Below are 57,671 nucleotides of genomic sequence, written 5' to 3' on the forward strand. Positions count from 1 at the left end.
TGGCCGACCCGACGCAGTGGGGTCAACTCGGCGACCATCTTCTGGTGCTCCTCCGGATTGGATCCGACCCGTACGGCGGTGGCGGCGGTCATCGCGGTGGCGACGTATCCGGGGGCGACCGCGTTGACGGTGACGTTGTACGGCCCCAGTTCGATGGCGAGGGTGGCGGTAAGTCCCTGCACACCGGCCTTGGCTGCGGCGTAGTTGACCTGTCCCCGGTTACCGAGCGCGGAGCGGCTGCTCAGGTTGACGATCCGACCGTAGCGGGCGGCGACCATCCGCTTCTGCGCCGCCTGGCAGCAGTGGAACATGCTGGTCAGGTTGGTGTTCAGCACCGCGTGCCACTCGGCGGCCGTCATCTTGAACAGCAGGTTGTCCCGGGTGATGCCGGCGTTGTTGACCAGGATGTGCAGTCCGCCGAGGTCGGCGACGACCTGCTCGGTCATCGCCTCGACCGCGTCGGCGTCGGTGACGTCGCAGCCGAGGCCGATCGCCCGGGCCCCGGTGGCGGTGAGTTCGTCGGCGACGAGTCTGCTCCGCTCGGCGTCAAGGTCGACGACCGCGACGGCGGCCCCCTCGGCGGCCAGTCGGCGGGCGGTGGCGGCACCGATGCCCTGGGCCGCGCCGGTGACGATGGCGACCCGGTCGGCGAATCTGTTCACGGTCTCTCCCTGGTGGTGGTCACCTGAAGGCGTTGACGCCGGTCAGCGCCCGCCCGACGAGTAGTTGCTGGATCTGGCTGGTCCCCTCGTAGAGGGTGGCGACCCGGGCGTCGCGCAGGTACTTTCCGACCGGGTATTCGTCGATGTAGCCGTGTCCGCCGAAGACCTGTAGCGCGTTGTTCGCGGCCCGTACGGCGGCCTCGGTGGCGAAGAGTTTCGCCATGGACGATTCGGTGGCGAAGGGCTGATTCCGGTCGATCAGGTCGGCAACCTGCCAGACGAGCAGCCGGGCGGCGGCGGTGTCGACGGCGATCTCGGCGAGAAGCTGCTGCACCAGTTGGTGTCCGGCGATCGGTCTACCGAACTGTTCCCGCTCGGCCGCATAGGCAAGTGCGGCGTTCAGGCTGCCCTGGGCGATGCCCACACAGCCGGCGGCGACGGAGAGCCGCCCCTTGGCCAGGGTGCCGAGTGCCAGTTTGAAGCCGGCGCCTTCGGCTCCGAGCCGCGCACTGTCGGGCACCCGGACCCGGTCGAGGACCAGTTCGGCGGTGTCCTGGCCACGGAGCCCGAGCTTGCCGTGGATCCGGCGACGGGTCAGCCCGACGCTCCCGGTGGGGACCAGGAAGGCGGTGATGCCCCGGGGTCCGGGGTCGCCGGTACGGGCGAACAGCAGCACCACGTCGGCGAGGGTGCCGTTGGTGATGAACACCTTGGTACCGCTGATCAGCCAGTCGTCACCGTCGCGTACCGCCCGGGTCCGCAGCGCCGCAGCGTCGGATCCGCTGTCGGGTTCGGTGAGCGCGAAGCTGCCGAGCAGTTCGCCGGCGCAGAGTCCGGGCAGCCAGCGGGCCTTCTGTTCGGGCGTGCCGTGGGCCGCGATCGGCTTGGCGACCAGCCCCAGGGAGACCGAGACGATGCCGCGTACCGACGAGTCGCCCCGGCCGAGTTCCTCCAGCACCAGGCAGTACGTCAGGTGGTCGCCGCCGGAACCGCCGTCGGTCTCGTCGATGGTCAGACCGAGGAAGCCGAGGTCGCCGAGCTTCCTGACGATGCCCGGGTCGAGAGCTTCGGCGCGGTCCGCGGCGGCGGCGTGCGGGGCCACTTCGCGGTCGACGAACTCGGTCGCGAGTCGGCGTACGGCGGTCTGTTCAGCCGAGAGGCTCAGATCCATGGGCATTAAACTAGCGGTGCAAGTTTTACCGCGTCCAGACCCGGATGTGAAAGAGTTCTGATCGTGCCCATCCGGAGGAAACCAACCAATGCCACGGCCCAGTAAAGCCCTGCTCAGCCGGGAACGGATCGTGGCCACCGCCGCCGCGCTCATCGACGCCGAAGGGCTGGCCGCGCTCTCCACCCGCCGGCTCGCCACCGAACTCGGGGTCCGTGGCCCGTCGCTCTACAACCACTTCGCCACCAAGGACGAGATCCTGGACGCGGTCGCCGACATGATCATCGCCGAGGTCGACGTCTCGTTCTTCGGTACGCACGACTGGCGGGATGCGCTACGGCTCTGGGCCCTCTCCTACCGGGCGGCACTGGCCGCGCACCCGAACATCGTGCCGTACCTTGCCCAGGGGCCGGGCCGACGGCCGGCGTCACTGCGGATGGCCGACGCCGTCTACGGCGGCCTGGTCGACGCCGGCTGGCCGCCGGCGAGGGCCACCCACATCGGAGCCCTGATGCGCTACCTGGTCACCGGCTCCGCCCTCGGCTCGTTCGCCAAGGGGTTCATCGAGGATCCGGCCCTCTACGACGCACATCCACACCTCGGGCAGGCGCACCGGCTGGCCGAGCATCAGCGCAGTGTCGACGAAGGAGCGTTCACACTCGGGCTGGACGCGCTGATCGACGGCCTCTCGCGCAGTTTCGAGAAACTCGCCCAGGCTATGGATCGATGAAGCAGCGGGCATTACAGTCGAGAAAACTTGCAGCGCTAGTTATCGTGCCCCGAGCGCTCCGCTGACCCGTGGGCCCAGTTGTCCACTCACCCGCTCACCCGATGTGAGAGGTACCCTCCGATGCAGCTCAGCCGTACCGAAATCTATCTCGACGGCCGATGGGTGCGGCCGGACGGAACCGAGCAGATCCCGGTGGAGAACCCGGTCACCGAAGAGATCATCGCCGAAGTCCCGGCCGGCACCACCACCGACGTCGACCGGGCCGTCACCGCCGCCCGCGCCGCCTTCGACGGTTGGGCCGGCACCGGTCCGGCCGACCGGGCCGACGCGCTGGAACGGCTCCATGACGCGCTCGCCTCCCGCGCCGGTGCCCTCGCCGAAACCATCAGCCTCGAACTCGGCACCCCGCAGAAGTTCGCCACCCGGGTCCAGGTCGGCCTCCCGCTGACGGTACTGAAGAGCTACGTCGACCTGGCCCGGCAGCCCACGCCGGTGGAGACCATCGGCAACTCCCTGGTGCTGCGCGAACCCGTCGGTGTCGTCGGCGCCATCACCCCGTGGAACTACCCACTGCAACAGGTGATCGCCAAACTGGCCCCCGCGCTGACCGCCGGCTGCACCGTGGTGCTGAAACCGAGCGAGCTGACCCCGCTGGTGGCCTACCAGCTCTTCGACGCGATCGAAGAGGCCGACCTACCACCCGGGGTGGTAAACCTGGTCACCGGGACCGGCCCGGTGGTCGGCGAAGCCCTCGCCGGGCATCCGGACGTGGACATGGTCTCCTTCACCGGCTCCACCGCCGTCGGCCGGCGGATCTCCCACCTGGCCGCCGACCGGATCGCCCGGGTGACGCTCGAACTCGGCGGCAAGTCGGCGAACATCATCCTCGACGACGCCGACCTCGCCACCGCGGTCCGGGCCGGCATCGCCAACTGCTTCATCAACTCCGGTCAGACCTGCACCGCCTGGACCCGCATGCTGGTGCACCGCAGCCGGTACGCCGAAGCCCTCGAACTAGCCGCCGACATTGCCGCCGGCTACCAGCTCGGCGACCCCTTCGAACCGGCCACCCGGCTCGGGCCGCTGGTCTCCGCCGCCCAACGCGACCGGGTACGCGGACACGTCGAGCGCGGCCTCGCCGACGGCGGTCGCCTGGTCACCGGCGGACCGGACGCGCCGATCCCCGAACGGGGGTACTTCGTCGCACCGACCATCATCGCCGACGTGAGCCCCGACAGCGTACTGGCCCAGGAGGAGGTCTTCGGCCCGGTCCTCTCGGTGATGGCGTTCGACGACGCCGACCAGGCCGTGGCGATCGCGAACAACTCCCGGTACGGGCTCGCCGGCGCGGTCTTCGCCGGTGACGACGAGCGGGCCCTCGCCGTCGCACGCCGGATCCGTACCGGTTCGGTGGAGATCAACGGCGGCCCCTTCAATCCGCTGGCCCCGTTCGGTGGCTACAAGCAGTCCGGAATCGGCCGGGAGCTGGGCGTGCACGGGCTCACCGAGTTCACCCAGCTCAAGGCGGTCCAGCTCAGGACGACCCGGCTCGGGGAGAGCCAGCGATGAGGGCGTTGGTCGTCACGGGCGTCGGTGCCGAACCGACTGTCACCGACATCGAACTTCCCGCTCCGGGTCCGGGTGAGATCCGGGTCCGGATCCGCGCCGCCGGGGTGTGCCACTCCGACCTGTCCATGATGAACGGGACGATCAGCCCGGCGTACCCACTGGTGCTCGGGCACGAGGCCGCCGGAGTGGTGGCCGAGGTCGGCGACGACGTACGACGGGTGGGTGTCGGCGACCACGTGGTGCTGAACTGGGCACCCCCGTGCCGGCAGTGCTGGTCCTGTCAGCACGGCGAACCGTGGCTCTGCGCCCAGGCAGGCGTGCCGGCGGTGGCCCGGGGTCGTACCGCCGAAGGTGTGCCGGTGCACGTCACGCTCGGTCTCGGCGCACTTGCCGAGGAGGTGGTCGTCAGCGAGCGCGCGGTGATCGGCGTCCCGGCCGGCCTGCCGTTCGAATCGGCCGCCCTGCTCGGCTGCGCGGCGCTGACCGGGGTCGGCGCGGTCACCCGGACCGCCGCCGTCGCACCTGGTGAGTCCGTGCTGGTCCTCGGGCTCGGCGGGGTGGGACTGGCGACGGTGCTCGCCGCCCGGACGGCCGGTGCCGGGCGGATCATCGCCGCCGACCTCGCCGAGGCCAAGAGTGGGCTGGCCCTGGCCGCCGGGGCCACCGACTTCCTGGTCTCCGACGACATGCTCGGTAGGCAGATCCGGGCACTGACCGACGGGCGTGGGGTCGACCACGCCTTCGAGTGCGTCGGGCGGGCCGCCACGATCCGCACCGCCTGGCGGGCCACCCGACGCGGCGGCCAGGTGATCGTCGTGGGGATGGGCGCGAAGGAGGATCTGGTCGAACTCAGCGCACTGGAAATCTTCCACTCCGCCCGTACCCTCCGCTCCTCGGTCTACGGCTCCTCGGACCCGGACCGGGACGTGCCGGAACTGGCCGCCGCGGTGCTCGACGGGTCACTCGACCTCGGTCCGTTGATCACCGACCGGTGTGGACTCGCCGAGGCGTCGGCCGCCTTCGCCCGGATGGCCCGGGGCGAGGGCGCCCGTACCGTCGTCCTCTTCGACTGACCGTTGTACCCCGGCGGACGCTGGACCGCCGGGGTATCAACGAAGGGCACGGGCCAACTCGATCCGGGAGCGGAGTCCGAGCCGGTGGAAGATGTTGCGCATGTGGTGATCGACGGTCCGGGGGCTGAGGTGCAGCCGGGCGGCCACCTCACGGTTGGTCGCCCCCTCCACCACCAGTCGGGCGATCCGCAGTTGCTGGGCGGTCAACGTCCGCACATCCACCGTCGGTGCCGCACCACCGATGGTCGAGACCGGAACGTCTGCGACGAAGCCCGGCGTGTCGGTGGCCCGATGCCAAGGGACACTGCCCAGCAGGGTTCTGGAGGCCGGGACCGTCGCGCCGGCAGCCCGCAGCTCAGCCACCGCCTGCTGGGTCCAGACCGTAACGCCGAGCCGCTGGAACGTCTCCACCGCCCGGTGCAGATGTTCCCGGGCGGCGCGGGGTCGACGTGAGCGCCGCAACTCCTGACCGAAGAGAAGTTCGGTACGGGCCCGTTCGAACTCCGCGCCGCCCGCCGTGTGCAGGCGCAACGCATCCCGGAAGTAGTCCTCGGCCACGCCACTGCCCCGGGGTGCCAGCAGCGCGTGGCAGCGGGCCGAGACGGCCCGGCGGCCGGGGTTTCCCGTGCCGCTGGCCCAGCGGTCGAAGACGACCAGCGCCCGTACCGCCCGTACCCGCACCAACGTCGTGGATCCCGTGGCCAGCCCCGGCACGGCCACTCCCGACGGTGCCACCACTCCGGAAGCACCACAGTGGGCGACCGCCTCGACCAGGTACGGCGTCGCCATCACCTGTTCGACGAGTTGTCCTCTGCCGGTGCCCGGCCGGGCCAGGGCATACAGTCGGGCAGCGGCGTCCGGGTTCCGGCCCTCGACGAGATCGAGTACCGCCAACGCCCACTGCCCCAACGCCCAGGGCCGCTGCCGTACCGGTTGCGCCTCGGCGAGGAACTGGCCGTGCCACAGCGCCCCGGTTCGGTCGCCCCGGATCGCGGCGAGCACCGCGAGCATTCCCCGGTGGATGCCGGCGCTGTTCTCCTGCCCACTCTCCCAAGCCGCCGTCAGGCCGTCCCGAGCTGCCGCCGTCGCTGCCGCCCCGGTCGGGTCGAGCCAGTAGTGGGCGTACGTCAGCAGCTCCAACGCCCGGGGCAGCACCGAGACATCGCCGCTGAAGCGCGCTCGCGCCACCGCCCGGGCAGCGAGGCGACCGGCGGCGACATCGTCGGCGGCCAGCAGACTGGCGGCGCTTCCCACGGTGAGCGCGGCGGCATCTGCCGACCGGGTCGCGATGGTGACCGCCCGTCGCAGGTGCGCCACTGCGGCGTGGTGTCGTCCGTGGAAGGTCGCGGCCACCCCGGCGATGTGTTCCTGCGCCAGGAGCACGGCGTCCGGCGCACCGGGCTGACGCAGTGCCGCCGCCCGGCGGGCGATCTCGCCGTACCGGTGGTAGTCACCGCAGGAGCAGGCGGCCTCCCCGGCCCTCAGCAGCGCCTCCAGGGCCAACCGACGATCGGTCGGGGCCAGCGACTCGGCAGCGGTCAGCAGGCGGTCCAGTGCCTCCCCGGCGACGCCGACCCGCAGCGCGATCTCGCCGCTGAGTAGCCAGACCCGTCCCTGCACCGCCCGGTCCGAGCCGCTCTCACCGATTCGGAAGAGCAGTCGGCGGGCTCGCTGCGGGTCGCCGGCCAACCAGGCGTAGCGTGCCGCCGCCACCAGCCGGTTGGCCGCGTTGCTCCGCCCGTCGCTGCTGCCGGCATCGCTGAGCTGGGCTGCGCGTTCCAGCGCCGCCGAGGCGCTGGCGTACCCGCCGACCTCCGCCGCGGTCTGTTCCAGTTCGGCGGCGAGCGGTTCGTCCGGTCCGTCGGCGGCGGCAGCCAGATGTACGGCCCGGCGTAGTCGTTGCTCCGGCCCGGTGCTGATGGCCCGGGACAGGAGCAGGTGCGCGGCGCGCCGTCGAGCCAGCGGTGCCTGTTGGTAGACCAGTGTCCGGAGCAGCTGCTGCGGAAAGTCCACGGCATGGGCACCGACCCGGATCAGGCCGGCAAGCTCCGCCGGGGCGAGGGCACGGAGCTGGGTACCGGAGGCGGCTGCGGCCCGGACGAGTCCGGGCTGGTCCAGCGCGACGTCGGCGGCGGCGAGCAGGAGCAGCCAGCGGGTGTCGGCAGGTAGCCGGTGCAACCGGTCCCGGTACGTCCGGCCGAGCACCCCGTCGAGTGGCAACTCGGCGGGTAGTGGCTCCTCGCCGTACCGCTGGCCGGGGGTGAGCGCAGCGGCCAGATCGACCAGGGCCTGCGGATTACCCCGCGCGAGCCGGGCCAGGGGGCGGGCCGCGTCGCCGGGCAACCCGTCGGGGATCACGTCAGCCAACAGGGCCAGGCTGTCTGCCGGGTCGAGCGGGGTCAGCCGCAGCGCCGGTACGTCGGAGACGGTGGCCGTCGCCTCGCTGGCGAACAGCATGGCGACCCGGTAGGGCTGCACCCGGCGGGCGGCGAAGGCGAGTGCGTCCAGTGACGGACGATCCGCCGCGTGTACGTCGTCGAGACGGCAGAACAGGGGATGGTGGGCGCTGGCCGTGCCGAGCAGCCTGACCACCGCCTGGCAGAGGACCAGTCGGTCCGGCTCCGGGCAGCCCTCCCCGCTGAGCGCCCGGGTGAGTACCTCCTTCTGCCGGGTGGGCAGGAGGTGGAGCTGCCCGGCGAGCGGTTCGAGGAGCCGGTGCAGTACGGCGTACGGCAGGTCGGCCTCGTCGGGCAGGCACTTGGCGGTGAGGACGGTGAACCCGGCCGGATGGGCGGTCGCGATCACGCTGCCCTGGTCGAGTAGCGCGGTCTTGCCCAGGCCGAGTTCGCCGTGCAGCAGCAGCGCACCACCGGTGCCGCCGGCTGCCCCGTCAATCAGGTTGATGATCGCCTGGCGTTGCGTGGCCCGTCCATGCAGCCCAGCTATTTGCACTAGTGATGCATCAATCATCTAGTGAGTGTTACCTATTGGTAACGAGATCGGAAGGGGGCGGAACTTTCGCCACCCCGTGCTACGTGAACAGTCGCCCACTGTCCTGTGGCGATATCCGGTGGAAGGCCCCGCATCCGCCCGTGAAGATCACGACATGCATGTCTTCCTGGAAACCGAACGGCTCGTGCTACGCCCCTTCACCGACGACGACGCCGACCACCTCTTCGCACTGGACAACGACCCCGAGATCATGCGCTTCATCAACGGCGGCAAGCCGACCAGTCGCGAGACGGTCCAGGCGCAAACCCTGCCACGGCTCCTACACGACTACCCGTGCTTCGGCACCCGCGGCTACTGGGCCGCCGAGGAGAAGACCACCGGAACCTTCCTGGGCTGGTTCGAGTTCCGTCCCCTGGACGAGCACAGCGCTGCCGTGGTCGAGCTCGGCTACCGGCTGGCCAGGGCCGCCTGGGGCAGGGGGTACGCCACGGAGGGATCGCGTGCCCTGATCAGCAAGGGATTCACCGATCTCGCGGTGGAACGGGTCACCGCGAACACCATGGTGGTCAACACCCGGTCCCGGCGTGTGGTGGAGAAGGCAGGCCTGAAGTTCCTGCGGAACTTCAGCGGGGACTGGCCCGAGGCGATCGCAGGATCCGAGCACGGCGAAGTCGAGTACGACCTCACCCGGACCGACTGGGAGCAGCGCCGGTAGCCGTCAACCGCCCAGCCGAAGCAGCAGTTCAGCCTCAGCACACGCACGAGCGTCAACCGACGACCTTCCTGGGTATCGACCTACCACCCCCACGGCCCGGTATCCGAACCCGACAGCCGCGCTCCTGCCGTGCGGCCGAGGCCACCCCATCTACCGCACCTGGACGGAGCGGGGCCGACGGGTTCTACCCGATCACCAGTAGCCTGGGCGCGGTGACCGGGCAGGACGTCAGCCAACTGCCGGGAGCGGCCGGGGTCGTAGTCGTAGAGCCAGCCGGTGGCGTTCTCGTAGAAGCGACCGACTGCGGCGGCGCCGCCTAGCTGTACTGCCCCGTGAGGTTGGGGACGCGGCTGGCGGGTGGTTTGCCTGCGAGTGCGGTGTGGCCGCGGTGGTGATTGTAAATGTGGAGCCATTCGGGTAGGGCTTCACGTCGTTCTGTCTCGGAGGTGTATGGGCGTGCGTAGGCCCATTCGTCGAGGAGGGTTCGGTTGTAGCGTTCGACCTTGCCGTTGGTCTGTGGTCGGTAGGGGCGGGTGCGTTTGTGGGTGATCCCGGCGGTGGTGAGGGTGTCTTTCCAGAGGTGGGAGCGGTAGCAGGAGCCGTTGTCGGTCAGGACCCGCCGGACGGTGATTCCGGCGGTGCGGAAGAAGGCGTGGGCGCGGTGCCAGAACGCTACGGCGGTTTCGCGGGTTTCGTTGGGGAGGATTTCGGTGTAGGCCAGGCGGGAATGGTCGTCCACGGCGTTGTGGAGGTAGTGGTAGCCGAGGTTGGGCCGTCCGCCGATCTTGCGGGGGCGGGTGGGGTCGCGGTGGGCGGAGCTGCGTCGGCCGCCGACGGCGCGGCCGTGGATCCGGTGTCCTCCGCCGTCGGGGATGTTGCCGAGTTTCTTGATGTCGACGTGGATCAGGTCGCCTGGGGCGGTGTGTTCGTAGCGGCGGACGGGCTGGGCGGTGGCCCGGTCCAGGTGGGTCAGTGCCGGAATCCGGTAGCGGGTCAGGACCCGGTGGACGGTGGCGGGGTTGAGGCCGAGGAGGTAGCCGATACGGGCTGGCCCCCACCGTCGTAGGACCCGGACTTTGATGATTCGTCGTTCGGTGCGGGTCGGGGTTCGGGTGGGGCTGTGGTGGGGGCGGGAGGAACGGTCGGCCATACCGGCAGGGCCCTCGACGCGGTAACGAGCGGCCCAGCGTTGCGCGGTGCGGACGCTGACCTGGAACCGCTCGGCAGCCCGGCGTAGTGGCCAGCCGTCGTCCACCACGCATCGGGCCAGACGTAGCCTGCCGGTCTCGGACAGTGGGGCGTTACGGTGGAGCACGAGGGCCTCCGGTCGGTCGGTGCAGACGTCGCAATCCACACCGAAACCGAAGGCCCTCCCTTATTTCAAGATTGTCCGCGTGTGTGTCCGCCCACGTACCCAACCTCCATGGTCAGTACACCTAGCGCCCAGTTGGTACGGCGACCCAGGGCAACCCTGCTATGTGGGCGCCGTCCAGGGTTCGCGGATCCAGACTCCACCGCCCAGCGAGCATAAGCACAGTTTCCTCGTCCGGCCATGTGTAGGTGTCGTCATCCTCGTCCGACTCCCACCAATCGTCGTCTGGGACGAGACCGACACCGAGCGCTTGTTCCTCAGGGGTCGGCTCACCTACATGGAACAGCACTTCACCACTTTCGCCGAGGTAGACGAATGCGCGGTCCACGATGCCGCTGCTCGCGCGCCCCCAAGCCTGGTACTCCACCACGCGTTGTGTCCCGAAGTATTGGACCTCACCGAGGGACACACTCAGATCCGCCAGCCATGGCCCGAATCGACTGTCTTGGGGGGCCTCCACGTCGATGGATGCGGCAAGTGTCCAGCCATCGATGGGCGGCGTCAACAGCCACGCGCCTGCATAGGCGGCCGCAACCGCGTCCTGCCAGGTCGTATGTGAGAGCGAGCCAAGACCCAACGACGCGGCTACCGACTCGGCGCCTCGGAGACGCACCGCAAGCCACTCAATCTTGTACCCGAACCCGACTCCGGCTTCCATCGCAAGAGGTTATACGTTCAGAGATCATCGATCCAGCAAGACTCGTATGCGAAGCAGGTCGAAGCCAGCTCGGCCGTACGTCTGCCGTTTGGTCATCTTGATCCTGTTGACGTTGCCTTCCACCGGCCCGAACTGTGGCAGGGGCAGGCCAGCGGTGACGGCGTCGAAGTCGTTGTTCAGGTCACTGGCGAAGCCGGTGACCTGAACAATCCAACTTGCTGAGCCGTGGCGATCCACTCGCCAAGTCGGCCGCCGTGCAGGCTGGTCAGCATCTGGGCGACGAGCGGACCAGGGCAGCAGCGATAGCCAGTTCCGGCCCACCCGGATGACCTCACGCGCTCAGTCGGATGTGGTCAGCAGGGCCAGAATGGTACGGGTCATCGTCCGCCGGGCCTCGTCGACGCCGAGTCCCAACCCGTCCCGCAGCATCGACCAGGCCGGCCACATGCTCGCCGCGATCAACGCGTTGAGCAGTTGCGTTCGCCCCTCCCCCGCAGCGTCGAGTTCGACGGCGAACAACTCGGTCAGCTCGTTCCGGAGCAGCTCGACGTGCTTGGCCCGGTTGCGGCGCAACTGCGCCGAGGTCGGCTCCCGCAACTGGGCGGCCCGCGCCGAGGGTGCGATCAACTGAAGCAGTCGGGCGCGTTGCCGACAGAAGGCGTCCACCCTCTTGGCCAGCGGCAGGTTCACCGGGATCGGCTGGTAGGCCGCCTTCTGCTCGGCGAGGACCCGATCACCGCTAGCTTCGAAGAGGGTCTCCATGTCCTTGAAGTTGGTCCAGAGTGTCCGTAGGGAGACCCCGGCCCGCTCGGCGATCCGCTCACCGGTCGGCCGTAGGTCGCCCTCACCGATGAGCGCGAGGTGCGCATCGACGATGGCCGCCCGGGTGCGTTCGGCACGGGCGGTACGTCCATCCACCCGGACCGGGGCGTCGGTGTCACTCATCGCCTGGTGCTCCCTGCCGACCGTCGGAACTTGCATCAGCAGTGTAGTGGCGATCAACCGACCGCTGCCTGGTGGCGGCGGAGCTCACGCCGGGCCAGGGACCGTAGGTGTACCTCGTCCGGGCCGTCGGCCAGCCGGATGGTCCGGGCCGACGCCCAGAGCCGCGCCAGTGGAGTGTCCTGACTGACCCCGGCCGCACCGTGCGCCTGGATCGCCCGGTCCACCACCCACTGGGTCATCTCCGGCACCGCAATCTTGATCGCCTGGATCTCGGTCCGGGCACCCGTGTTGCCGACCGTGTCCATCAGCCAGGCGGTCTTGAGCACCAGCAGCCGGGCCTGTTCGATCCGGACCCGGGCCCGGGCGATCCAGTCCTGGATCACCCCCTGTTCGGCCAGCGGACCGCCGAACGCCTGCCGGCTGCTGACCCGACGGCACATCAGTTCAAGGGCCCGTTCGGCCATGCCGATCAGCCGCATGCAGTGGTGCACCCGGCCGGGGCCGAGCCGCGCCTGGGCGATGGCGAACCCGGACCCCTCGGTGGAGATCAGGTTCTCCACCGGAACCCGTACGTCGGTGAAGTCGATCTCGGCGTGGCCGCCATGGTCGGCGTCGTCCCAGCCGAAGGCCTCCATGCCCCGGCGGATGGTGATCCCCGGGGTGTCCCGGGGTACCAGAACCTGGCTCTGCTGTAGGTGCCGGGGCGCATCCGGATCGGTCTTGCCCATCACGATGAAGATCTGGCAGAGCGGGTTCATCGCCCCGGTGATGAACCACTTGCGACCGTTGATCACATAGTCGTCCCCGTCGCGTTCGATCCGGGTGGCGATGTTGGTCGCGTCCGAGGAGGCGACGTCCGGCTCGGTCATCGCGAACGCCGACCGGATCCGCGCGTCGAGCAGCGGCTCCAGCCACTGCTTACGCTGCGCCTCGGTGCCAAACTCCGCCAGCACCTCCATGTTCCCGGTGTCCGGGGCCGCACAGTTCAACGCGGCCGGGGCCAGGCTGGGACTGCGACCGGTGATCTCGGCCAACGGGGCGTACCGCAGGTTGGTCAGGCCGGCACCGTACTCACCGGGGAGGAAGAGGTTCCAGAGCCCGCGACGGCGCGCCTCGGCCCGCAGGTCGTCGAGGACCGGCGGGTGGGACCAGCCGGATTCCCGGGCCTGTGCAGCGAAGACCGGCTCGGCCGGGTAGATCCACTCGGCCATGAAGTCGAGCAGCCGAGCGCGCAACTCCTCGGTGGGACCGTCAAAGTCGAAGTTCATGACGTCTGCTCGCTTCGCTCGCTGTGCCCGCTCATACCACTCCGTCCAATGTCTCGTGAGCCTGCCGGACCAGCGGCACGACCTGCGCCCCGATCCGCTCGAAACCGGGGCCGACCGTCTGACCGTGTACGTACCGGTAGTGCACGCCTTCGAGGATCACCGCGAGCTTGAAGGCGGCGAACGCGACGTACCAGCGCAGGCCGCTGGTGTCGCGACCGGAGCGTCGGGCGTAGTGCTCGGTGATCTCGGCGGTGTCCGGATGCCCGGCGACGGCGAGCGCCGAACGCGCCGCACCGACGGCGTCGAGCATCGGACGACCGGCGTAGACGAGCATCAGCGCGAGGTCGCTCAGCGGGTCACCGAGGGTGGACATCTCCCAGTCGAGCACCGCGCGGATCTCGCCGGCCGGGCCGACCAGCACGTTGTCCAACCGGAAGTCACCGTGCACGATGGTGCCGGCCTCACAACCGGGTACGGCTGCGGCCAGCCGGTCGTGGAGCCGCTCGATTCCCGGTACGTCCCGGCTCCGCGAGGCGTCGAGCTGCCGCTTCCAGCGTCGGACCTGCCGGTCGTTGTAGCCGTCCAGCCGGCCGAAGTCAGCCAGTCCGACCTCTTCTGGCCGGACCGCGTGCAGGTCGGCGAGGGTCTCCACCAGGGAGAGCCCGAGAACGTGTACCCGGTTCGGACCGAGCCGTTCCAGTTCGTCCGGGTCCCGGTAGATCATGCCGTCGACCTGCCCCATCAGATAGAAGGGGGCACCGAGTACCGCCGGATCCGAGCAGAGCAGCACCGTCGGTGGCACCGGGAAGCCGACCGGACCGAGTGCCGTCAGCACCCGGAACTCCCGGGCCATGTCGTGTGCGGTGGCGAGGACATGACCGAGCGGTGGACGGCGCAGCACCCAGCGGGACGTCCCGTCGGTCACCGCGTAGGTCAGGTTGGACCGGCCGCCGACCAGTAGCTCGGCCCGAAGCTCACCGACGACCAGGCCCGGGGTCCGTTGGTCGAGATATTTCCCTAGCCGGTCGAGGTCCAGGCCGGGCAGGTCCGGGCCCACCGACTCCGGCCCTGCCCGCCTCATGACGTCCGCTCGCTTCGCTTGCTCATGCCGGCTCCCTCTGTGGCGGCGCCGGTGCCGCCTCGGGGCGCGGTCGGGCGCGCGCTGTCTCGTGTCGCTGCTGTAGGCGGTTCATCGAGCGGATCCACCGGTCCGGGTCGGCGGCCCGCCGGAGATAGAAGTCTCTCACTTCGGCGTGTGGCAGCACCAGAAAGCGGTCGTCAGTCATCGCCTCCAGCACCGAGTCGGCGACCTCGTCGGCGGTGAGCGCACCGTCGTCGAGCAGCGCGCTGCCCATTGGCCCGGAACGGGTGAGCATCGGGGTGCGTACGCCCTGCGGGCAGAGCGCCTGCACGACGATCCCCCGGTGTTCGTAGCTGGCTCGGAGCCATTCGGCGAAGCCGAGCGCGGCGTGTTTGGTGACCGAGTACGGAGCATTGCCGAGCATGGTCAGCAGCCCGGCGGCGGAGACGGTGACCAGGAGTCGACCCTGCCCGTCGGCGAGCCAGTTGGGCAGCAGGGCGCGGGCGGCGTAGACCTGGGAGAGGACGTTGACCTGCCACGCCCTCGCCCAGGCCTCGTCGGGTGCGTCGAGTCCACCCTCCGGGGCGATGCCAACGTTGGCACAGAAGAGGTCCAACGCGCCGAAGTCGGCCCAGACCTGTTCGACGAGCCGGTCGACGAAGTCGGAATCGGCGGCGTCTCCGGCGATGGCCAGGGCACCGATCCGGGCCGCTACGGTTTCGGCGGCGGCCGGGTCCAGGTCGTTGACCACGACCCGCGCACCGGCGGCGACGAAGCGTTGGGCGAGGGCGGCCCCGATGCCCGATCCGGCGCCGGTGACCACCACCACTGCGTCGTTGAGGTCGAGCCCGACGGCGGTCATCCGACGGCCCGGTCGGTGATGGTGAGTCCACCGTCGACGATCAGGGTCTGACCGGTGATCCAGGCGGCGTCCGGGCTGGCGAGGAAGGCGACCGCGGCGGCTACGTCGGCCGGTTCGCCGAGCCGACCGAGCGGGTAACCGGCGGCGACTTCGGCTTCCCGCCCGGTGTAGAGGGCGGCGGCGAAGCGGGTCTTCACCACTGCCGGGGCGACCGCGTTGACCCGGATCCGGGGAGCCAGTTCGACGGCCAGCGCGGCGGTCAGCTGGTTGAGCGCGGCCTTGCTGACGCCGTAGAAGGCGATGCCGGCGGCGGGCCTCAGCGCGGAGACCGAGGAGATGTTGACCACCGCGCCACCGTGCTCGCCGAAGCCGGCCGCGCAGGCCCGCTGGACCCAGCCGAGCGCACCCAGCGTGTTGACCTCCATGATCTTCCGGGCCGCACCGGGGTCGAGACCGGTGAGCGGCCCGTAGACCGGGTTGGTCCCGGCGTTGTTGACCAGGATGTCGAGCCTGCCGAAGGTCCCGGTCGCCTCGGCGATGGTCCGTGCCTGGTGTTCGGGGTCGTCGGCCGCCCCTGGGACGCCATGGGCAACCGCCGGGCCGCCGAGGGCGGTCACCGCCTCGGCCAGCGGTGCCGGCTTGCGGCCGGTGATCACCACCCGGGCACCCTCGTCGATGAAGCGCTGGGCGATGGCCAGACCGATGCCGCGACTGGCCCCGGTCACCACGGCCACCCGACCCGCGAGGCGACCGACGTTCGGATGCTCAGATTTTGCAGTCACAGTGTGGATTTTAGAAACGGCCAATCGAAGCCGTCAACCATCCGCCGAATGATTTCCGCCCGAGATTCGATGGACAGCCGAGGCGAAGTAAGTGCACTCTTGGTGCACATTGATACCTGGGAAAGGATGCCTGACACCATGCCCGAAGCCGTCATCGTCGCCGCCGCCCGCTCCCCCATCGGCCGCGCCAACAAAGGTTCCCTGATCGACGTACGCCCCGACGACCTGGCCGCTACCATCGTGCGGGCCGCGCTGGACGCGGTACCGCAACTCGATCCACGGCAGATCGACGACCTCATGCTCGGCACCGGTCAGCCCGCCGGCGAGCAGGGCTACAACCTGGGCCGGGTGGTCGCCACCCTACTCGGTTTCGACCACCTGCCCGGCACCACGGTCAACCGGTACTGCTCCTCCTCGCTACAGACCACCCGGATGGCGTTCCACGCGATCCGGGCCGGCGAGGGGGACGCCTTCATCTCCGCCGGGGTCGAGTCCGTCTCCCGATACGCCCGGGGCCGTAGCGACGGGCTGCCGGAGACCACCAACCCCCGCTTCGCCCCGGCGCTGGAACGGACCGCGAACCGGGCGAGCATGCCGGGCGCCGCCCACTGGCGGGACCCCCGGGAGTACGGCGAACTGCCGGACGTCTACCTCGCAATGGGGCAGACCGCAGAGAACGTCGCACAGTTCTGCGGGGTGAGCCGGGCCCGGCAGGACGAGTTCGCGGTCCGCTCGCAGAACCGCGCCGAGCAGGCGATCGCCGACGGCTTCTGGGCCCGGGAGATCACCCCGATCACTCGCCCGGACGGCACCGTGGTCACCGCCGACGACGGCCCGCGTCCGGCCGTCACCCTGGAGGCGGTCGCCGCGCTCAAGCCGGTCTTCCGGCCGGACGGTACGGTGACCGCCGGCAACGCCTGCCCGCTGAACGACGGCGCCGCCGCCCTGGTGGTCATGTCCGACGTCCGGGCCCGTGAGCTGGCCATCGAGCCGTTGGCGCGGATCGTCTCCACCGGACTCTCCGCACTCTCGCCGGAGATCATGGGTCTCGGCCCGGTCGGGGCATCGCGACAGGCGCTGGCCCGGGCCGGGATGTCCATCTCGGACATCGATCTGGTGGAGATCAACGAAGCGTTCGCGGTGCAGGTGGTGGCGAGCGCGGACGAGCTGGGCATCGATCCGGACCGGCTGAACGTCAACGGTGGGGCGATCGCCGTCGGCCACCCGTTCGGGATGACCGGCGCCCGGATCACCACCACCCTGCTCAACTCACTGAGCTGGCACGACAAGACGATCGGCCTGGAGACCATGTGCGTCGGTGGGGGCCAGGGAATGGCGATGATCATCGAGCGGCTGCGCTGAGGTAGCCGATCACGTCACTCGTCCCAGAGTGACCGGTGACCCGGACCGGGTGCCCCCGGCGGGACGCGCCGAGGGCACCCGAGCAGCCGTTACAACCGACTCAGGAGGTGGGGATCCCGTTCGCCGGCGGGGCCGCCGGTGCCTCCGGATACTCGTTGACCGGACCGCTGGCCGAATCGGTCTCGTAGGTGGGCCCGAAGTAGTCCTGCCTGCCCTGCTCCACCTTGATCATTCGCATTCCGCCGTATCCGGAGTGGTTCTCCTTGGAGAAGCGGAGCGGAGCCAGACCGGGGCCCTTGAACCCGCCCCGCTCGACCGCGTCGATCAGGCCCTGCCGGGTCAGGTTCCTGCCAGCGGCGAGGAGCGCCTGCACGAAGAGGTAGCCGACCGACATGCCGTAGACGATGTTGCCGTCGAAGGCCGCACCACCGTTGCGCTCGTCATTGATCTTGCGGAAGAGCGTGGTCCACGGGTCGTCGCTGGCGGCGGCCGAGGGGAGATAGTTGACCCCGAGCATTCCCTCCAGCAGGCCCTTGTTCTCTCCGAGCTGCGCGGCAAGCGTCGGATAGTCACCGCCCACCCCGGAAACGAGCCACGTCGGCTTGAAACCGATCCGGGCTGCGGTGCCGATCGCCAGCGAGGTGAAGCCCGGCACGGTGGCCAGTACGACGACCTGACAGCCGCCGGCCTTCAGCTCACCGATCTGGGGTGCCACGTTGGTGTTGCTGGTGACGTAGGTCTTCCTGACCGCCACACTGGACGCGCCGAGGACCTGCTCCACCCCGGCCAGGCTGTCCTCGCCGAAGTCGTCGCCCTGACCGAAGAAGCAGACCTTCTGCCCGGCGAGGTTGTTCCTGACGTAGTTGGCAAGGATCTTGCCCTCTACGGTGTAGTCAGTGTTGAAACCGAAGGTGTAGGGGTACCGTTTCGGCGCGTTCCAGGCCCGGCTGCCGGAGGCGACGAAGAGGTCCGGCACCTTGCTGTTGTTCAGGAAGTCCAGTACGCCGCTGTGCGGCGGGGTGCCGAGCCCGTTGAGGATGGCGAAGACCCTGTCCTGCAGGACCAGCTCGCGAACCACCTGCTGGGTGGTGGCCGGGTTGTACCCGTCATCCATGATCTTGTAGTTGATCTTACGGCCGTGTACGCCACCGTTGGCGTTGACGTGGTCGAAGTACGCCTTGGTGGCCGGCGCGATCTTCGAGTAGCCGGCCGAGGCCGGGCCGGTCAGCGGCATGTGCGTGCCGACCAGGATCTCGGTGTCGGTGACGCCGGGGACGCTCCCCCCGGCTGGCCCGTTTTCGTCGTCGCTCCCGCACGCCGCCAGGGCCGTGACCAGTACGGCGGAGGTGGCGATCGCGAGTGCGCGGTGCGCGATGCGCTGCATCGTCCGACCTTTCTCGGCCCGGCGGCGATCCGCTGGACCGTTAACGAGGGATGTGGTGGTGGAGCGGGTGCGGTGCCGCATCGGATTACCGCCCGGCCGTCACCCGCAACCGGGCTCCGACGAACCGGCCGACGCGGCGCAGCAGACCCTGCACACCGCCCGGCGCGGCGATCACCACGACGATCAACGTGACTCCGAAGACCGCCAGGGAGAGGTTTCCGTCCAGTCGCTGGGCGACCGCCGGCGACGGGGTGGCCAGATTGGTGATCGTGCTGGTCAACGCCGGAAGGGCCACCAGGAGCAGGGCACCCCAGAGCGCGCCGACCAGGCTGCCGAGCCCACCGATCACGATGGCCATCAACAGATGGAGCGAGAGGGTCAGCGAGAAGGCACCGGGCGAGACGCTCTGTGCCAGCACCGCCAGCAGGCCACCGCCGAGGCCGGCGCATCCGGCGCTGACCACGAAGGCCAGGACCTGGGTACGCCCGACGTGGATGCCGGCCAGTCGGGCGGCCACCTCGTCGTCGCGGACCGCCCGTAGGTTCCGGCCGAACCGGCTGCGGATCAGGTTCCCGAGCAGCACCAGGGTCAGCAGGGCACCGGTGATGGCGATCCAGGCCTGCCACCGCTCGTACGGAAAGTAGAGCCCGAGCGACTCCGGTGCCGGCGCCAGGTAGACCGGCAGCCCCTGCTCACTGTTGAAGACGCCCCGGAAGGTGGTGGCCAGCGCCGGCACGACGACCGCGACGGCGAGGGTTACCCCGGCCAGGTAGGGGCCACGGAGCCGGGCGGCGGCAGCACCGATCACCGTACCGGCGACGACGGTCACCACCACCCCGACGGCGAGCGAGAAGAGCAGGTATCCCCCACTGACCCGCCCGGCGTCGGCCAGCGCGTTCTGGGTCAGGGCGACGGTGTAGGCACCGGTGGCCATCAACGCGCCGTGCCCGAGGGAGAGCTGGCCGTTGAGTCCGGTCAGTACGGTGAGCCCGGCGGTCGCGCAGAGGTACGCGGCGACGGTGGCCAACTGGTAGTTGCGGAACGGCTCCAACGCCCCGGTGAGGGCGAAGAGCCCGACCCCGGCCACTACGGCGAGGAGCAGATGCCGCAGCAGGGTGGAATGGATCAGCGGATTCGAGCGCGGCATCGTGGAATGTGTCGATAGCTTGGCACGTAGCCGGGAAGTGGTCATACCTGCCTCGCTCTGCCGATGGTGAAGAGGCCGGCCGGGCGGAGCAACAGCACGGCAAGCAGCAGTACCAGGACCGCGAGCGGGGTGGTGTCGCTGCCGACGTACCCGCTGACATAGGAGAGGATCAGACCGACCGCGAGGCCCCCGACGACCGCGCCCGGTGGGCTCTCCAGACCGCCGACCACCGCCGCGGTGAAGGCCGAGACGAAGACCAGGTCCATCGCGTGCGGGTTCAGGCCCAGTTCGGTCGGGAAGACCAGCAGCCCAGCCAGCGCGCCGACCGCGGCAGCGAGCGCCCAGCCGAGGGTGAGCATTCCGCCGACGTCGACACCGAGCAGCCGGGAGACCTCGGGGGCGAAGGCCGAGGCCCGCATCCGCAGGCCGACCGGGGTGTGGGTGAAGAGCAGGGCGAGGCCGAGCACCACCACACCGACTGCGCCGAAGACGAACAGGTCGTAGCGGGAGAGCAGGGCCAGGTCACCGAGAGTGAACGGGTCGCGGGAGAACGGGGTGGCAACCGGGCGGAACTCGTTGCCGTAGAGCATTCCGAGGACCGCCTGGATGAACAGGATCAGACCGAGCGCGACGATGACCGCGTTCAGTGGGGCCCGGTGGTCGACGAAACGCATCATGCCGCGCTCGACGACGGCGCCGAGGAGCAGCCCGCCGCCGAGGGCGGCGAGGAAACCGAGCCAGTACGAGCCGCTGGCAGCGGTGACGCTGTACGCGACGTAGCCGGTGGCGACCGCCATCGCGCCCTGGGCGAAGTTGACCACTCGGGCGGCCCGCCAGATCAGCACCAGGGCGAGGGCGAAGGCGGCGTAGACCGCGCCCCGGCTGAGCCCGTCGACGGTGAGGAAGACGAATCGTTCCATCGGTGTGGCCCTTCCCTAGAAGCCCAGGTACGCGTGGCGCAGGTCCTCGTCGTCGTGGAGCCGGGCGGCGTCGGCGGTGACCACCACCTGCCCGAGCGAGAGGACGACGCCGGTGTCCGCGACGGAGAGGGCGCTGCGTACGTTCTGTTCGACCAGGAGCACCGTCAGGCCGGTCCGGTCGCGTAACTGCCGGAGCAGCGTCATGATCTGACCGGTGACCTTCGGGGCGAGGCCGAGTGAGGGTTCGTCGAGCAGCAGCAGTTTGGGTCGGGCGACCAGGGCCCGGCCGAGGGCCAGCATCTGCCGTTCGCCACCGGAGAGCTGATGACCGCTGGCCCGCCGCCGCCGGGCCAGCGGTTCGAAGAGTTGGTAGACCTCGTCGAGGGCGCGTCTCGCGTCGGTTCGGTCGCGGCGCCAGAGCCCGCCGAGGCGGAGGTTCTCCTCGACGGTCAACTCGGTGACCACACCCCGGCCTTCGGGAACGTGGGCCATCCCCCGGCGGACCCGTTGCTCGACCGGGGTGGTGCCGATCTCCTCGCCGGCCAGGACGATCCGGCCGCTGGTGGGGCGGATCAACCCGGAGAGCGTACGCAGCAGGGTGGTCTTTCCGGCACCGTTGGCCCCGAGCACGGCGGTGATGGTGCCGGTGGGGATCGTCAGGTCGACGCCGTGCAGCACCGGCGCGGCACCGTATCCGGCGGTTACGCCCTGTACCTGGAGCAGCGGAGTCTCGGTTCCGCTCATGCCGCCGCCCCGCTTCGCTCACCGGCGACACGAGCCAACACAGAACGGACGACTCGCTCGCTACGCTCGCTCATGCCGCCGCCCCGCTTCGCTCACCGGCGACACGAGCCAACACAGAACGGATGACTCGCTCGCTACGCTCGCTCATGCCACCGCCTCCGGACTGTCCTGGTTGGTCGGCTCGTCGTCGACGCCGAGGTACGCCTCGGTGACGGCCGGGTCGTCGCGGATCTGCTCCGGGGTGCCGGTGGCGATGACCCGGCCGAAGTCGAGCACCACGATCTGGTGGCAGACCGACATCACCAGGTCCATGTGATGTTCGACCAGCAGCACCGAGCACGGTTCGTCGTCGCCGGCTCCACCGTGACGGGCAGCGCGTCGGGGTAGGCCGACGATGAGTTCACCGAGGTTGGCGACCTCTTCGACGCCGAGGCCGCCGGCCGGCTCGTCGAGGAGCAGCAGTCGCGGTCGGGCGGCCAGGGCCCGGGCCAGGGCGACCCGTTTGCGCACCCCGTAGGGAAGGGTCGCCGGTAAGGCGTCGGCGTGCCCGGCGATGCCGAGTTCGTCGAGCAGGTCGAGCGCCTCGGCGCGGAGCCGGCGCTCGTCGCGGTCGCTGCGGCCGAGGCCGAGCAGGGCGGACAGAAAGCCGGCGCGGGCGGAGCCGGTGGCTCCGGCCATCACGTTCTCGGCGACGGTGAGGCCGGCGAAGAGTCCGACGCCCTGCAGGGTACGGGCGATGCCGAGCCGGGTGAGCTGGTCGGGCCGGGGACGCAGTGGTTGCCCGTCCAGGGTCAGCGATCCGGCGACCGGACGGACGAAGCCGCAGATCACGTTGAAGAGGGTGGTCTTGCCGGCACCGTTCGGACCGATGACGCCGACGACCTGGCCGGGGGGTACCCGCAGTGAGACGTCGTCGAGGGCGACGAGTCCACCGAAGCTGACCCCGATGCCGTGCAGGGCCAGGCCCCCGCCGGGGATGGGCCGTGTCGCTGCGGTTCCGGTCATCGACCCTCCTTCACAGGCTCACGAACCGCTTGCGGTTCGAAGTAGACCCCACCGCCGACAAACTATTTGCACTGCCACTGCTATTTACACTGGCAGTGTACTTTTCAAGCGTGCTTCGTCAATACCTCGTTACGAACCGGTGACCTCCCGGAACCAGCTCGGAATCAGCTCGGAATCAGCCCGGTGGCAGATCGACCAGTCCGGCCAGGGCGCTCCGGTGCCGGTCAGCCCCGCCGAAGGCGACCGCCGCCGTCCTGGCCCGCTTCAGATAGAGGTGGACCGGGTGCTCCCAGGTGAACCCGAGCCCGCCGTGCAACTGCACGCACTCCTCCGCCAGGCGTACGGCAACCGGGCCGCAGTGCGCCTGGGCCAACGCCGCTGCCACCTGCGCCTCGGAATCCGGCCCCGCGCCCGGGTCGGCGTCAGCAAGCACCCCGACGGCGTACCGGGCCACCGCCCTGGCCTGGGTGACCTCGACCCAGGCATCGGCGAGCCGGTGCTTGAGTGCCTGGAACCCACCGATCGGCCGACCGAACTGGTAGCGGGTCTTCAGCTGGTCGACGGCCGCGTCCAGACACCACTGGGCCAGGCCGTACTGCTCGGCGGCCAGCAGGACCGCACCGGCGGTCAATCCCCAGTGCAGCGCCCCCGCCGCCGCTCTCCCAGCTGCGATCCGGTACGCCGGCACGGCGTCGAAGCTGAAGTCGGTCAACGCCCGGGTCTGATCCAACGAGACCACCGGCGACCGGCTGACCCCGGCGGCGACGGCCTCGACGATCCAGAGTTCGTCGACGGTCGGGACCAGCAGCAGATCGGCGGTGGCGGCATCGGCGACGCCGGGCACCGTACCGGTGAGCCGATGGTCGTCGGCCCGGACACCGGGTCCGAAAGCTGGGCCGGCATGGACGCCGACCGGTGCGGGACGTACGCCGGCCGGCCCCGGCGGGGTGTCGACCGGCACCACCACCACCGCCCGACGAGTCCCGTCCGCGAGCTGGGTCAGCCATCGCTCGGCAGCGCAGGCCAGCAGGGTCTGGGTGGCGACCACCGCGCTGGCCAGGTACGGCACCGGTGCCACCGCCCGGCCCAACTCCTCGCAGACGATCGCGTTCTCCCGCAGCCCTGCACCACCACCGCCGAGGCGCTCGGGGACCGCCAGTCCGGCCAACCCCATCTCGGTGGCGAGGCGCGACCAGAGCGTCGCGTCGTCGGGGCGGTCCTGGTTGGTCAGCACCCGCTGCCACGGGCTGTGGAGGGTGAGCATCGCCCGTACGCTTCGTCGGAGCTCCAGGTCCAACTCGCTGTAACGCAGGTCGACGCTCATCGGGGCAGGTCCTTCCAGGCGGTGTTCCGATCGGTACGGGGTTCGGTGGGCAGCCCGAGGAGGCGCTCGGCGATGATGCCGCGCAGGATCTCGGAGGTGCCGCCCTCGATGGAGTTGCCCCGGGCCCGCAGATAGCGGTAGCCGGGCGTACGGCCGAGCATGTCGACCCGGTCCGGTCGCCGCAGGCTCCAGTCGTCGTGCCGCAGCCCGTCCACGCCGAGCAGGTCGAGTTCCAGGCCGGATACCGCCTGGGTGAGCGCGGCGTAGGAGAGCTTCACCGCCGACCCTTCGGGGCCGGGATCCCCGGTGACCATCTGTTGCCGCACCAGCAGCCCGGTCAGTCGGACCGCCTCGGCGCGGACCCAGAGCCGGAGCAACTCGTCGTGCAGGGCGGGGGTACGCCGGTCCGGACGGTTCCGCCAGGCCTCGGCCAGTACGCCGATCATGCCGCCTTCGCGCGGTACCGGTCGACCACCGATGACGACCCGTTCGTTCATCAACGTGGTCCGGGCCACCTGCCAGCCCTCGCCGATCTCGCCGAGGCGCAGTTCGTCCGGAAGTCGTACGTCGGTCAGGAAGACCTCGTTGAACTCGGCGTCACCGGTCAGCTGGCGCAGCGGTCGGACCTCCACGCCGGGGGCGGTCATGTCGCAGACGAAGTAGCTCAGGCCCTGATGCTTGGGCAGGTCCGGGTCGGTCCGGGCCAGCAGCAGCCCCCAGCGGGCCCGATGTGCCAGCGAGGTCCAGACCTTCTGCCCGTTGATGATCCAGCCTGCGGTGTGGGCACCGCTGCCGCCGTCGGTTTGGCGGACCGCTCGGGTGGCCACTGCGGCGAGGTCGGAGCCGGCACCGGGTTCGCTGAAGAGCTGGCACCAGATCTCCTCCCCGGTCCAGAGCGGACGCAGGAGCCGCTTCCGGAGGGCGGGGGTGCCGTGCCGGAGGATGGTGGGCGCGGCCAGGCCGAGGCCGATCGGGTTCCGGTGGGGCGGGCTGCCGGGGGCACCGGCCGCGTCGAACGCCCCGTCGACCAGCGGTTGCAGCTCGCGCGGCGCGTCGAGGCCACCTAGACCGACCGGGTGGTGGATCCAGGCCAGGCCGGCATCGAACCGGGCCCGGAGAAATTCGGTACGGCCGATCACCTCGGGGTCGTGTCCGGCCAGGAACTCAGTCACCAGGCTGGACAACCGGTCCTTCCACACGCCTACCTCCCAGGAAGATAGTTGCACTTCTAGTGCAATATATGAGCGTCGGTCGCTCCTCGTCCAGCGCCGGCACGAGTGACCGGCGGGAGCGCCTCCCGCCGGTCACTCGTCATCAGGTGGTTGCCGGTCCGCCCAGTCACCGTGGACAGCCGGTCGAGACGTCCGCTAACTCGGGCAGGTGTTCCGGTACTCCTCGATCGCCAGGCCACTCGGCCCCGGGCAGAGGAACTGTGAGTAGCGGGTGTCGTTGTCCACGAACCGCTTCAACCAGGAGATCATCTGCTTCGCCATGGGTGTGTTGGCGGTCTGCGGGAAGAAGTGACTGGCGTTGTTCAGTTCCAGGTAGGCCTTTTCGGGAGCCGCCGAGATGCTGTTGTAGAAGGGCTCGGAGTGGGTGCTGACCGACGCCACGCTGTCCGACTCGCCGCCGATGATCAGCGTCGGCACCTGTACGGTCGACCAACTCTTGGTGGTGTGCCACGGAGCCAGCGGAATGGCGGCCTTCAGCGCCGGACGCGTCCGGGCCGCTTCCAACGTTCCGCCGCCACCCATCGAGTGACCGGCGACCGCCAGCCGGGAGGCGTCGACCCGGCTCCGCACGGAACTCCTGTTGACCAGGTAGTCGAGGGCGGCCAGCAACTGCCGGCCCCGGCTGTCCGGCTGGTCCAACGTGGTGGTGGTCTCGATGCCGAAGACCACGAAGCCGTGCGACGCCAGCCGCGGACCGAGCCAGTCCAGACTCGACCAGTACGCGGTGAAGCCGGGTGAGATGGCGACCGCCCCGAACGTGCCGTCGCTGGTGGTGGTCGGGTAGTAGATGACGCCGCCGCCGAAGCCGGTCACCACCAGCGAGGAGACGTTGGTCGACGAGGTCGCGTACGGGCCACGCGCTGCCTCGACACTGGCGTCGGTCGGGGCCGGGCCCCGCTCGTACGGATTGTCGGCGGCCTGTGCCCCCGCCGGCGCGGCGGCGATCGCGCCGGTGACAAGGCTGGCGACCATGGCCAGGCCGAGAATGACACGCGCCGGGCGACGGGGCCGGGTGGGACTGGTGTTGGTTGACACGTCTCTGCACTCCCTACGGTGAGGAGATATATCGACGTTCACCAGCTTGTAATCAGGGCTTGGTGTCCTGCATCGGCGAAACCACCGGTCTTCGTGCCATACCAGACCCACCCCGCCCAGAGAGGGGTGCACAGCCCACCCTGTCGGGACGCATCCCTGGTCAGGCTCGTTCGCTCGAGACGTGCCCAATGAGGAAGATGGGGCCGGGTACCTCAGCAGGACCGAACGCCCGTCACGCGGCTTCTACGGGCTGTTCCTCCCCGCGCCCTTTGGCTGGCGTGTCGTCCACAAGTGGCAGCCGGGTCACCAGCAGGGCGCCCACATCGCTGTCGACGACCAGCAACGTGCCGCCGTGCCGCTGCGCGACGTCCCTGGCAATGGTCAGGCCAAGTCCCGAACCACCAGAATCGCGGGCGCGGGCGTCGTCCAGGCGGGTGAACCGTTCGAAGACCCGCTGCCGTTCGGCAACCGGGATACCCGAGCCGTCGTCATGGACCTCCAGCACCACCGCCGGATCGCCGCCGGGCGGATCGTCGGTCCGGACCGTGACCGTGACCGTGGTACGGGCATGCCGGGCCGCGTTGTCCAGCAGGTTGCGCAGCAACCGGTCGAGCTGTCCTGAGTTCCCCCGTACCAGCGCCGCTCCGTCGGTGACGCACCTGAACCCTGGCCCGTCAGCGGTGCCGTCCGCCGTCGGCCTGTGTCCGCTGTCGCGCTGACGCTCGGCGACCTGCTCCCATGCCAGGGCAGCGAGGTCGACCAGCGTCTCTGGTACCGCTGTCGCGTCGTGGCTGGCCAGCAGCAACAGGTCTGCGGTGAGGTCCTGTAGACGCTGCACGTCGAGCAGTGACCGCTGGGCCGTCCGCGGCCAGTCCACCCGGTCCGGGTGGGCGAGTGCCACCTCCAAACCGGTGCGCAGGCTGGCCAGCGGGCTTCGCAGTTCGTGGCTGGCATCCGCGACGAACTGCTGCTGCCGCCGGTGCGCGCGCTCCAGCCGGTCCAGGGTCGCGTTGGTGGTTCGTGCCAGCTTCTCGATCTCGTCACCGGACCGGGGTACCGGTACCCGACGGTCCAGTTGGTGCACGCTGACCTCAGCCATCTCCCGGCGGATCGCCTCCACCGGACGCAGGGCGCGACCGGTGGCGTACCACGCCACGACCGCCACGAACAGTACCGCCAGTGGGAGGAAGACCTTCAGCGAGTCGTCGAACGCTCGGGTGGCGTTCATGGCGTCCCACGGCAACACGAACACGTACAGGGTCAACCGCCGCGTGCCACCAGCGTCCCCGTCCGTCGATTGCATCGATCGCACGGGTACGTCCAGCACCATGCCCACCACGTCGTAGGTGCGGTACTCCCGCCAATGTGGGTGCTCACCCGGCCGCAGGATCGTCGTCGTGATGGTCGTCCAGTCCGGCGCGGCGTCGGCCGGGGCCGGGGCCAGTCCGGACCAGGCTGGGTCCAAGCGCAGCAGGTTGTCGCTACGTGCGACGACCTGCTGAGAGTCGGTGACGACCTCGAACATCGCGTCCCCGTTCAGCCCAGCCATGCTCGCCGGGTCGGCCGGACCACCGGTGCCCGGGACACTGCGGTAGACGTCGGCGAGTTGGTCGAGTTCGCTCCAGGCATTGGTCCGCGCGGCCGTCATCAACTCGTGGTAGACGAGCTGGCGCAGCCCCCAGGCCCCGAGGGCGAAGACCGCGACACAGGCCAGTGCGGCGGTCAGGGCGGCACTGCGCCGCATCGAGGATGGCCACCGGCTAGCCATCGACGACCAGTCGGTAGCCGGCACCGCGTACGGTGTCGATGGTACGGCGACCGAACGGGGCGTCGATCTTGCGGCGGAGGGTGCTGACGTAGACCTCGACGATGTTCGGGTCGCCACGGTAGGCCATGTCCCACACCTGTTCCAGGATGTCGAGCTTGGACATCACCTGCCCGGCCTGACGGGCCAGACACTCCAGCACGGCGAACTCCTTCGCGGTCAGCGCAATCGGCGCTGCGCCCCGGTGACAGGTCCGTCGGCGGGGGTCGACGACCAGATCGCCGAACCGGTACACGAGGTTGCATCCGGCGGCCCCGCGCCGCACCAGTGCCCGGATCCGTGCGGTGAGTACGAGGTACGAGAAGGGTTTGCGCAGAAAATCGTCGGCACCGGTGTCCAGAGCCTCGGCCTCGTCATGGCCACCGGTCTTGGCGGTCAGCATCAGAATCGGTGTATCCACCCCGCGTTCGCGTAACGCCGCGCACACCCGGTACCCGTTCAGACCCGGCAGCATGATGTCCAGAATGATTACCTGATACGGGTGCTGCTCTGCCAGGTACAACCCCTCCACGCCGTCCCGCGCCAGGTCGACGGCGTACCCGTCGGCCTCCAGACCCCACTGCAGGGATTCGGCTAGTCGCTTTTCGTCCTCCACCACGAGCACCCGCATGGGCAAATGATCCCAGACCGAATCCGGCCACCTGAAGAATCCTTCAGCCGCATTCAGCACTCGTTAAGCGGCACCTTGCCAGTCTTCGTACGGCGGCTCAGTCGGTGCAGTGGACCGCCGTCATTTGCGTGTTCGTCGAGTGGGACAGAGGTACGGATAGTGGCTGAATCGATGGCTGGGCCGGACACGGCCAGCGGGCGTATCGCCGTCGGTGCGGAAAGCGTGGTCAAGGTGTATGGCCGAGGTGCCAGCGCGGTACCCGCTCTGGACGGGGTGACCGTGGACTTCGCCGCTGGTCAGTTCAGCGCGATCATGGGTCCCTCCGGCTCCGGCAAGTCCACGCTGCTGCACTGTCTGGCCGGCCTCGACAGGGTCGACTCCGGTCAGATCCGGATCGGGTCGACCGAGATCACTACGCTTTCCGACCGGCAGACGACCCGGCTGCGTCGGGATCGGATCGGCTTCGTGTTCCAGTCGTTCAACCTGCTGCCGACCCTGACCGCGGAGCAGAACATCCTGCTCGGTCTGCAACTGGCCGGTCGACGACCGGACCGGGCCTGGCTGGACACCGTGATCGACGTCCTCGGTCTACGTCAGCGGCTCGGCCATCTGCCCGGCGAACTCTCCGGCGGCCAGCAGCAGCGGGTGGCCTGCGCCCGGGCACTCGTCGGCCAGCCGGATGTGATCTTCGCCGACGAGCCTACCGGCAACCTCGACTCCCGTTCCGGTACCGAGGTGCTGAAGTTCCTGCGGACCTCGGTCCGGGAACTGGGCCAGACCGTGATCATGGTGACCCACGACCCGGTGGCCGCCTCGTACGCCGACCGGGTCGTACTGTTGGCCGACGGCCGGATCGCCGGTCACCTCGCCGCACCGGACGCCGACACCGTGCTGTCCACGCTCACCGGGCTGGCCGCCTGATGTCCCGGGTCATCCTCGCCGGTCTGCGCGCCCGGACCGGACGGCTGCTGTTCTCCGCGATCGCGATCGCGATCGCGCTCGCCGTGGCGTTCGTGACCGGTGCCCGGGTACTCGACGAAGCGGTCGGTGTCGGTCTGCGTGCGGAGTTGGCTGGGCAGGCTCGCAACGTGGACGCGTCGATCACGGCCGGTCTGCACGGAAACCAGACCTCGAACCCACTCAACGACGAGGTCCTGCGAAAGGTCCGGCAGATCCCGGGCGTGGCGGCGGCGGAGGGACGCCTGACCGTTCAGGCCCCACTGGTCGGTGTGACCGGCCGGGCCAGCGACGCCGCCGCGACCGCGCTCCCCGCCGATCCACTGCTGCGACCGTACGAACTGGTCGAGGGCCGGTACCCGGAGACCGACCGGGAGGTCACACTGGACCGACGCACCGCAACCGAGTCGGGGTACCGCCTCGGACAGCCTGTCCGGGTGCTGACCGAGGACGGGCAGCAACGGGAGTTCACCCTGGTCGGCACGTTCCGCCCAGCCGTGCCCGGTAGCCAACTCGGCACCGGCCGGCAGCTGCTGCTGCGCCCCGACGCGCTGCGCCTACTGACCCCGGATGGCAGCTACTCCGAGATCGTGGCCAGAGCGACGTCGGGCACCGACCAGCGGCAACTGGTGGACCAGATCACCCGTACCCTGGACCGCTCCGACCTGGTGGTGATGACCGGCGCGGCGGCAGTCGACCAACTGCTCGCCCAGACCGCCCCGCAGACCCCGGACTTCGCCCGCTTCTTCTCCACGTTCGCCCTCATCGCCCTGGCTGTGGCCGCGATGGTGATCTACAACACCTTCGGCATCCTGGTCACCCAGCGCACCCGGGAACTGGCCCTGCTGCGCTGTGTCGGCGCGTCGAAACGGCAGGTGTTCACCGGTGTGCTGGCTGAGGCGGCGGCCACCGGGGCGGTCGCATCCATGCTGGGACTGTTCGGCGGAGTGGGTCTGGCGGCGCTGCTGCAACTCCTGATCGGCGCGTTCGGCGTCGAGGGCGAGGCCGCCGTCCACACCCCGGTCACCACGCGAACCGTGTTACTCGCCGGCGCGGTCGGCGTACTGGTCACCATGGCAGCATCGCTGGTTCCCGCGTACGCGGCCACCCGCGTCGCCCCGGTCGCGGCACTGCGCACCCGTTCCGACGGTCCGACGAAGGCGGCACACGACAGCCGACTCAGGTCGGCCGTCACCGCGCTGCTTGCCCTGACCGGCACCGGGCTGGCTGTCTTCGGCCTCGAAGCCGGTGCCGAGCGCGGCGTCGCACTCATCGGCCTGTGCCTGCTGGCCCTACTCGGCGCGGCACTGGCCGCCGGCCCACTCCTGGTAGGGCCGATCGTCCGGACACTGGGCGGGGTGCCGCGTCGACTGGCCGGGACACCGGGCCTGCTGGCCTGCACCAACGCCACGCGCAACCCGCGACGGACTGCCGCCACGGCCGCTGCACTCATGCTCGGGCTCACCGTGGTCGCGCTGATCACCACGGTGGTCGCGACCGCCGGCCACAGCGTCGAGCAGGCCATCGACCGGCAGTACCCGGTGGACTACACACTCACTTCCGCAGTGCCTCCCCGCCCCCTACCACCTGCGCTACTGGAAACGATCAGCACGCTCGACGAGGTCGCCGTGGCCGCACCGAGCCAATCGCTCGGCGTTGACCTCGGTCCGGCCGGCGGGTACTGGCTGACCGCTGTGGATGGCAGGGCGATCGGTAGCCTGCTGCGGCCGGGCGTGCTCGACGGCCAACTCGACCGGCTCGGCCCGGACGAACTGGCGATCAGCCGGCAACTCGCCGACGAGACTGGCCTGGCCGTGAACCAAACCCTGCCGGTCAGCACCCGGCACGGCAGGGTGGACATGCGGGTGACGGCGATCTACGACAGCGTCGACGGCCCGGACATCGACCTGGGGCTGGGCCTGATGGACCTGACCACATTGGACACGCTGGACCCGTCGACCACCGGCTACCAGAACATCATGGTCAAGATGCGCCCCGGGATCGGTCTCGCCGAGGGGCGATCGGCGATCGAGCAGGCCGTCTCCGGCTCGCCACTGACCCAACTGGCCAGCAGTGAGGATCTCAAGAAACGTGCGGCCGAGCAATTTCAGCAGCTGCTCGGCTATTTGTGGGCGCTGATCGGGCTCGCCGTCGTCATCGCCCTGGCCGGAATCGGCAATACGCTGTCCCTGTCGGTACTGGAACGGACCCGCGAGTCGGCGTTGCTGCGGGCACTGGGACTGACCCGGGGCCAGCTACGGGCCACCTTGATGATCGAGTCGGTCCTGATCGCGCTCATGGGGGCCGCCCTCGGCCTGGTGCTCGGTGTCGGTTCGGCTTGGCTGATCAGCCGCGTGGCGGCCAGCAGTGCCATGCCGATGACGATGACCGTGCCATTCGGCCAACTCGGTCTCGCACTGGCCACCACGGTCCTGGCCGCCCCGCTGGCGACGCTACTGCCCGCACGGCGGGCTGCGCGAAGGTCCATCACCGCCGGAATGGCCGAGCCGTAGGCCCGCAGCAGCCGAGGTGAACGGGTTGAGCAACCGCGTCGGCGGTTGCTCAACTCCAGCCTGCCGGCATCGGTACTGACGTCTCCCTGAGCCTGTTGACGCTGCTGCGGCTCACTTTCCGAATTTCGGTCACGGCGGGCACGGTCTTGTAGCATTGCCGCGTTCTGCGGCGGCTGCTGAAGCGAGGGCGACATGCGGTGGTTCCGGCTTGTGCTGGGTAGGAAGCGGGTCCAGCACGATCCGGCCCGGCAGGAGGCGCTACTCCAGGACGTCCGGCACCGGTTCGGTGCTCACGCGCAGGTCCGGTTCCCCGACCAGGTCGATGCGGTGACCCGGTTGCTGGACGGCGACGACGGTCTGTTCGTGGCGGCCAGGATCATTCGTGAGTTCGCCGACGAGGCCCATACGGAACTCCTCACCCAGGCCGCCGAACTGCACCGTCGTACGGGTCGCCGGCTTTTGGTCGACCGCCGGAACTACCGGCCGCTGTGGAAGACGGCGGGACACACGTTGCAGTGGCCGCTGTTCGCGCTCCCGTGTGGCTTCCACCCGTACGCGCAGGTGGCTGCGGCCGTCACCGTTGCCGGCGCCCAGGCGTCCCGCTTGGTACAGGTGACCGACCCTTACCCGCTGCTGGCCCACGTGTTCGAGGTGCTCGACCTCACCGCCAACGGCTGGGAGCACGGCCGTGTCCGGGTGGACGTCGACGCTGCCTCCCTGGCCCATCGGCTGATCTCGACCGCCCGACAGATTCGTGCGGCGATGGAGGATCCGCCGCCGCTGCCGCCCCCGGCCCGGGAACAGATGCGCCGCAACAACGCCATCGACGTATACGAGTCCGCGGGCAGCCGGGTGGTCGGCACGATCAACCTGGGCGCGGAGATGAGACCGGCTCTGCTGAGCTGAGACCGCAGCAGCAGCCAGGCAGGTGCCGCGCCTCGGCCCGGCGGGACAGCGGAGGGTCCGTGTCCGCGCCTGTCCTGAGCCGTCCGGCGCTGGGGCAGTGGTGGCGGGTCGTCAGCAGGAATGAGCTGACCTCCGCCTCGAACTGCGCTTCTCGCCACGGTCACGGAGCGACAAAACACGCACCCGCTCCGTTAACTCACCCCCCGGCGGGGCGCGGGCGGACAACAAGTTTTGGAGGGTTCCCACAACTGGAGCCCTGTAGGTGCGTTGTCTGCGGCATGGCGCTCCCGGACAGCAGACGGAAGGGTGAACACTGCCGGGGGCCGCCGTGTCACGGCGCGCAGATCGTTGGTCTACAGGAGGGCTAGGTCGGGTGTTCAGTCGTGTCGCCATCGTCAACCGTGGTGAGGCCGCAATGCGGCTCATCCACGCCGTCCGGGAACTCGCCGCAGAGACCGGGACACGGATCGAGACCGTCGCCCTGTACACCGACGTCGACCGCACTGCCACATTCGTCCGCGAAGCGGACATTGCCTATGATCTCGGTCCTGCGTCCGCGCGCCCGTACCTCGACCTGAAGGTGCTGGAGCGCGCACTGGTGGAGACCGGAGCCGATGCCGCGTGGGTCGGCTGGGGCTTCGTCGCAGAGGACCCCGCGTTCGCGGAACTGTGCGAGAAGGTCGGAGTCACCTTCGTCGGACCGAGCGCGGAAGCCATGCGCAAGCTCGGCGACAAGATCGGCGCAAAGCTCATCGCCGAGGAGGTCGGTGTACCGGTCGCGCCGTGGAGCCGTGGTGCGGTCGAGACGCTGGACGCCGCCCTCGCGGCGGCGACCGAGATCGGCTACCCACTGATGCTGAAGGCGACCGCAGGCGGCGGCGGCCGGGGCATCCGGGTGGTCACGAACGAGGCCGAACTCGCCGATGCCTACGAACGCACCAGCCAGGAGGCCGCACGGGCCTTCGGTAGCGGCATCGTGTTCCTGGAGCGCCTGGTCACCGGTGCCCGGCACGTCGAGGTCCAGGTGATCGCCGATGGCGAGGGCACCGCCTGGGCACTCGGTGTCCGTGACTGCTCGGTGCAGCGGCGTAACCAGAAGGTCATCGAGGAGTCGGCGTCGCCGGTACTCAGCCCTTTGCAGACAGCCGAGCTCAAGGCGTCAGCCGAACGGCTGGCCGTCGCCGTCGGTTACCGTGGCGCGGCGACCGTCGAGTTCCTCTACCACCCCGGCGACAGGTTGTTCGCATTCCTCGAGGTCAACACCCGCCTACAGGTCGAGCACCCGATCACCGAGTCCACCACCGGGTTCGACCTGGTCAAGGCACAGCTGCGGGTGGCCTCCGGGGGCAGGCTCGAGGGTGAGCCGCCGGTGGAGCGCGGGCACGCCATCGAGGCCCGGCTGAACGCCGAAGACCCGGACCGGGACTTCGCGCCCTCCCCGGGCCGTATCGCCCGGCTGGACCTGCCCGCCGGTCCGGGCATCCGCGTGGACACCGGTGTCAGCGAGGGTGACACCATCCCGGCCGACTTCGACTCAATGATCGCGAAGATCATCGCCTACGGTCGCGACCGCGACGAGGCGCTCGGCAGGTTGCGTCGGGCGATGGCGGAGACCACCGTGATCATCGAGGGTGGCGCAACGAACAAGAGCTTCGTGCTCGACCTGCTCGACCAGCCCGAGGTGATCGATGCCAGCGCGGACACCGGCTGGATCGACCGTGTCCGTAGCGAGGGCGGGCTCGTCTCCCACCGGCACTCCGCTGTCGCGGTGGCGGCCGCCGCCATCGAGGCGTACGAGGAGGAGGAACACGTCGAGCGGCAGCGGCTGCTGTCGACGGCGTCCGGCGGACGCCCGCAGGTACAGCACAAGAGCGGCCGACCGCTGGACCTCAAGCTGCGCGGTGTCGGATACCGCGTACGCGTCGCACGGATCGGCGCGCACCGGTTCCGCGTCGGCATCGAAGCCGGCGGCGAGGTCCACACCGCCGACGTCGAACTCGACCGCTTCGACCGGCACACCGGGCAGATCGTCGTCAACGGTGCCCGGTACCACCTGCTCACCGCCACACACGGGCCGATCCATCTGGTGGAGGTGGACGGCGTCACGCACCGGGTCAGCCGCGACGAGGGCGGCGTCGTCCGCTCACCCATGCCCGCACTGGTCGTCGCGACCCCGCTGACGGTCGGTGACGAGGTCGAGGCGGGCGCACCGGTGCTGGTGGTGGAGGCCATGAAGATGGAGACGGTGCTGCGGGCACCGTTCAAGGCGCGGCTGAAGGAGTGCGCCGTCTCCGTGGGCAGCCAGGTGGAGGCCGGTGCCCCACTACTCCGGCTGGAGCCGATCGCCGACGAGAGCGCCGAGGCCGAAGACGGGCCGGAGGCCGCGGACATCGAACTGGACCTGCCCGCCGCGCCCGTGGCGATCCCGGCGCAGGCGCGTACCACGCGCGGTCAGGAGGACCTGCGCAGCCTGCTACTGGGCTTCGACGTCGACCCGCACGACGACCGCCGGGTGATCGACGACTACCTCGAGGCACGCCAGGCGGCCATTGCGGACGGTCACCGGCCGCTGGCCGAGGAACTCGAACTCGTCGACCTGTTCGCCGACCTCACCGAGCTGAGCCGAAACCGGCCGGCCGGCGACGACGGTGACGGCCACGTGCACAGCGCCCGCGAGCACTTCCACTCCTACCTCCAGTGCCTCGACGTGGAGCGGGCGGGGCTGCCGGCTGCGTTCCAGGTCAAGCTCGCCAAGGCGCTCGGGCACTACGGAATCACCGAACTGGAGCGCTCCCCCGATCTCGAAGCCGCCGTGTTCCGGATCTTCCTCGCCCAGCAACGGGCGTCCGCCGACGCCACGGTCGTCGCGACGCTGCTGCGCGCGTGGCTGCGGGAGCCGCCGCCGGACGAGGTGCTGCGCGAGCCCGCCGGTCTCGCGCTGGAACGGTTGGTGGCCGCGACGCAGGTCCGGTTCCCCGTGGTCTCCGACCTCGCCCGTGGTGTGGTGTTCGCCTGGTTCGCCCAGCCGCTGCTGCGGCGCAACCGTGCCCGGGTCTACGCCGACGTCCGCCGGCACCTGCGTCACCTGGACGCGCACCCGGACGCACCGGACCGCGCCGAGCGCATCGCCGAGATGGTGCGCAGCACCGAGCCGCTGGTACGGCTGCTCGGCCAGCGGCTCGTCCGTACCGAGCTGGACAACGCGGTCATGCTCGAGGTGCTGACCCGGCGGTACTACGGCAACAAGGGGCTCACCGGCGTCCGTACCCGTACGGTCGCTGGCTGCACGTTCGTGGTCGTCGAGCGCGCGGGCTCGTGCGTGGTCTCCTCCGCCGTGAGCTTCGAGGCACTGGGCAGCGCGCTGCGGGGGCTCGCCGAGCTGGCCAACGGCGAGGACGCCATCGACGCCGACATCTACCTCGCCTGGGAGAAGCAGCCGGCCGACTTCGACGCGATGGCCGCCGCGCTGCACGAGGTCATCAGCGCCTGCCCGCTGCCGAACCAGGTCCGCCGGGTCACCACCACCGTCGCGGGCCGGGGCGGCGCGGTGATGCACCACCACTTCACGTTCAGCCCGTCTGACAACGGGATGGTCGAGGAGCGGCTGATCCGTGGCCTGCACCCGTACATCGCGCAGCGGATGCAGATGGAGCGGCTGCACAAGTTCGATCTCACCCGACTTCCGTCGTCGGACGAGGAGGTCTACCTCTTCCAGTGCGTGGCCCGGGAGAACCCGTCGGACGACCGGCTCGTCGCGTTCGCCCAGGTACGCGACCTGACCGAGTTGCGTGAGCACGACGGCAGGCTGGTCGCGCTGCCGACCGCCGAGGACACCATCGCCACCTGCCTCGACTCGATCCGTCGTGCCCAGTCGCGGCGCCCGTCGAAGAAGCGCTTCAACACCAACCGGATCGTGATCTACGTCTGGCCACCGAGCGGCCTCACCCGCGAAGAGATGGAGATGATCGCCGGGCGCGTACGGCCGACGACCGCGGGCGCGGGGTTGGAGGAGATCCTGTTCATCGCACGGCAGCGCGACCGGGACACCGGCGAGCTGACCAAGATCGCCGTACGGATCTCCTTCGACGCCACCGGCGGAGCGGAGCTGACCATCGGCGAGCCGTCGGACGAGCCGGTCGAACCGCTCGACGACTACCGGCAGAAGGTGCTACGGGCCAGCAGCCGTAACGCGGTGTACCCGTACGAGCTGACCGGCCTGCTCGGCAGCTTCGTCGAGCACGACCTCGACGGCGACCACGTCCTGGTGCCGGTCGACCGGCCGAAGGGGCGTAACACCGCGGCGATCGTCGCGGGTGTGGTCACCACGCCGACCCAGCGGCACCCGCAGGGTGTCACCAGGGTGGTGCTGCTCGGCGACCCGACGAAGTCGCTCGGTGCGCTGTCGGAGCCGGAGTGTCGCCGTGTGATCGCCGCACTGGACCTGGCCGAGCGGATGCGGGTGCCGCTGGAGTGGTACGCGCTGTCCTCCGGTGCCCGGATCTCCATGGAGTCGGGCACGGAGAACATGGACTGGGTGGCGGCGGCGCTCAAGCGGATCGTCGAGTTCACCCAGGACGGCGGCGAGATCAACATCGTGGTCGCGGGCATCAACGTCGGCGCGCAGCCGTACTGGAACGCCGAGGCGACGATGCTCATGCACACCAAGGGCATCCTGGTGATGACGCCGGACTCGGCGATGGTGCTCACCGGCAAGCAGTCGCTCGACTTCTCCGGTGGCGTCTCGGCCGAGGACAACTTCGGCATCGGCGGGTACGACCGGGTCATGGGCCCGAACGGGCAGGCGCAGTACTGGGCGCCGAACCTGGCCGCGGCGCGGGATGTGCTGATGTTGCACTACGACCACACGTACGTCGCGCCCGGCGAGGATGCGCCACGGCGGGCAACGACGTCCGACCCGGTCGACCGCGACATCTCCGACTTCCCGCACTCCGTGGCGGGCAGCGACTTCACCACCGTGGGCGAGATCTTCTCGGCCGAGGCCAACCCGGACCGCAAGAAGCCGTTCGACATCCGGACCGTGATGCGGGCGCTCTCCGACCAGGACCACCCGGTACTGGAACGCTGGGCGGGCATGGCGGACGCGGAGACCGTGGCGGTGCAGGACGTGCATCTCGGCGGTATGCCGGTATGCCTGCTCGGCATCGAGTCACGGGCGGTGCCGCGGCGCGGCTTCCCGCCCACCGACGGCCCGGACACCTACACCGCCGGTACGCTGTTCCCCCGGTCGTCGAAGAAGGCCGCGCGTGCGATCAACTCGGCCAGCGGCAACCGACCGCTGGTGGTGCTGGCGAACCTGTCGGGCTTCGACGGCTCGCCGGAGTCGATGCGCAAGCTCCAACTGGAGTACGGCGCCGAGATCGGTCGCGCGATCGTGAACTTCCGTGGACCGATCGTGTTCTGCGTGATTTCGCGGTACCACGGCGGCGCGTTCGTGGTGTTCTCGAAGGCACTGAACCCGAACATGACCGTGCTCGCGCTGGAAGGCTCGTTCGCCTCGGTGCTCGGTGGTGCCCCCGCCGCCGCAGTGGTGTTCTCCGGAGACGTCAACGCCCGTACTGCGGCCGACCCACGCGTACGGGAGTTGGAGGCCCGCGTCGCGGCCGCCGCCGGTGCCGACCGCGCCGCGCTGACCGCCGAGCTCGACGAGCTACGTTCGTCGGTCCGCGCGGAGAAGCTCGGCGAGGTGGCCACGGAGTTCGACCGCGTACACAACATCCAGCGCGCGGTCAGGGTCGGCTCCGTCGACGCCGTCATCCGTGCTGCGGAACTCCGCCCACGGATCATCGAGGCCATCGAGTCCCGTCTGCATTAGCCCCGAACCCGCCCGGCGCCCAAAGCTCCGACCAGGCAGACATCGAAGAGAGCTTCACTCTCGTCGGTCTGGTCAGGCAGGGCGTCGGGCGGCTACCGCGTCTGGGACGATCAGATCCGCCGGTGGGGCGCGCTGTACGAGAAGTGTCAGACACGACGACCGCAGGCACGCTGTCGAAAGACCGCAGACAGACCACGTGACGCTAGTAGTAGCACTGCAAGACCAGATCGTCTACCCGGATGAACTGTGGAGTCGGCCGGTTGTCGCCGTAGATCACCTGCAGGTAGATATTTCCATGAAATCTCGTCAGGTCCAGGTTGTGAATGGCGACGAGATGATAGCCACTACCGTTACCGTTGATCCAGGGATAGTGCTCGGCAATGATGTGCCACCCATTAGGGTCCCACACCTGAAGGCCAGCGACCGCCCCCGCTCCGAGCACGTTCATGCGGACAGCCGCACTACAGTTCCATTTCTTCCCGGAGAACCCACCGTCGAGATTGACTGCCAATCTGTGGGCTGCCCAGCCGTTTCCCACATGGAGCCATCCGTTGTTGGCCCCGGTGTAGGCGACACCTCCGTTTATGTCGAAACCCGCAACCCCGTCCCCATCACCACCGGAGTCCATCCTGGTCCAGGGACTTCCTTCAAAACTGTCCCATACCTGCACCACACCCGCCTGCGCCGGACTGGCGCCGGAAACTACCGCTGCGGTCGACAGGACGCAGGCGAGAACGCTCGCCGACGCGATCATTCGGAACAGCTTCGACACGTGGATCCTCACGTCGCCTCCGAAGTCGATACTGGGCACATCCAGCTCACTGTAATTGCACCACTACATTGATCGCAATGCATGGATCTCACCTCAAAAGCAGGGCCGGACAGCAAGATTTTGAGCCTGCGCGACATGTGACATATGCCATGTGGACAAACGCGGGTTCGATCCCTTCCGAGAACCGGAAGGACACTTCCAGAAGAAGGAGGGCGGGCACGCTTCAGCGTAGGCGACAGCCATCACAAACGACCGGTGCCCGGCGCCCAGGTGCGCGATGTCCGTCTCACGCGGCGCCCGCCGCACGAGAGGGGCGGACGGGGGCCGCCGAGTACCGCCGCACAGCCGTGAGCCTGTGAGCATGTCGCCCGCGACGGCAGTACGGACCGGTTCGGCCAGCAGGGCCGGGCCGGATCGTTTGAGCACGAACCCGCCAGCGTCGCAGCGCAACCCGGCGCGCTGACACTCGTCGAGGTCGAACACGGACGACCATGACGACCCGGGTCTCGCGAGACGCTCCGTCGCAGCCCACCGCGTCAAGATATTGCGATCTTAAGATCAATCAATATAGGTTGGCGTCGATTTTTATCTCTCGATTTCGAGGTGTCCGGACAGGGGATTCGAGTAGCCGAGAGGGGCAAATCGGTGCAGGGTGTAAGTAGGCGCAGACTCTTGGCAGGCGTGGCCGGTACAACGGTGCTGGCTGGCGCAACACCTCTGGGTCGAGCCACCGCGGCCGACTCGTCCGACCGGGCCACACTGGCGGGACGACGCGTCGGACTGGGTGAGGGGACGGATCTGGCCGCTCGGGTCTCGCCAGACGGCCGCCAGATCGCGATCGACCTGGTCGGGGTGCTCTGGGTGCTACCCGCCTCAGGCGGATCGGCACGCAGGCTGACCAGTGAGTACTTCGACATCGCACAGCCCGACTGGTCACCGGACGGGACGACGATCGCCTTCCAGTCCTACCGGGACGGAACGTTCAACCTCTGGCTGATCCGGCCGGACGGATCGGGACTGCGGCAACTCACCCGAGGTCCGTTCGACCACCGCGAGCCCAGGTTCTCCCCCGACGGGACACGGATCGCGTTCTCCGCCGACCGGTCCGGCAGCTACGGCATCCATCTCCTGGACCTCACGACCAACACCATCACCACACTCACGGACAGCGCTGCCGAGGAGTACGAGCCCGCCTGGTCACCGGATGGCAGACGAATCGCGTTCGTCGTCGCCAACACCCGTATCGACGTCATCGACGTCGCCAGCGGAAACCGGAAGACCGCGGTGAGCGTACCGACGGGACACGTGATCCGAGCCCCGGAATGGACGCCCGACGGCGGTGAACTGCTCTACAACGTGATCGCCAACGGACGTAGCGAACTGTGGCGCAACGGCACCGCCGAGGTCGCCGGGGAGGATGTCTTCCCGTTCCGGGTCTCGTGGCGCTCCCCGCAGGAGTACGTCTACACCGCTGACGGTCGTATCCGCCGCCGGAGGCTGGGCGGCGACCGGGTGAACGAGATCGGCTTCGTCGCCCCGCTCGCCCTCGCGGCACCACGCTACGACAAACGGCGGCGCGACTTCGACTCGGTGACGCCGAAACCCGTTGTCGGGATCGGTAGCCCGATGCTCTCCCCGGACGGAAGGAGAGTCGCCTTCCGCGCTCTGAACGACATCTGGACCATGACGATCGGGCAGCGCCCACAGCCCCTGACGCGCGACCCGTGGTGGAAATCCGATCCTGCCTGGTCACCGGACGGCCGCTACCTGTCCTACTCCAGTGACCGGAGTGGCAAACTCGACATCTGGCTGCGTGACCTGAGCACCGGGCAGGACCGACAGTTGACCAACATGCCGAACGCGGCTGCGGTTTCCGGAAGCTGGTCGGCCGACAGCAGCCGCCTGGCATTCCTCGACCAGACCGGAGCCCTGTACACCGTCGAGGTGGCCACCGGGTCGGTAAGACCGATCTACCAGGCGACCTACCAGCCGGGACGCCCCACCTGGTCGGCCGACGGAAACACGATCGCGCTCGCCACCATCGTGCCCTACTCCGCCCGGTACCGCGAAGGACTGAGCAAGATCCTTCTTGTCGACCGGCACACCGGTGCCGGTCGGTACGTCGACCCACTTCCCCACCGGTCGATCCAGACCCGTGGAGACGACGGACCGGTCTGGTCGCCCGACGGCACCCGGATCGCCTTCGTCGTCGCAAGCGTGCTCTGGGTGGTGGACGTGCACGCAGACGGCACCTTCGCCGACACACCCCGGCAGATCAACAATGAGGTCACCGACGCGCCGAGTTGGAGCGGAGACTCCCAGCACCTGCTCTACCTGCACAACGGCCAGCTCCGGATCATCCCCGCTGGCGGCGGCACGCCGCGTACCGTACCGATGCGACTCACCTGGACCAACACCGCGCCCCGTGGCCGCACCGTCATCCATGCCGGTCGGATCTGGGACGGTGTTCAGCGTCAACTGCGGGACGATGTCGACATCGTGGTCGAAGGCCATCGGATCACCGCAGTCGAACCCCACCGACCGGGACGCGACGGTCGCCACGTCGATGCCCGCGGTGCCGTCGTGCTCCCCGGCCTCATCGACATGCACCACCACCGGGAGATGCAGGGCTACTCGTACGGCGACCGACAGGGTCGCCTCTGGTTGTCCATGGGTGTCACCACCACGCGTTCTCCCGGCAGTCCCGCATACCACATGGTCGAGGAACGGGAATCGATCCAGTCCGGAGCCCGGATCGGCCCACGCTACCTTGGCACCGGGGAGGCCTTCGACGGTCCCCGGATCTTCTACAACTTCATGCGCCCCACGTACGACGGGAAACAGCTCAGGCTCGAACTGGAGCGTGCCGGCGCCCTCGACTACGACCTGACCAAGTCGTACGTCCGGCTGCCCCCCGAATGGCAGCACCGGGTCATCGAATGGTCCCATCGGCACGGAATACACAGCACCTCGCACTACCACTACCCGGCATTCGCGTTCGGCGGCGACAACATGGAGCACGTCGGTGCCACCAGCCGGTTCGGTTACTCACGCACCGTGTCCGCCCTCGGTGCCGTCTACCAGGACGTCGCTGGAATCTTCACCACCACCCGGGCAGCGCTGACTCCGGTCCTCTACAACTCGTTCATCCTGCTCGGTGACGACGACAGTCTCGCCGTCGACCGACGGGTACGTACCCTCTACCCCAGTTGGGAGTACGCGGCCCTACAGGCCGTCGTCGCGACCGCACGCGACACCGACCAGACCGTCATCCGCGAGAACCTGATCCGCCAGATCACCCATGTCGCCGCCCTGATCCGGGGCGGCGGCCGCGTGGTCACCGGTACGGACTGCCCGATATTCCCCACCGCGATCAGCATGCACCTCAACCTCCGCGCCATGGTCGCCCTCGGGGGGCTGACCCCGTACGAGGTCCTCACCACGGCCACCCGAACCTCGGGCGAGTTCCTCAACGAACCGCTGGGCCGCATCGCGCCGAACTACTATGCCGACCTCATCTTCCTCGGGGACGATCCACTCAGCGACATCGAGCACCTGGCCGACGTTCGACAGGTCATGGCGAACGGCGTACTGCACACCGTCGATGACCTCCTCGAACCGTTCGCGGGCCGGCAATCGGCGGCATCGACCCGGAAGAGCACTCTGCTACCGCCCCTTCCTCCCCACCCCGCCAACGCGGGTTACTGGTGGCACGATCCGCACTACCTCCAGGAAAGCAAGCATGCCTGCTGCACCGAGGGATGACGCCGAGTAGCCAGGGCGGGTTGCCGTCCCACGGGGTGCAGGACGCGCCGGCTGTCGTCGAGGAGCGCGCAGCCGGACATCGAATGGTCGCCGGCTCCCCTGCTCGGGGGAGCCACATCCCTCCCGCAAGGGATTCCCGTCCGACGTGGCGCGACGAGTATGGCCGTCATGAGCACTGATACGACGCCGAGCCGGCTCACCGTCTGGGCGGGCCACACCATGATCCTCATCGCCGTGCTGCACACCGCCATGTTCGCCTGGCTCGCCCCATGGGCCAGTTGGCTCGCCGGAGACCTCCGCGACCGGTCCGACGGCAACGACTCGATGGTGACGTTCTGGGCGCTGCCCGGCGGATTCGTCGTGGTGTTGGTGCTGCTGGGACTGCTGGTGTCCCGGGTGGGAAGGCAGGGGCAGCAGGTCCCGGGGTATGTCGGCTGGGCGCTGCTCGGCTGGGCGGCCCTGGCCATCTTCCTGATCGGACCGAGCGGATTCCTCGGTGCGCTCATTCCCGCGGGGCTGCTGATCGCGGCCAACCTCACCACCGCAAGGACCGCTCACTGAACACGACCGACGGACACGTTTCAAGGCCGGTACGTCGCGAGACAGGCATCGCAATGGACAGACATCTCTGCATTCTGCCCACCGCTCTGGAAGTGCCGAGCCATGGTGCGAGCGCTGCTGTGGAAGGCTCGTGACCTGCCGCAGCAGCGCTCGCACGGTTGACGCCGGTACCACGCTCCCAGCACATCACGTCAGCATCATGCCGGCGGGCGGCCCACAGGATGCTGGATTGGCCGGCCAGCATTCGATCAGCGACGGCTCGACCGCCGGGTTCAGCGAGCTGAACCGGGGTGGCTCAGCCCCTCTGCACTCCGGAGGCAGCAACAACCTCCGCCCGTGTACTGCTACGGATACAGGTCACGGAGGAAAACTTGTTGATGCCCACCCATTGACCATACCGATAGACGTAGGTATTCGTCGGAAGGTTCAAACACTTCGCCCAGGTCCGGTAGGTGCCGGTGCCTGACGTGCATTTCCAGGCCGTGAAATTGTTCGGGAAAGTGATCCCCGAACAGTTGGTTGGCAGAGCGTGGGCCGGCGTGGCGACCAGGGCCACGGATCCCAGGGTCACTCCCATCGTCATAGCCACGCTGACCGCGACCTTCTTCGCAGCCGTTCCGAGCCTCCCGCTTCCGGTTCTCTTCGACGTCATCGTCGTCCCCTTCCGAATCCGGCCGACCAGGTGAGCATATTTCCCACCCGTGGGCATGACCTTAGGAGACGAATTGGTCGCCTGCATGTCGTCATTTGTGTGACGTGCAGGCAGTGGCGCGGAGCCATCCCGGCGGGGATAGACCGGGCCGACGGGGCCAAGACAAACCGCCCCCGTAGGCACGTCCACCGGTCGGCCGGCGTCCTCCCCTGGGTACCAGCGCCCGTTCGCCGGCCACCTGCATCGGTGACAGCCAGTTCACCCGGGACCCGCGGAAGCGGCGCCGGTTGCCGATTGCCGATTGCCGGTTGCCGGTTGCCGGTTGCCGGTTGCCGGCAGTTCAGCTGTACGCGGGCAGCGGTTGAACACCGATGTGGATAACAAGTTCATATAGCTGGCGATCACCGCGTTGCATCGCGATATGCATCTGTCGGCATCGCGAGCCGCGGTGCGGGAGAACGACTTGTGTGCCACGGAGGTTTGCGATGCATGACAGCGAACTGAGCGCATCGGGTAACCAGACCTCGGATCTGCTACGCAGCCTGCGGCCACCGCGACGGTCACCGCGTCCGCTGTTGGCTACCGCACTGGCAGCAACGCTGGCGTTCATCGTCGCGACGTCCGGAGTGGAAGGTCTGCCGAAGCCGCCGAACACGAGCCCGGCCACGTCGGCCGGAACGTCCCGGGGCGGCGACGGTGCCAGCGGGGCGAACACGGCCGCGCCGCGACAGCGGTGGGATGGCGCACCGGGCGACGGCAGTACTTCGAACCAGCGTGTGAACACGACGATCCCCGCCTCCCAACGGTCGCGCTATCCGCAGCACTCGCTGCCACAGCAGCCGACCGTTCCGGCCAACACCGCTTCCCAACAGCAGCCACCGGCGGCGCGGCTGCGCGGTTACCAGCCGACCAGTAGCCAGGAGTTGACTCAACAGCGCGATGCCCATCGACAGGTCTACGCCAACGCCGACGGCACCCAGACCACCGTCTTCTCCACCGCACCGATCAACTACCGGACCGCCAGCGGCGGCTGGGCACCGATCGACCCGAGGCTGACCGCCGACCCCACTTCCGGCTGGCGCAACACGGCCGACGCAATGCAGGTCCGGCTCGCCGCACGGGCCGACGCCCCGGCCCTGGCGCACTTCGCCATCGCCGACGGTCAGGCCGTGTCGTACGCGTTGGCCGGCGCTGCGCCGGTACCGGGACGGGCCGATGGCGCGCTGGTCACCTACCGTGGCGTGCTGCCCGACGTGGACCTCGAGTTGGAGTCGCGCCCCGGGGCGCTGAAGGAGACGCTGGTACTGCGCTCCGCCGACGTGCCGAGAACGTACGACTTCCCACTACGCCTCGAAGGGCTCACTGCGGCGGTGCGCGACAACACGGTGGTGCTGACCGACGCCACCGGCACGGTGCGGGCCGTCTTCCCACCGGGCTACGTTGTCGACGCCGCACCCGTTCCGGCGACCTCGACGGCTGTCACCTACCAGTTGCTTGCTGTCGGCGGTAGGCCGACACTGCGGGTGTCCGTGGACGACAGGTGGCTGCGTGATCCGGCCCGCGTCTACCCGGTGCGCCTGGATCCGACGGTTCAACTGCCGGTCGACAACGGCGCGGCCGACTCGGCCATGTACGTACACGGCTCCGGTTCCGCCTCGGGCGGCAGCGAGTTGCGGGTCGGTACGGTGGACGGCGCCAACGCCGCGTCGTACCTCAGGTTCGGTGGCCTGGTGGATCGGCTGCGCTACCACACCATCTACGGCGCGCAACTGCAGGTGGTCAACTACGACTCCGACTCCTGTCGACCACGGGAGGTGACCGTACACCCGGTGACGGCTGCCTGGTCGGCCGGCACCGGCTACTCCTACCCCGGCCCGGCCGTCGGCGCGGCACTGGCCAGCAAGTCGTTCGCGTACGGCTACGTCGAGTTCGGTGCGGACCGATCGGCCTGCCCGACCGCTGCCGAGGCACTCGACCTGGGCGCTGCCGGAGCCACCCTGGTGCAGCGGTGGGTCAACGGGGAGCAGGCCAACCATGGTCTGTCGCTGCGGGCCTCGACCGATCCGCTCAGCGGCAAGCGGTTCACCGGTCCCGCGACGGCCAACCCGCCGAAGCTGTACGTGACGCACAGCCCGTACAACGCGTCGTACCACATCCCGAAGCCGGTGCCCAACCCGCCGGTGCTGCAGAACCAGGACGGTCGGGTCGCCGTGACGGTGACCAACCGCAGCGCCGAGGCATGGGCGGTGGGCAGCTACTACCTGGCCTACCGTGCCTACAACGCGCGGACCGGCGCGGCGGTCACCCAGCAGCGCGCGGCCAACCTGACCGCCCCGGTGGCCCGCGGCGCCAAGGTGACCCTCGACGCGACCATCAAGGCCCTGCCGCCGGGGCGGTACTTCCTGGACTTCACCATGGTGCGTACCGGCGGCGCGGTCTTCACCGACCACCAGGTACCACCCGCGCGGATGGTGCTGGAGGTCACCGACATCCCGCCGGTCGTGCAGGAGCTCTACCCGCCGAACGGCTACGCCGCGTCGACGCTGGCCCCGCAACTGTGGGCACGTGCGTTGGACATCGACGCGCCCCCGGGATCGTCGCTTTCCTACAAGTTCGAGGTGTGCGAGCAGACGGCCTCCGGCGGCACCACCGGGTGCTTCGACTCGGGCTTCCAGGCCAGGACCGCCTGGACCGTGCCGGCCGGCCGGTTGTACTGGAGCAGGACCTACCAGTGGCGGGTGATCGTCAAGGACGGTGGCAACGAGGTCTCTTCGCCGTCTTCGACGCTGCTCACCGCCGTACCGCAGCCGGAGATCACCTCGCGGATCGCAGGCGCTACGACGGCTGCGAACGACCGTGAGTTCGACGCCCAGACCGGCAACGTCTCCACCACCGCCATGGATGCCACGGTCACCACGGTCGGCCCCGAGCTGAACCTGGTCCGCACCTACAACAGCCTCGACCCGCGGCGCGACGGCGCGTTCGGTGCCGGCTGGTCGACCCGCTACGACATGCGGGTCGTCGCCGACGCGGACGGCTCCGGCAACATGCTGGTCACCTACCCGGACGGGCAGCAGGTGCGCTTCGGGAGGAACCCGGACGGCACCTTCGCCGCCCCGTCCGGCCGTACCGCGTCGCTGACCTGGAACGGCACCATCTGGACGCTGGTCGACAAGGCGCGGATGGCCTACCAGTTCTCCTCCACCGGCCGACTGACGAAGATCACGGATGCCGCGCACCGGTCGATCGTGCTCACCTACAGCACCACCGACGGGAAGCTGGCCCGGGCCCGCGTCGCCAACAGCCAGACCAACACCGCCGGCCGGTCGCTGACCTTCACCTGGTCCGGCGCGCAGGTGGCCAGCGTCGCCGCGGACGCGGTCAACGGCACCGCACCGACCTGGACCTACACCTACAGCGGTGACCTGCTCACCTCGGTCTGCGCCCCCGGTGGCGCGTGTACCCGGTACAGCTACGCGGCCGGCTCGCACTACCGCACCGGCGTGCTCGACGCCAAGCCGGAGTCGTACTGGCGGCTGGGCGAGGCGCAGGGTACCGCCGTCGGCAGCGAGGTCGCCGTCAACCTGGGCAAGGACGCCGGCACCTATGCGGGCGTGACCCTGGGCACGGCGGGTGCGCTGACCGGCACCGGCAACACCGCAGCAAGCTTCAACGGCACCTCCTCCGTGGTCGAGTTGCCCAAGGGCACGGTGAAGAAGTCACGCGACGGCGCGGTCGAACTCTGGTTCAAGGCCAGCATCACCGGCAGCGGCGGTCCGCTGCTCGGCTACCAGGACAAGACGCTCGGCGACGCATCCACCACCGGGGTGCCGGTGCTGTACGTGGGCACCGACGGCCTGCTGCGTGGGCAGTTCGGTGGCCCCACGATCGCCCCGCTGACCTCGACCGCCGCCGTGAACGACGGGCGCTGGCACCACGCGGTGCTGTCGGTGATGGGCGGGGTCCAGACGCTCTACCTCGACGGGGCCAGGGTGGCCGAGCGTACCGGCACGACGGTCGAGCACTCGCTGCTCACCTTCAACCAGCTCGGCGCGGCGTACGCGACCACACCGGCATCCTGGCCGGGCTGGGGTACGACGGCGCGTCGGTACTTCACCGGTGCGATCGACGAGGTGGCCGTCTACTCCCACCCGCTGGGCCAGGCAGCGGTCGCCGCGCACTACCAGTACGCCGCCGGCGCCAACCAGTTGACGACGGTGACCCTGCCCAGTGGCAAGATCGCCGCGCAGTTCACGTACGACACCGCAGCCGACCGGGTCACCAGGCACACCGACCGGCACGGCGGGGCCTGGACCATCGGTGCCCCGCTGGTGTACGGCGGTGACACCGACCTGCGCCGCAGCGTGCAGGTGTTGGACCCGGCGAACCGGCCGCACCTGTACGAGTACGACGGGCTCACCGGTCAGCTGCTGCGTTCGGGCACCCCGCTCGGCCTGGAGACCCGGGAAGAGGACCGGCCCGGGTCGCCCACGCCGACGCCGACGCCCACGCCGCCGACCGAGGTGTGCTCCGCCCCCGACCCGGGCGACCCGTCGTTCTGCACCGTCATCCCGGGTGATGCGGGCGGACCGGTGTTCGTCCGGCATCCGCTCGAGGGAATGGCGATCCGCACGTTCGAGTACGACGATCGCGGCAACCAGACCGTGGTCACGAACGAGAACGGCGACGCCGTACGGATGACCCACGACCAGCGCGGGAATGTGGTCTCGAAGCGGACCTGTCGCGCGGCCGGCGTCTGCCACACCAGCTACACGACCTATCCGGGAACCGTGACCGACCCGTTCGACCCGCGTAACGACCTGCCGACCGAGTCACGGGACGGACGCTCGGCCAACGCCACCGACAACACCTACCGCACCACCTACACGTACACCTCGTTCGGTGAGCTGGCCACCCAGGTCAACCCGGACGGCAGCACGGTCAGCCACACCTACACCACCGGTGGTGAGGCAGCGTACGGCGGTGGCAACGTGCCGGCCGGCCTGTTGCTGACCACCACCGACGCCCGCGGCAGGATCACGCGCTACGCCTACTACCAGAACGGCGACCTGTACCGGGTCACGCAACCGTCGGGGATGGTCACCAGCTACACCTACGACGCGCTCGGCCGTGTGCTCACCACCACGGAAACGTCCGACGCCCACCCGACCGGTGTGGTCACCAGCCAGACCTACGACGCCTTGTCGCGGCCGGTCAGCACCACCGAACCAGCCACCACGGACGCGGTGACCGGCCAGGCACACCAGAAGCACTCCACGACGACCTACGACGTGGACGGCAACGTGATCCGGATCGAGGTCGACGACGTACGCGGCGACGATGCCACCCGCACCACCTCGTGGGAGTACGACCAGCACAACCGGCCGGTCAAGGTCACGGATGCGGAGGGCAACGAGACCGTCAAGAACTACGACCGGTTCGGCAACGAGACCAGCGTCGTGGACGCCAACGGCAACCGGTACGACTACGCGTACACCGCGCGGAACACGTTGGCCGAGGTCCGGCTGCGCGCGTACACCGGGGACGAGGGCCCGACCACCGGCGACTACCTGGTGCTGCACACCTACACGTACGACTACGCCGGCCGGATGGTCAGCGACACCGACGCGATGGGCCGACGGCTGGAGTACCAGTACTACGGCGACGACCAACTGCACCGCATTGTGCTGAAGAACTTCCGCAACCCGGACGGCAGCACGCGCGACTACGTGGTGGAGGAGAACACGTACGACGGGGCCGGTAACCGCACCCGGCAGGCCGCCGCCAACGGCACCGCGGTCACCCAGCAGACGTACACCCGGGCGGGCAACGTCGCCACCGTCGTGGTCAACCCGGGTGCCGCCGCACTGACCACGTCGTACACGTACGACGCGATGGGCAACGTGACCCGGATGACGCGTACCGGCCGGGCGTCGAACGTGCCGTGGACCCTGGCCACCACCCCGGAGCAGGTCGACTACGCCTACGACGACAGCGGCAACCCGGTCCGCCAGACGGTCGTCGCCGGCACGGTCAGCCGGGTCACCACCAGCACCTACGACCAGCGTGGGCTGCTGACCTCCGCCACCGACCCGCTCGGTCGGACGATTCGGTACGACTACGACGAGTTGGGGCGCCAGATCAGGGTGACCGCCCCGCCGGTGGCCGCCGAGGAGAACGGTGGCGCGCCGACCACGGTCACGCCGACCACCGTCACCGGCTACAACACCTTCGACGAGACGGTGCACCTCGCCGACGCCCGGGGCAACGTCACCAGCTACACCTACAACCGGCTGGGTCGACAGGTCGGCCGTACGGCTCCGACGTACTGGCCGCCGGCTGGGCTGACCGCGCTGCAACCGAACACCACGACCCGCTACGACGCGGCGGGCAACGTGGTGGAGACCGTCGACGCGCGGGGCAACTCCACCCGCTACTCCTATGACCAGTTAGGCCGCCTGGTCAGCCGGGACGAGCCGACCGGTGTCGCGGACCGGGCGGTGACCCGGTACACCTACACCCGTACCGGTCAGCTGCTGTCGACGACCAGCCCCACCGGCAGCCGGATCGAGGCGACCTACGACGACCTCGACCGGCAGGTGACCGCGACGGTGCTGGAGCGGTACCCGACCGCCCGTACGCTCACCACCCGGTACCGCTACGACGACGGTGGCAACGTCACGTCGGTCGTGTCGCCCAGCGGTGCCACCACCACCAACGTGTACGACACGTTCGGCCAGCTCACCCGGGTGACCGACCCCGCCGGGGTGGCCACCAGCTACGGCTACGACTACGCCGGCCGGCAGGTGCGCGTCAGCGACGCGTTGGGCCGCACCGAGCGGATCGACTACGACCTGCTCGGGCTGATCACCGCCGAGTCGGATCTCGCGGCGGACGGCTCGGTCCTACGTACCCAGACCTACGGCTACGACGCGGCCGGCAACCTGACCTCGGCGGTCAGCCCCGGCGGTGTCACCACCAGCTACGAGTACGACACCCTCGGCCGCCTGGTCCGGCAGGTGGAGCCGGCCACCGCCAACTCCTCGATCACCACCAGCTTCGGTTACGACGTGGCCGGTAACCCCACCCGGTACACCGACGGCCGGGGCAACCGCACCATCTCCACGTACAACAGCTGGGGGCTGCTGGAGTCGCAGATCGAGCCGGCCACCGCCGCGCACCCCAACGCGGCCGACCGTACCTGGACGGTGGCGTACAACATCGCCGGACAGCCGGCCAAGCTCACCTCGCCCGGTGGCGTGACCCGGCTCCGCAGCTACGACGCGGCGGGCCGGCTGACCGGCGAGACCGGCAGTGGCGCCGGCACCCCGGAGCGGACCCTCGGCTACGACCTGGCCGGCCGGCTGGTCCAGGCCACCGCACCGGTCGGCACCGACACGTACCGTTACGACGACCGGGGCAACCTGCTCAACGCCACCGGTCGGGCCGGCTCCGCCAGCTTCAGCTACGACGCCGACGGTCAGCTGACCAACCGGACCGACACCGCCGGCAGTTCGACCTACACGTACACCAAGCGGCGGCTGACCGCGATCCGCGACGGCATCACCGGCGTCACCCAGACCTACACCTACGACGCCGCCGGGCAGCCAACCAGCATCGACTACGGCTCCGGTCGCACCCGTACCTTCGGCTACGACAACCTCGCGCGTCTCACCAGCGACGTCACCCGCAACTCGACCGGGCAGTCGGTCAGCTCCATCAGCTACACCTACGACGTTGACGACAAGCTGGTCGGCAAGACCACGGCCGGAACGGCCGGGGCCGGTAACCACACCTACGCCTACGACCTGGCCGGGCGCCTGGTCTCGTGGTCGGGCCCGCAGGGGACGGTGGCGTACGCCTGGGACGCCTCCGGCAACCGGATCCGGGCCGGCGCGAAGACGGCCAGCTACGACGAGCGCAACCGCCTGCTGTCCGACTCGGACTACACCTACACCTACACCGCGCGGGGCACGCTCGCCTCACGGACCAGCTCCGGCCTGACCGAGCGGTACGCCTTCGACGCGTTCGACCGGCTCACCACCGCCGGCTCGGTGAGCTACACGTACGACGCGCTGAACCGGGTGGCGTCCCGGGGCACGGCCTCGTTCGGATACGCGGGTATGACCGACGACGTCGTCACCGACGGTACCGGCCGCTACTCCCGGGGGCCGACCGGTGAGGTCGTCGCCGTCGGCGAGGGCAACGAGCAACTGCTGGCCCTCACCGACGGGCACGGCGACGTGGTGGCGGGCATCGACCCCACCGACACGACGCTGGCCGAACTCGCCGACTCGAAGGCGTACGACCCCTTCGGCCAGGTCGTCGCCGCCGAGGGCGACACGGGTGACCTGGGCTTCCAGGGGGACTGGACCGACCCGACCACCGGCCAGGTCGACATGGGCGCACGCTGGTACGAGCCCGGCACCGGCACGTTCGTCTCCCGCGACACGGTCAACTACAGCACCGGCGACGCGATCCTGGCCAACCGGTACACCTACGCGGCGGGCGACCCGCTGGCGCACATCGATCCGGACGGGTACTGGCCGTCGTGCGGTTGGTGCAAGTCCGTGGTCAACAAGGTCAAGAAGACCGCCTCCAATGCCTGGTCCGGAGTGAAGAAGGTCGCCTCCAACGCCTGGAACGGAGTGAAGAAGGTCGCCTCCAACGCCTGGAACGGCTTGAAGGCGGGGGCGAGCTACGTCTGGTCCGGGGTGAAGCGGGTGGCCAGCTGGATCGGCTCCGGAATCAAGAAGGTGGCCACCGCGATCTCCAACGGCGCCAAGTGGCTCTACAACAAGGCCCGCACGGCCGTCACCTGGGTCGGTCAGAAGCTCAGGGCCGCAGGTGCCTGGGTGGCCGACAAGGCATCCCGCGCCTGGAAGACGGTGACCGGCGCTGTCTCGGCGGGCGTGAGCTGGGCCAGGCAGAAGGCTGAGCAGGCCCGGCAGGTGCTCCACGAGATGAAGCGGAAGGTCACCGAGACCGCGCGGCGGGCCATCGAGTACGTGGCCAAGCACAACCCGATCAAGGCGGTGGCCGCCGCGCTGAAGCCGGTCGTGTCGACCATCAAGACGGTGGTGTCGGCCGCCGCACACATCCCGGCGGCAGTGGTCGCCACCGTCCGGGACGTGGTCGCCGACACGGTCCAGGCGACGAAGGTCCTCTACCAGGCGGCCGTCCAGGCAGCCGGCGCGGTCGTCGAGGAGATCTCCAAGGCGACCGAGGCGGTGGTGGACTTCGCCAAGGCGGCGGCGCCGTACGTGAAGGACGCGCTGAGCCTCGCCGCCGAGGCGGTCGGCGTCACCGACCTGGTCGACTGCGTGAGCAAGGGTGACCTGGAGGCCTGTGCCTGGACCGCGGCGACCGTCGCCGGTTTCGCCCTAGGTGGTGCCGGTGGTGGCGCGATCCGCGCGGCACGGGTGGCGAGCATGGCCGCCAAGCACGGTGATGAGGTCGTCGACGTCGTGCGGGGCGGCTCTCGGCTGGTCACCACCAGGCGGGTGGACGACGCCGCCGACATCGCCTCCTGCGCCACGGGCAACAGCTTCACCGGCGACACGCTGGTCCGGATGGCCGACGGTTCGACCAAACCGATCAGCAAGGTCAGGGTGGGCGAGAAGGTGCTCTCCACCGATCCCACCACCGGCCGCACCGGAGCCTTCGCGGTCACCGCCGTCATCGTCGGTGAGGGTCAGAAGGAGCTGGTCGAGGTCGAGGTGGACACCGACGGGCCCGGCGGGTCGGCCAGCGCCACGGTCACCGCCACCGAGGGCCACCCGTTCTGGTCGCCTGAGCGGAACACCTGGGTCGACGCCGGTGACCTGGCCGTCGGCCAGCAGTTGCAGGCTTCCACCGGGGGAACCGGGACCGTGCTGGCCACCCGCGAGCGGACGGAGCGGACGCGGGTCTACAACCTCACCGTCGACACCACCCACACCTTCTACGTGCTTGCCGGCGGGTTGGACCTGCTGGTGCACAACACCGACGCCGGCTGCCCGGTCCACGGTCCGACCGTCCTGCCCGAATCGCTGACCGGCAAGCGGCCCCCCGGCAGGTGCAACTGCGGCGACTCGAAGCTGGACGACAACGGTTCCGCCCTGCGCAACGGCACCCTGCAACGGCAGAACGACGACCGCATGGAGGAACTGAAGAGGGTGCTCGAAGACCGGGGGAAGCGGGCAGAGCTACCCAAGAGCGTCATTGGGCAGGCGGACGAGTTCGCCGATGTCCTCGATCTCTGGCTCCCACCCGGCTTCTGACAACCGGCCGGTCCAGGCATACGCAGTGGCCGGCGCGCATTCCTGGACCGTCCGGTGGCCGGTCCAGGAATGCCGATCACAGGCACCAACACCAACTCGACCACCACACGAAGGAAGTGACGTGTTTACCGAAGGCACGTACCGAATGCGGCCGGTGCGGCTGCTGACCGTGCTGATGCTGCTGGTGGCGGCGCTGGGCGTGGCCGTCTCACGCCCGTCGCCGGCCGCCGCGGACGCCGCCGGGCTGGGCGGTGACTACGTACCGCTGCCCAGCGGCGGCGCACTGCTCGACACCCGTACCGGACTTGGCGGGCGCACCGGCGTCGTCGGGGCCGGCGGCGTGGTGACGTTCCCCGTCCTGGGTGTCGGCGGCGTTCCCTCCTCCGGGGTCAGCGCGGTCCTGATCCGACTGGTGACGACGGACGGCACCGGTAACACCTACCTGCGGGCCTACCCCGACGGCACCACCCCGAACGGGGTCTCGATGCTCAACAGCTTCGTCGGCGAGCAGGTCTCCAACACCGCTGTCGTGCAGCCGGGCAGCAACGGCCGCATCGCCGTCCGCAACGACGTCGGCAACGTCCACGTCATCGCCACCGCACAGGGCTACTTCCGTTCCACCGTCGGGGGCGGCGGCGGATTCGTTCCGGTGTCGCAGAACAAGTTGGTCGACACCCGCGACGGCACCGGAACCACCAAGGCGAAGATCCCCGCGAACGGCACCCGTACGGTGACCCTGACCGGTGGTGTGGTCCCGGCAACGGCCACGGCTGTGCTGGCCAACGTGGCCGCCGTCAACGTGACCGCACCCGGCTGGCTGGGTGTGATGCCGGCCGGCGCTGGCAACCCGGCGAACTCGGCGCTCAACTTCGAGGAGACCGGGCACCACTCGCACCTCGTCTCGCTGCCGCTCTCCTCGGCGGGCCAGGTCACGTTCACCAACCGCAGCGGTGCCGCCGTCGACCTGATCGTCGCGCCGTACGGCTACGTCACCGACAGCCCCACCCAGGGGGCCGGCTTCCGCCACCTCGCGGCAACCCGGCTCTACGACAGCGGAAGCGCCATCGCCAACGGCGGCGTGGTCGACGTGCAGGTGACCGGCAAGCTCGGGATGCCGACCCGGGCGATCGCCGGGGTGGCGCTCAACGTGACGGTTGCCGGAGCGGGCGCCACCGGCGGCATCAAGGTGTGGCCGACCGGTGGTGCCGAGCCCAACGTCGGTCAGGTGCACGTACGCAAGCCGTACACCGCAGCCGGGCTGGTGATCGTCAAGCCGGGGACCGACGGTCAGATCCGCATCAAGAACACCCTGGGTGGCTCTGCCCGCATCATCGTGGACATCCAGGGATACTTCACCGACCCGATCCCGGCGGTGCCGGTGCAGTCGTACGCGGCCTCGGTGGGTGTGCAGGCCGGTCCGGTGGCGGGCGCGTCGCTGGGCATGGTCGAGTACGCGTACACGGACAACATCGGCCGGGTCCTGGTCGGGCACCAGACCGATGTGGACAACTTCGGTTCGGTGCAGTGGACCGTGCTCTCCGGTAACGAGGCGTTCTCGGGCCGGCCGAGCCTGGGGGTGCTGGGTGACGGCCGGGTGCAGGTGGCCGCACACTACTCGGATTCGGACGTGTGGGCGCGTACGCAGACGGCGGTGGGTTCCGCGACGTGGAGCGCCTGGGCGGACTTCGGCGGTTCGATGGCCGCCGCCCCGGCGGTGACCCGACTGCCGTCCGGGACGATGGCCGTTTTCGCCGTCGACGCCGACGGCAAGCTGTGGGTCTACCAGCAGACCGGAACCATCCCCGGTTGGCGGACCCTGACTGATCAGGACTTCGTCGGCACCCCGGTCGTCGCGGCGACCCGCACCGGCGTGCGGCTGTTCCTGCGTACCGCCTCCGGCACGGTGACGACGGCGGAGTACGTCGACGGCACCCTCTCCGCCTGGACCGACCTGGGCGGCACCGGCACCGGCACGCCGGCGGTCGTGGTCTACCCCGGCTACCGGGCCCGGGTCTTCGTGCAGTCCCTCGACGGCACCATCATGACGAAGTACCAGGACGCGGCGGGGACGTTCCCGTCGGAGTGGACGTCGTTGGGCTCGTACGTGTCGGCGGGCGCACCGGCGGCGGTGCTGGATCCGGTGCTGGGTCGTACGGCGGTGGTCACCCGCAGCCCCTCGGGTTCGGTGATGCTGGCGTGGGAGACGGCGCAGGGTACGGGTGTCTTCACCGGCTGGTCCGCGGCGATCCCGGACCTGTTCGAGTCGGCGGCGACTGATCCCACGATCGTGCCGGTGACGAACAGCGCGGGGCAGACCTGGTTGATCCTGTTCCGTAACGCCAACAACGCCAGCCGCGTCTACGAGCGGCAACCGGTGACGGCCCTGGCTGCGGCGGCCGGGCGGGACCTGTCGGCCCCGGCGGCGTTGGCCGGACTGGCCCGTCTCGACCTTGCGTCGATCGCGGGCCGGGTCTTCGCCGCACACACCCTGCCGGCTCCGCCGGTGTAGCGCGTGACTGGTGGGCACCAGCACCGTCAGTGCCCAGTGGGGCGGTGCCGTCGAACCGTGGCGTCGGCGGCACCGACCGTCCGGGGTACGGGCGGAGTACGGGAAGTGCGGTGTCACCGGTGTCCCACCGGTACTGGTTAGCGTCACCCTGACGCCATGACGGCGCGACATGGAAGGGGTGCACGTGCGATCCACATCAAGCTCGGGTGCGTACCGACCTTCGGTCGGTGGCCACGTCGGTTGTGGGAAGTGGGATCTGCTGGCCGTCAGCGACGCCGGCACTGCCAGTTCCCCGTATTGGACAGTTGTCACCGGATTGCTGCCATCATCGCCGATGGGCAACCGGCGACGACCCGCAACGTCGACTTAGTGAAAGGCATGTCATGGAACGGTCACAATGGCGCGGGCGGCTGGCCGCTACGCAGGTCGTGGCGCTGGCCGCGACGTTGCTGGCGATGGCGCAGGCGGCGCCAGCGTCAGCCGCCGACACGGTGAGCTGTGCCGCCTCGACGTCGG

37 protein-coding genes (2 of these 37 running past the window's edge) are annotated in these 57,671 nt (G+C 69.4%); 15 read left to right on the top strand and 22 right to left on the bottom strand.

Annotated elements, in window-relative coordinates; all coding sequences use genetic code 11:
- Both fabG and ACFQ4H_RS01665 read right to left on the bottom strand, forming a co-directional pair.
- On the bottom strand, nucleotides 1–662 hold the 5' portion of the coding sequence (fabG, locus tag ACFQ4H_RS01660) for a 3-oxoacyl-ACP reductase FabG (RefSeq protein WP_377566106.1). 97 nt of this gene lie to the left of the window's left edge; the window shows 662 of its 759 coding nt (coding positions 1–662); it begins with the start codon at nucleotides 660–662; the stop codon falls past the left edge of the window.
- Between the two features lie 19 nt (nucleotides 663–681).
- A complete protein-coding gene (locus tag ACFQ4H_RS01665) occupies nucleotides 682–1,833 on the bottom strand; it encodes an acyl-CoA dehydrogenase family protein (protein ID WP_377566109.1) in 1,152 nt (383 codons plus the stop codon).
- A gap of 88 nt (nucleotides 1,834–1,921) precedes the next feature.
- Between ACFQ4H_RS01665 and ACFQ4H_RS01670 the strand changes: the two genes are divergently transcribed.
- From ACFQ4H_RS01670 to ACFQ4H_RS01680, 3 genes are all read left to right on the top strand, one after another.
- Nucleotides 1,922–2,560 (top strand): TetR family transcriptional regulator, encoded by a 639-nt coding sequence (locus ACFQ4H_RS01670; RefSeq protein ID WP_377566111.1) that lies wholly within the window; start codon nucleotides 1,922–1,924, stop codon nucleotides 2,558–2,560.
- 120 nt (nucleotides 2,561–2,680) lie between these two features.
- Entirely contained in the window at nucleotides 2,681–4,129 is a 1,449-nt protein-coding gene (locus tag ACFQ4H_RS01675; protein ID WP_377566114.1) for an aldehyde dehydrogenase family protein, read from the top strand.
- Entirely contained in the window at nucleotides 4,126–5,202 is a 1,077-nt protein-coding gene (locus tag ACFQ4H_RS01680; RefSeq protein WP_377566117.1) for an alcohol dehydrogenase catalytic domain-containing protein, read from the top strand. Before ACFQ4H_RS01675 ends, ACFQ4H_RS01680 begins: the two co-directional genes overlap by 4 nt.
- A 36-nt stretch (nucleotides 5,203–5,238) precedes the next feature.
- Here ACFQ4H_RS01680 and ACFQ4H_RS01685 read toward each other — a convergent pair whose 3' ends face one another.
- Complete coding sequence (locus tag ACFQ4H_RS01685; protein WP_377566120.1) at nucleotides 5,239–8,172, bottom strand: helix-turn-helix transcriptional regulator; 2,934 nt, start codon at nucleotides 8,170–8,172, stop codon at nucleotides 5,239–5,241.
- A 136-nt stretch (nucleotides 8,173–8,308) separates the two neighbouring features.
- Here ACFQ4H_RS01685 and ACFQ4H_RS01690 point away from each other — a divergent pair, with 136 nt between their 5' ends.
- On the top strand, nucleotides 8,309–8,869 hold the full coding sequence (locus ACFQ4H_RS01690; RefSeq protein ID WP_377566123.1) for a GNAT family N-acetyltransferase: 561 nt from the start codon (nucleotides 8,309–8,311) through the stop codon (nucleotides 8,867–8,869).
- Between the two features lie 316 nt (nucleotides 8,870–9,185).
- On the opposite strand, the gene ACFQ4H_RS01695 is transcribed toward ACFQ4H_RS01690, so the two are convergent.
- From ACFQ4H_RS01695 to ACFQ4H_RS01730, 8 genes are all read right to left on the bottom strand, one after another.
- A complete protein-coding gene (locus tag ACFQ4H_RS01695; protein ID WP_377566126.1) occupies nucleotides 9,186–10,184 on the bottom strand; it encodes an IS481 family transposase in 999 nt (332 codons plus the stop codon).
- Nucleotides 10,185–10,305: 121 nt separating this feature from the next.
- Entirely contained in the window at nucleotides 10,306–10,899 is a 594-nt protein-coding gene (locus ACFQ4H_RS01700; protein ID WP_377566129.1) for a hypothetical protein, read from the bottom strand.
- Between the two features lie 24 nt (nucleotides 10,900–10,923).
- Nucleotides 10,924–11,136 (bottom strand): hypothetical protein, encoded by a 213-nt coding sequence (locus ACFQ4H_RS01705; protein ID WP_377566131.1) that lies wholly within the window; start codon nucleotides 11,134–11,136, stop codon nucleotides 10,924–10,926.
- A 102-nt stretch (nucleotides 11,137–11,238) separates the two neighbouring features.
- Nucleotides 11,239–11,844, bottom strand: a complete 606-nt coding sequence (locus ACFQ4H_RS01710) for a TetR/AcrR family transcriptional regulator (RefSeq protein ID WP_377566134.1) — start codon at nucleotides 11,842–11,844, stop codon at nucleotides 11,239–11,241.
- A 53-nt stretch (nucleotides 11,845–11,897) separates the two neighbouring features.
- Nucleotides 11,898–13,112 (bottom strand): acyl-CoA dehydrogenase family protein, encoded by a 1,215-nt coding sequence (locus ACFQ4H_RS01715; protein WP_377566137.1) that lies wholly within the window; start codon nucleotides 13,110–13,112, stop codon nucleotides 11,898–11,900.
- 31 nt (nucleotides 13,113–13,143) lie between these two features.
- A complete protein-coding gene (locus tag ACFQ4H_RS01720) occupies nucleotides 13,144–14,193 on the bottom strand; it encodes a phosphotransferase family protein (RefSeq protein ID WP_377566140.1) in 1,050 nt (349 codons plus the stop codon).
- Between the two features lie 22 nt (nucleotides 14,194–14,215).
- Complete coding sequence (locus ACFQ4H_RS01725; RefSeq protein WP_377566143.1) at nucleotides 14,216–15,055, bottom strand: SDR family NAD(P)-dependent oxidoreductase; 840 nt, start codon at nucleotides 15,053–15,055, stop codon at nucleotides 14,216–14,218.
- Nucleotides 15,052–15,837 carry an SDR family oxidoreductase gene (locus ACFQ4H_RS01730; RefSeq protein WP_377566146.1) on the bottom strand — a complete coding sequence of 262 codons (786 nt, stop codon included), beginning with the start codon at nucleotides 15,835–15,837 and terminating at the stop codon, nucleotides 15,052–15,054. Before ACFQ4H_RS01730 ends, ACFQ4H_RS01725 begins: the two co-directional genes overlap by 4 nt.
- Nucleotides 15,838–15,975: 138 nt before the next feature.
- Here ACFQ4H_RS01730 and ACFQ4H_RS01735 point away from each other — a divergent pair, with 138 nt between their 5' ends.
- Nucleotides 15,976–17,199, top strand: a complete 1,224-nt coding sequence (locus ACFQ4H_RS01735; protein WP_377566149.1) for an acetyl-CoA C-acetyltransferase — start codon at nucleotides 15,976–15,978, stop codon at nucleotides 17,197–17,199.
- A 100-nt stretch (nucleotides 17,200–17,299) separates the two neighbouring features.
- Here the strand turns inward: ACFQ4H_RS01735 and ACFQ4H_RS01740 are convergent, their stop codons facing one another.
- The 10 genes from ACFQ4H_RS01740 to ACFQ4H_RS01785 form a co-directional block, all read right to left on the bottom strand.
- A complete protein-coding gene (locus ACFQ4H_RS01740) occupies nucleotides 17,300–18,583 on the bottom strand; it encodes an ABC transporter substrate-binding protein (protein WP_377566151.1) in 1,284 nt (427 codons plus the stop codon).
- Nucleotides 18,584–18,668: 85 nt separating this feature from the next.
- Complete coding sequence (locus ACFQ4H_RS01745; protein ID WP_377566153.1) at nucleotides 18,669–19,730, bottom strand: branched-chain amino acid ABC transporter permease; 1,062 nt, start codon at nucleotides 19,728–19,730, stop codon at nucleotides 18,669–18,671.
- A 41-nt stretch (nucleotides 19,731–19,771) separates the two neighbouring features.
- Entirely contained in the window at nucleotides 19,772–20,650 is an 879-nt protein-coding gene (locus ACFQ4H_RS01750; RefSeq protein WP_377566155.1) for a branched-chain amino acid ABC transporter permease, read from the bottom strand.
- 15 nt (nucleotides 20,651–20,665) lie between these two features.
- Nucleotides 20,666–21,394: an ABC transporter ATP-binding protein gene (locus tag ACFQ4H_RS01755; protein ID WP_377566157.1), complete on the bottom strand. Its 729-nt coding sequence runs from the start codon at nucleotides 21,392–21,394 to the stop codon at nucleotides 20,666–20,668.
- Nucleotides 21,395–21,538: 144 nt separating this feature from the next.
- Complete coding sequence (locus ACFQ4H_RS01760) at nucleotides 21,539–22,399, bottom strand: ABC transporter ATP-binding protein (protein WP_377566159.1); 861 nt, start codon at nucleotides 22,397–22,399, stop codon at nucleotides 21,539–21,541.
- Nucleotides 22,400–22,574: 175 nt separating this feature from the next.
- On the bottom strand, nucleotides 22,575–23,723 hold the full coding sequence (locus ACFQ4H_RS01765; protein WP_377566161.1) for an acyl-CoA dehydrogenase family protein: 1,149 nt from the start codon (nucleotides 23,721–23,723) through the stop codon (nucleotides 22,575–22,577).
- Nucleotides 23,720–24,922, bottom strand: coding sequence for an acyl-CoA dehydrogenase family protein (locus ACFQ4H_RS01770; RefSeq protein ID WP_377566163.1), 1,203 nt, complete (start codon nucleotides 24,920–24,922; stop codon nucleotides 23,720–23,722). Before ACFQ4H_RS01770 ends, ACFQ4H_RS01765 begins: the two co-directional genes overlap by 4 nt.
- A gap of 168 nt (nucleotides 24,923–25,090) precedes the next feature.
- Nucleotides 25,091–25,927, bottom strand: a complete 837-nt coding sequence (locus tag ACFQ4H_RS01775) for an alpha/beta hydrolase family protein (protein WP_377566231.1) — start codon at nucleotides 25,925–25,927, stop codon at nucleotides 25,091–25,093.
- A gap of 295 nt (nucleotides 25,928–26,222) precedes the next feature.
- Nucleotides 26,223–27,734, bottom strand: a complete 1,512-nt coding sequence (locus ACFQ4H_RS01780; RefSeq protein ID WP_377566165.1) for an ATP-binding protein — start codon at nucleotides 27,732–27,734, stop codon at nucleotides 26,223–26,225.
- Between the two features lie 16 nt (nucleotides 27,735–27,750).
- On the bottom strand, nucleotides 27,751–28,425 hold the full coding sequence (locus tag ACFQ4H_RS01785; protein WP_377566167.1) for a response regulator transcription factor: 675 nt from the start codon (nucleotides 28,423–28,425) through the stop codon (nucleotides 27,751–27,753).
- Nucleotides 28,426–28,596: 171 nt separating this feature from the next.
- Between ACFQ4H_RS01785 and ACFQ4H_RS01790 the strand changes: the two genes are divergently transcribed.
- The 4 genes from ACFQ4H_RS01790 to ACFQ4H_RS01805 all read left to right on the top strand — a co-directional run bounded on the left by ACFQ4H_RS01790 (nucleotide 28,597) and on the right by ACFQ4H_RS01805 (nucleotide 38,634).
- Nucleotides 28,597–29,346, top strand: coding sequence for an ABC transporter ATP-binding protein (locus tag ACFQ4H_RS01790; protein ID WP_377566233.1), 750 nt, complete (start codon nucleotides 28,597–28,599; stop codon nucleotides 29,344–29,346).
- On the top strand, nucleotides 29,346–31,895 hold the full coding sequence (locus ACFQ4H_RS01795) for an ABC transporter permease (protein ID WP_377566169.1): 2,550 nt from the start codon (nucleotides 29,346–29,348) through the stop codon (nucleotides 31,893–31,895). Before ACFQ4H_RS01790 ends, ACFQ4H_RS01795 begins: the two co-directional genes overlap by 1 nt.
- A 192-nt stretch (nucleotides 31,896–32,087) precedes the next feature.
- On the top strand, nucleotides 32,088–32,801 hold the full coding sequence (locus tag ACFQ4H_RS01800; protein WP_377566171.1) for a hypothetical protein: 714 nt from the start codon (nucleotides 32,088–32,090) through the stop codon (nucleotides 32,799–32,801).
- 373 nt (nucleotides 32,802–33,174) lie between these two features.
- A complete protein-coding gene (locus tag ACFQ4H_RS01805) occupies nucleotides 33,175–38,634 on the top strand; it encodes an ATP-binding protein (RefSeq protein ID WP_377566173.1) in 5,460 nt (1,819 codons plus the stop codon).
- Between the two features lie 202 nt (nucleotides 38,635–38,836).
- Here the strand turns inward: ACFQ4H_RS01805 and ACFQ4H_RS01810 are convergent, their stop codons facing one another.
- The gene (locus ACFQ4H_RS01810; protein WP_377566175.1) at nucleotides 38,837–39,406 is read right to left on the bottom strand and encodes a hypothetical protein; all 570 of its coding nucleotides are present in this window, start codon (nucleotides 39,404–39,406) and stop codon (nucleotides 38,837–38,839) included.
- A 681-nt stretch (nucleotides 39,407–40,087) separates the two neighbouring features.
- On the opposite strand from ACFQ4H_RS01810, the gene ACFQ4H_RS01815 reads away from it, so the two are divergent.
- From ACFQ4H_RS01815 to ACFQ4H_RS01840, 6 genes are all read left to right on the top strand, one after another.
- The gene (locus ACFQ4H_RS01815) at nucleotides 40,088–43,171 is read left to right on the top strand and encodes an amidohydrolase family protein (protein WP_377566177.1); all 3,084 of its coding nucleotides are present in this window, start codon (nucleotides 40,088–40,090) and stop codon (nucleotides 43,169–43,171) included.
- Nucleotides 43,172–43,339: 168 nt separating this feature from the next.
- Nucleotides 43,340–43,732, top strand: a complete 393-nt coding sequence (locus ACFQ4H_RS01820) for a DUF6463 family protein (RefSeq protein WP_377566179.1) — start codon at nucleotides 43,340–43,342, stop codon at nucleotides 43,730–43,732.
- A gap of 1,137 nt (nucleotides 43,733–44,869) precedes the next feature.
- The gene (locus ACFQ4H_RS01825; RefSeq protein ID WP_377566181.1) at nucleotides 44,870–54,646 is read left to right on the top strand and encodes a polymorphic toxin-type HINT domain-containing protein; all 9,777 of its coding nucleotides are present in this window, start codon (nucleotides 44,870–44,872) and stop codon (nucleotides 54,644–54,646) included.
- Between the two features lie 121 nt (nucleotides 54,647–54,767).
- Nucleotides 54,768–57,155, top strand: a complete 2,388-nt coding sequence (locus tag ACFQ4H_RS01830) for a PLL family lectin (RefSeq protein WP_377566183.1) — start codon at nucleotides 54,768–54,770, stop codon at nucleotides 57,153–57,155.
- A 10-nt stretch (nucleotides 57,156–57,165) separates the two neighbouring features.
- The gene (locus ACFQ4H_RS01835; protein ID WP_377566185.1) at nucleotides 57,166–57,315 is read left to right on the top strand and encodes a hypothetical protein; all 150 of its coding nucleotides are present in this window, start codon (nucleotides 57,166–57,168) and stop codon (nucleotides 57,313–57,315) included.
- A 223-nt stretch (nucleotides 57,316–57,538) separates the two neighbouring features.
- On the top strand, nucleotides 57,539–57,671 hold the 5' end (the start) of the coding sequence (locus tag ACFQ4H_RS01840) for a tachylectin-related carbohydrate-binding protein (RefSeq protein WP_377566187.1). Its footprint extends 1,868 nt past the window's final position; the window shows 133 of its 2,001 coding nt (coding positions 1–133); the start codon lies at nucleotides 57,539–57,541; the stop codon falls past the right edge of the window.

Origin of the sequence: Micromonospora sonneratiae, from assembly GCF_042679305.1 — a bacterium.
Lineage (GTDB): Bacteria > Actinomycetota > Actinomycetes > Mycobacteriales > Micromonosporaceae > Micromonospora_H > Micromonospora_H sonneratiae.

Bases quoted from the DNA above. Each gene is read 5' to 3' on its own strand.
- ACFQ4H_RS01665 (WP_377566109.1), bottom strand. From the start codon at position 1,833: ATGGATCTGAGCCTCTCGGCTGAACAGACCGCCGTACGCCGACTCGCG.
- ACFQ4H_RS01670 (WP_377566111.1), top strand. From the start codon at position 1,922: ATGCCACGGCCCAGTAAAGCCCTGCTCAGCCGGGAACGGATCGTGGCC.
- ACFQ4H_RS01675 (WP_377566114.1), top strand. From the start codon at position 2,681: ATGCAGCTCAGCCGTACCGAAATCTATCTCGACGGCCGATGGGTGCGG.
- ACFQ4H_RS01680 (WP_377566117.1), top strand. From the start codon at position 4,126: ATGAGGGCGTTGGTCGTCACGGGCGTCGGTGCCGAACCGACTGTCACC.
- ACFQ4H_RS01685 (WP_377566120.1), bottom strand. From the start codon at position 8,172: ATGATTGATGCATCACTAGTGCAAATAGCTGGGCTGCATGGACGGGCC.
- ACFQ4H_RS01690 (WP_377566123.1), top strand. From the start codon at position 8,309: ATGCATGTCTTCCTGGAAACCGAACGGCTCGTGCTACGCCCCTTCACC.
- ACFQ4H_RS01700 (WP_377566129.1), bottom strand. From the start codon at position 10,899: ATGGAAGCCGGAGTCGGGTTCGGGTACAAGATTGAGTGGCTTGCGGTG.
- ACFQ4H_RS01710 (WP_377566134.1), bottom strand. From the start codon at position 11,844: ATGAGTGACACCGACGCCCCGGTCCGGGTGGATGGACGTACCGCCCGT.
- ACFQ4H_RS01715 (WP_377566137.1), bottom strand. From the start codon at position 13,112: ATGAACTTCGACTTTGACGGTCCCACCGAGGAGTTGCGCGCTCGGCTG.
- ACFQ4H_RS01720 (WP_377566140.1), bottom strand. From the start codon at position 14,193: ATGAGGCGGGCAGGGCCGGAGTCGGTGGGCCCGGACCTGCCCGGCCTG.
- ACFQ4H_RS01725 (WP_377566143.1), bottom strand. From the start codon at position 15,055: ATGACCGCCGTCGGGCTCGACCTCAACGACGCAGTGGTGGTGGTCACC.
- ACFQ4H_RS01735 (WP_377566149.1), top strand. From the start codon at position 15,976: ATGCCCGAAGCCGTCATCGTCGCCGCCGCCCGCTCCCCCATCGGCCGC.
- ACFQ4H_RS01740 (WP_377566151.1), bottom strand. From the start codon at position 18,583: ATGCAGCGCATCGCGCACCGCGCACTCGCGATCGCCACCTCCGCCGTA.
- ACFQ4H_RS01745 (WP_377566153.1), bottom strand. From the start codon at position 19,730: ATGCCGCGCTCGAATCCGCTGATCCATTCCACCCTGCTGCGGCATCTG.
- ACFQ4H_RS01750 (WP_377566155.1), bottom strand. From the start codon at position 20,650: ATGGAACGATTCGTCTTCCTCACCGTCGACGGGCTCAGCCGGGGCGCG.
- ACFQ4H_RS01755 (WP_377566157.1), bottom strand. From the start codon at position 21,394: ATGAGCGGAACCGAGACTCCGCTGCTCCAGGTACAGGGCGTAACCGCC.
- ACFQ4H_RS01760 (WP_377566159.1), bottom strand. From the start codon at position 22,399: ATGACCGGAACCGCAGCGACACGGCCCATCCCCGGCGGGGGCCTGGCC.
- ACFQ4H_RS01765 (WP_377566161.1), bottom strand. From the start codon at position 23,723: ATGAGCGTCGACCTGCGTTACAGCGAGTTGGACCTGGAGCTCCGACGA.
- ACFQ4H_RS01775 (WP_377566231.1), bottom strand. From the start codon at position 25,927: ATGGTCGCCAGCCTTGTCACCGGCGCGATCGCCGCCGCGCCGGCGGGG.
- ACFQ4H_RS01780 (WP_377566165.1), bottom strand. From the start codon at position 27,734: ATGCGGCGCAGTGCCGCCCTGACCGCCGCACTGGCCTGTGTCGCGGTC.
- ACFQ4H_RS01785 (WP_377566167.1), bottom strand. From the start codon at position 28,425: ATGCGGGTGCTCGTGGTGGAGGACGAAAAGCGACTAGCCGAATCCCTG.
- ACFQ4H_RS01790 (WP_377566233.1), top strand. From the start codon at position 28,597: ATGGCTGGGCCGGACACGGCCAGCGGGCGTATCGCCGTCGGTGCGGAA.
- ACFQ4H_RS01795 (WP_377566169.1), top strand. From the start codon at position 29,346: ATGTCCCGGGTCATCCTCGCCGGTCTGCGCGCCCGGACCGGACGGCTG.
- ACFQ4H_RS01800 (WP_377566171.1), top strand. From the start codon at position 32,088: ATGCGGTGGTTCCGGCTTGTGCTGGGTAGGAAGCGGGTCCAGCACGAT.
- ACFQ4H_RS01820 (WP_377566179.1), top strand. From the start codon at position 43,340: ATGAGCACTGATACGACGCCGAGCCGGCTCACCGTCTGGGCGGGCCAC.
- ACFQ4H_RS01825 (WP_377566181.1), top strand. From the start codon at position 44,870: ATGCATGACAGCGAACTGAGCGCATCGGGTAACCAGACCTCGGATCTG.